Origin of the sequence: Gallibacterium salpingitidis, from assembly GCF_001678495.1 — a bacterium.
In the GTDB taxonomy this organism is placed as follows: domain Bacteria; phylum Pseudomonadota; class Gammaproteobacteria; order Enterobacterales; family Pasteurellaceae; genus Gallibacterium; species Gallibacterium salpingitidis.
Map to the genome: position 1 here is coordinate 1 of NZ_JTJL01000008.1, position 47,330 is coordinate 47,330.

General features: G+C 37.8%; 42 protein-coding genes and 1 riboswitch. Of the genes, 21 read left to right on the plus strand and 21 right to left on the minus strand.

The window, feature by feature from the left end:
- Nucleotides 1–225: hypothetical protein (locus tag QS62_RS12040; RefSeq protein WP_197496256.1), on the plus strand; the 225-nt coding region annotated here is incomplete at its 5' end.
- A gap of 102 nt (nt 226–327) precedes the next feature.
- Here the strand turns inward: QS62_RS12040 and QS62_RS02420 are convergent.
- The 11 genes from QS62_RS02420 to QS62_RS02470 form a co-directional block, all read right to left on the minus strand.
- Nucleotides 328–630 carry a helix-turn-helix domain-containing protein gene (locus QS62_RS02420; RefSeq protein ID WP_066105384.1) on the minus strand — a complete coding sequence of 101 codons (303 nt, stop codon included), beginning with the start codon at nt 628–630 and terminating at the stop codon, nt 328–330.
- Between the two features lie 4 nt (nt 631–634).
- The gene (locus QS62_RS02425) at nt 635–997 is read right to left on the minus strand and encodes a type II toxin-antitoxin system RelE/ParE family toxin (RefSeq protein ID WP_066105389.1); all 363 of its coding nucleotides are present in this window, start codon (nt 995–997) and stop codon (nt 635–637) included.
- A 305-nt stretch (nt 998–1,302) separates the two neighbouring features.
- Nucleotides 1,303–3,153, minus strand: a complete 1,851-nt coding sequence (locus tag QS62_RS02430) for a TRAP transporter large permease (protein ID WP_066105393.1) — start codon at nt 3,151–3,153, stop codon at nt 1,303–1,305.
- Nucleotides 3,154–3,224: 71 nt separating this feature from the next.
- Complete coding sequence (locus tag QS62_RS02435) at nt 3,225–4,208, minus strand: sialic acid TRAP transporter substrate-binding protein SiaP (protein WP_066105396.1); 984 nt, start codon at nt 4,206–4,208, stop codon at nt 3,225–3,227.
- Nucleotides 4,209–4,451: 243 nt separating this feature from the next.
- A complete protein-coding gene (gene lysC, locus QS62_RS02440; RefSeq protein WP_066105400.1) occupies nt 4,452–5,804 on the minus strand; it encodes a lysine-sensitive aspartokinase 3 in 1,353 nt (450 codons plus the stop codon).
- Between the two features lie 88 nt (nt 5,805–5,892).
- Nucleotides 5,893–6,062: riboswitch (Lysine riboswitch) on the minus strand.
- A 61-nt stretch (nt 6,063–6,123) separates the two neighbouring features.
- Nucleotides 6,124–6,765 (minus strand): dethiobiotin synthase, encoded by a 642-nt coding sequence (gene bioD / locus QS62_RS02445; protein ID WP_066105402.1) that lies wholly within the window; start codon nt 6,763–6,765, stop codon nt 6,124–6,126.
- Between the two features lie 135 nt (nt 6,766–6,900).
- On the minus strand, nt 6,901–7,602 hold the full coding sequence (locus QS62_RS02450; protein WP_066105405.1) for an OmpW family outer membrane protein: 702 nt from the start codon (nt 7,600–7,602) through the stop codon (nt 6,901–6,903).
- Nucleotides 7,603–7,784: 182 nt separating this feature from the next.
- Nucleotides 7,785–8,150, minus strand: coding sequence for a DUF488 domain-containing protein (locus tag QS62_RS02455; RefSeq protein ID WP_066105408.1), 366 nt, complete (start codon nt 8,148–8,150; stop codon nt 7,785–7,787).
- 3 nt (nt 8,151–8,153) lie between these two features.
- Entirely contained in the window at nt 8,154–9,302 is a 1,149-nt protein-coding gene (locus QS62_RS02460; protein ID WP_066105411.1) for a prolipoprotein diacylglyceryl transferase, read from the minus strand.
- Nucleotides 9,303–9,449: 147 nt separating this feature from the next.
- Entirely contained in the window at nt 9,450–10,079 is a 630-nt protein-coding gene (locus QS62_RS02465) for a response regulator (protein ID WP_066105414.1), read from the minus strand.
- Nucleotides 10,080–10,233: 154 nt separating this feature from the next.
- On the minus strand, nt 10,234–12,708 hold the full coding sequence (locus QS62_RS02470; RefSeq protein WP_066105418.1) for a class I adenylate cyclase: 2,475 nt from the start codon (nt 12,706–12,708) through the stop codon (nt 10,234–10,236).
- Nucleotides 12,709–12,934: 226 nt separating this feature from the next.
- Between QS62_RS02470 and hemC the strand changes: the two genes are divergently transcribed.
- The 4 genes from hemC to QS62_RS02490 are packed head-to-tail and all read left to right on the plus strand — an operon-like array spanning nt 12,935 to nt 17,466.
- Nucleotides 12,935–13,861, plus strand: a complete 927-nt coding sequence (gene hemC, locus QS62_RS02475; protein ID WP_066105421.1) for a hydroxymethylbilane synthase — start codon at nt 12,935–12,937, stop codon at nt 13,859–13,861.
- Between the two features lie 4 nt (nt 13,862–13,865).
- On the plus strand, nt 13,866–14,633 hold the full coding sequence (locus QS62_RS02480; RefSeq protein WP_066105424.1) for a uroporphyrinogen-III synthase: 768 nt from the start codon (nt 13,866–13,868) through the stop codon (nt 14,631–14,633).
- A 16-nt stretch (nt 14,634–14,649) separates the two neighbouring features.
- Nucleotides 14,650–16,182 carry a uroporphyrinogen-III C-methyltransferase gene (locus QS62_RS02485; RefSeq protein ID WP_066105427.1) on the plus strand — a complete coding sequence of 511 codons (1,533 nt, stop codon included), beginning with the start codon at nt 14,650–14,652 and terminating at the stop codon, nt 16,180–16,182.
- 15 nt (nt 16,183–16,197) lie between these two features.
- Nucleotides 16,198–17,466: a heme biosynthesis protein HemY gene (locus tag QS62_RS02490; protein WP_066105429.1), complete on the plus strand. Its 1,269-nt coding sequence runs from the start codon at nt 16,198–16,200 to the stop codon at nt 17,464–17,466.
- A 59-nt stretch (nt 17,467–17,525) separates the two neighbouring features.
- Here the strand turns inward: QS62_RS02490 and tsaB are convergent, their stop codons facing one another.
- Nucleotides 17,526–18,242, minus strand: a complete 717-nt coding sequence (gene tsaB, locus QS62_RS02495; protein WP_066105433.1) for a tRNA (adenosine(37)-N6)-threonylcarbamoyltransferase complex dimerization subunit type 1 TsaB — start codon at nt 18,240–18,242, stop codon at nt 17,526–17,528.
- The gene (locus QS62_RS02500; protein WP_066105437.1) at nt 18,239–20,170 is read right to left on the minus strand and encodes an ATP-dependent DNA helicase; all 1,932 of its coding nucleotides are present in this window, start codon (nt 20,168–20,170) and stop codon (nt 18,239–18,241) included. The genes tsaB and QS62_RS02500 overlap by 4 nt, the downstream gene beginning before the upstream one ends.
- 132 nt (nt 20,171–20,302) lie before the next feature.
- Here QS62_RS02500 and QS62_RS02505 point away from each other — a divergent pair, with 132 nt between their 5' ends.
- Nucleotides 20,303–21,130, plus strand: coding sequence for a D-hexose-6-phosphate mutarotase (locus QS62_RS02505; RefSeq protein WP_066105439.1), 828 nt, complete (start codon nt 20,303–20,305; stop codon nt 21,128–21,130).
- 89 nt (nt 21,131–21,219) lie between these two features.
- Here QS62_RS02505 and QS62_RS02510 read toward each other — a convergent pair whose 3' ends face one another.
- From QS62_RS02510 to ppc, 4 genes are all read right to left on the minus strand, one after another.
- Nucleotides 21,220–22,020: a dioxygenase family protein gene (locus QS62_RS02510; protein WP_082966114.1), complete on the minus strand. Its 801-nt coding sequence runs from the start codon at nt 22,018–22,020 to the stop codon at nt 21,220–21,222.
- A 113-nt stretch (nt 22,021–22,133) separates the two neighbouring features.
- Complete coding sequence (locus tag QS62_RS02515; RefSeq protein WP_066105442.1) at nt 22,134–22,454, minus strand: HI1450 family dsDNA-mimic protein; 321 nt, start codon at nt 22,452–22,454, stop codon at nt 22,134–22,136.
- 21 nt (nt 22,455–22,475) lie between these two features.
- Complete coding sequence (locus QS62_RS02520) at nt 22,476–23,024, minus strand: PadR family transcriptional regulator (RefSeq protein WP_066105447.1); 549 nt, start codon at nt 23,022–23,024, stop codon at nt 22,476–22,478.
- A 135-nt stretch (nt 23,025–23,159) separates the two neighbouring features.
- Nucleotides 23,160–25,796: a phosphoenolpyruvate carboxylase gene (ppc, locus tag QS62_RS02525; protein ID WP_066105450.1), complete on the minus strand. Its 2,637-nt coding sequence runs from the start codon at nt 25,794–25,796 to the stop codon at nt 23,160–23,162.
- Nucleotides 25,797–26,039: 243 nt separating this feature from the next.
- Between ppc and QS62_RS02530 the strand changes: the two genes are divergently transcribed.
- Nucleotides 26,040–26,480, plus strand: coding sequence for a YcgN family cysteine cluster protein (locus QS62_RS02530; protein WP_066105453.1), 441 nt, complete (start codon nt 26,040–26,042; stop codon nt 26,478–26,480).
- 48 nt (nt 26,481–26,528) lie between these two features.
- Here the strand turns inward: QS62_RS02530 and QS62_RS02535 are convergent, their stop codons facing one another.
- The 3 genes from QS62_RS02535 to purE all read right to left on the minus strand — a co-directional run bounded on the left by QS62_RS02535 (nt 26,529) and on the right by purE (nt 29,406).
- Nucleotides 26,529–27,719, minus strand: a complete 1,191-nt coding sequence (locus QS62_RS02535; protein ID WP_066105456.1) for an amino acid aminotransferase — start codon at nt 27,717–27,719, stop codon at nt 26,529–26,531.
- Between the two features lie 95 nt (nt 27,720–27,814).
- Nucleotides 27,815–28,903 (minus strand): 5-(carboxyamino)imidazole ribonucleotide synthase, encoded by a 1,089-nt coding sequence (gene purK, locus QS62_RS02540; protein ID WP_066105459.1) that lies wholly within the window; start codon nt 28,901–28,903, stop codon nt 27,815–27,817.
- A gap of 2 nt (nt 28,904–28,905) precedes the next feature.
- Nucleotides 28,906–29,406 carry a 5-(carboxyamino)imidazole ribonucleotide mutase gene (purE, locus tag QS62_RS02545; RefSeq protein WP_066105463.1) on the minus strand — a complete coding sequence of 167 codons (501 nt, stop codon included), beginning with the start codon at nt 29,404–29,406 and terminating at the stop codon, nt 28,906–28,908.
- A 204-nt stretch (nt 29,407–29,610) separates the two neighbouring features.
- Here purE and pepN point away from each other — a divergent pair, with 204 nt between their 5' ends.
- Both pepN and pyrD read left to right on the plus strand, forming a co-directional pair.
- Nucleotides 29,611–32,223 carry an aminopeptidase N gene (gene pepN / locus QS62_RS02550; RefSeq protein WP_066105466.1) on the plus strand — a complete coding sequence of 871 codons (2,613 nt, stop codon included), beginning with the start codon at nt 29,611–29,613 and terminating at the stop codon, nt 32,221–32,223.
- An 88-nt stretch (nt 32,224–32,311) separates the two neighbouring features.
- Complete coding sequence (gene pyrD / locus QS62_RS02555) at nt 32,312–33,328, plus strand: quinone-dependent dihydroorotate dehydrogenase (RefSeq protein ID WP_066105469.1); 1,017 nt, start codon at nt 32,312–32,314, stop codon at nt 33,326–33,328.
- Between the two features lie 40 nt (nt 33,329–33,368).
- On the opposite strand, the gene QS62_RS02560 is transcribed toward pyrD, so the two are convergent.
- Nucleotides 33,369–35,231, minus strand: a complete 1,863-nt coding sequence (locus QS62_RS02560; RefSeq protein WP_066105472.1) for an SLC13 family permease — start codon at nt 35,229–35,231, stop codon at nt 33,369–33,371.
- Nucleotides 35,232–35,469: 238 nt separating this feature from the next.
- Between QS62_RS02560 and QS62_RS02565 the strand changes: the two genes are divergently transcribed.
- The 12 genes from QS62_RS02565 to QS62_RS02620 form a co-directional block, all read left to right on the plus strand.
- A complete protein-coding gene (locus tag QS62_RS02565; protein WP_066105474.1) occupies nt 35,470–36,015 on the plus strand; it encodes a cell division protein ZapC domain-containing protein in 546 nt (181 codons plus the stop codon).
- Between the two features lie 17 nt (nt 36,016–36,032).
- Nucleotides 36,033–36,881, plus strand: coding sequence for a PHP domain-containing protein (locus QS62_RS02570; protein ID WP_066105477.1), 849 nt, complete (start codon nt 36,033–36,035; stop codon nt 36,879–36,881).
- Between the two features lie 74 nt (nt 36,882–36,955).
- Nucleotides 36,956–37,579 carry an L-threonylcarbamoyladenylate synthase gene (locus QS62_RS02575; RefSeq protein ID WP_066105479.1) on the plus strand — a complete coding sequence of 208 codons (624 nt, stop codon included), beginning with the start codon at nt 36,956–36,958 and terminating at the stop codon, nt 37,577–37,579.
- A 43-nt stretch (nt 37,580–37,622) separates the two neighbouring features.
- Nucleotides 37,623–38,519, plus strand: coding sequence for a 23S rRNA pseudouridine(2605) synthase RluB (rluB, locus tag QS62_RS02580; RefSeq protein ID WP_066105482.1), 897 nt, complete (start codon nt 37,623–37,625; stop codon nt 38,517–38,519).
- Between the two features lie 29 nt (nt 38,520–38,548).
- The gene (gene cysB / locus QS62_RS02585; RefSeq protein WP_066105484.1) at nt 38,549–39,520 is read left to right on the plus strand and encodes an HTH-type transcriptional regulator CysB; all 972 of its coding nucleotides are present in this window, start codon (nt 38,549–38,551) and stop codon (nt 39,518–39,520) included.
- Between the two features lie 218 nt (nt 39,521–39,738).
- Nucleotides 39,739–40,428: an N-acetylmannosamine-6-phosphate 2-epimerase gene (locus QS62_RS02590; RefSeq protein ID WP_066105488.1), complete on the plus strand. Its 690-nt coding sequence runs from the start codon at nt 39,739–39,741 to the stop codon at nt 40,426–40,428.
- Between the two features lie 15 nt (nt 40,429–40,443).
- Nucleotides 40,444–41,328: an N-acetylmannosamine kinase gene (locus QS62_RS02595; RefSeq protein ID WP_066105490.1), complete on the plus strand. Its 885-nt coding sequence runs from the start codon at nt 40,444–40,446 to the stop codon at nt 41,326–41,328.
- A 9-nt stretch (nt 41,329–41,337) separates the two neighbouring features.
- Nucleotides 41,338–41,805, plus strand: coding sequence for an N-acetylneuraminate anomerase (nanQ, locus tag QS62_RS02600; RefSeq protein WP_066105493.1), 468 nt, complete (start codon nt 41,338–41,340; stop codon nt 41,803–41,805).
- Nucleotides 41,806–41,823: 18 nt separating this feature from the next.
- The gene (locus QS62_RS02605) at nt 41,824–42,690 is read left to right on the plus strand and encodes a MurR/RpiR family transcriptional regulator (protein WP_066105496.1); all 867 of its coding nucleotides are present in this window, start codon (nt 41,824–41,826) and stop codon (nt 42,688–42,690) included.
- A gap of 23 nt (nt 42,691–42,713) precedes the next feature.
- The gene (gene nanA / locus QS62_RS02610; protein WP_066105499.1) at nt 42,714–43,595 is read left to right on the plus strand and encodes an N-acetylneuraminate lyase; all 882 of its coding nucleotides are present in this window, start codon (nt 42,714–42,716) and stop codon (nt 43,593–43,595) included.
- 132 nt (nt 43,596–43,727) lie between these two features.
- The gene (locus QS62_RS02615) at nt 43,728–45,521 is read left to right on the plus strand and encodes a ShlB/FhaC/HecB family hemolysin secretion/activation protein (protein ID WP_066105502.1); all 1,794 of its coding nucleotides are present in this window, start codon (nt 43,728–43,730) and stop codon (nt 45,519–45,521) included.
- Nucleotides 45,522–45,543: 22 nt separating this feature from the next.
- Nucleotides 45,544–47,330, plus strand: a 1,787-nt coding sequence (locus QS62_RS02620; protein WP_156550041.1) for a two-partner secretion domain-containing protein, incomplete at its 3' end; no start/stop codon positions are given.

Genomic DNA, 47,330 nt, shown 5'->3' on the forward strand with positions numbered 1-47,330 from the left:
TCTTTTTGTGATAGTTTACCACCTATTGAGGACTGCGGAATTAGTCTACCACTACAATACTTTAGTGTGAAAAATGGTAAGTTTGGTCGCGTGATTGGTGATATTGAGCTAGGGTCAACTTATCACTTTACGCCAAATGTCAGCTTACAATTCGGCGGACAAGCGACTGGACGTGAAGGTAGTCATTCTTTAGGTGTACAGGCGAATTTTAATATTCGTTTCTAAGAGTAGCTAACTGATAAGATAGATGAATGCCCTGCTAATGCGGGGCATTTTTTTATCCCAATATTGCCACAAGGCATATACAACTTCACCCAAACGGTTAGGTTATAAATTGAAAGTTACTGTTTTTCCGCTAGGTAGCTTAATGGATAAATTTAATGCACCGCCCATTGCTTCAACATAGCGTTTAATTGACGAGAGTTTAATATCATTGCCGCGTTTTTCTAATGCGACGACAGACGGCTGAGAAATATTTAATGCTTCAGCCATTTGTTTTTGCGAAAGTTCCAACTCTTCACGAATACGATAAAGCTGTAACTCCATACGCATCTCATCCGCCATTTCTTTTACTTTGGCTTGTTTTTCTGCTGGAAGATTGTTCATTAAATCTCTAAATTTTACACTCATTTGCTTACTCCTTTAACAAGGTAGAAAGGTAATCATCATAAGTCTGTTCTGCTAAAGTAATCATTTCTTTATAGAATATTTTCTCTTTTTTGCCTCTCTTATCACCACCACACAACACAATAGCTTGTCTGATGTGATCAAAAATAAAGAACAAACGAAATACGGATAATTTAGACTGCACCCGCAATTCTTTCAAATTAGCATATTTAGATCCTTGAATGGTATCTGCATAAGGCCTACCTAATTGTGGACCTTCTGTTGAGAGTAACTCTAGTGCAGCATAAATTTTTAACAAATCTTCTTCTGCTAATGTTTCGAACCAATTTAAAAGAGGCTTTTGTAAAATTACCTCCCATTCTTGCTTCATACTCTCATTACCTTTTCATTCTGTAATATTTATATAGATTTTAGTCTATATTTAATATGTGAGCAATTGTATATTTATCTATTTAGCTAAAAATTTCTTACTATTTATTGAATTGAGATCCTAAAGTTGGACAGACGGTTGGTAGTTGTTGTACCGAAGGGCTTCTGCTGTTAAAGCATGGATTTCAGTGCATTTGGCGATAATAAAGATGTTTGGCGTATTTTAGAGATACTTCATCGAATTTAACTGCAACAAAAAAGCCTATCTTAATTACTCAAGATAGGCTTTAGCTGAATTAATTATTATCAACCAGGTAATAATAAGTTAGGAATAAAGGTAATAATTTGCGGGAATATTGTAATTAATACCAAAGTGGCGAAAATTGGAATTAAGAACGGCAACACCCCTTTAGTTACGGTACTGACCGGCATATTACCTACACGAGCAACCACGAATAGTGCCATTCCCATTGGTGGAGTTAAGATACCAATCATCATATTTAAGGTTGTCATTACACCGAAGAAGATGAGGTCGATATTAAAGTGTACGGCGATTGGAATTAACATTGGCAATACAAGGAATTGTAAGGCAAGTGCATCAATAAACATACCTAAGAAGAGAAGTAGTAAATTGATCATCACTAATACCATAAATTGCGAATCAGCGAAGGTAATAAAGACTTCTGCAATCTTCATCGCTACTTGTTCACGCGCAATCATATCGCCGAAGAAGGTTACCGTCATCACCATTAATACGGTTACACCTGTAATAGCTACTGCTTCTACACAACCTTTGAATAGTGATTGTAGTGTTAATTCTTTATAAACAAATTTACCAACCACGATAGAGTAAAGTGCAGCGATAACCGCAGCTTCTGTTGGCGTAAATAAGCCTGAGAAAATGCCGACAATAATAAGTATAGGTGTTAATAATGCCCAAATCGCACCTTTAAATTCGCGGCAAAGCACTTCCATAGAGGCTTTTGGTGTGCGTGGATAGTTACGTTTTTTCGAGATGTAGTAGTTCATAATCATTAATGCGATAGTAACTAATACACCTGGTACAAAGCCTGCTACGAAAAGTTTAGCGATAGATTGGTTAGAAATAACACCGTAAATAATCATCGCGATACTTGGTGGTACTAATGGTCCAATGATACAAGAAGCCGCTGTAATACCACCGCACATATCATCATCATAACCAGCATCACGCATTGCTTTAATTTCTAATTGACCTAAACCACCAGCGTCCGCTAATGCAGAACCTGACATACCAGAGAAGATTAAACTTGCACCAATATTTACATGACCCATACCGCCACGATAGTGACCAAGTAGTGCTTTAGCAAATTCAAAGATCTTAGTGGTAATGCCCCCGGTATTCATCAAAATACCAGTAAGGATAAAGAATGGTACGCTGAGTAAAGAGAAACTATTTAAACTATCAACTAATTTAGAAGAGGCAGAGTTAACTACATTCCAGCGTGTCATCGCGAAATAGAGAATTGTCGCAATAAATAATGACCAACCGACTGGTGTACCGATAAACATAATGACTAACCAAATCAGTAAGACAATATAAACAGACTCGCTGCCAAAGCGGACATAATTGGTAATACGCAATACTTTAAAAATATCAGGATTAAATAGAATTAATGCGATAACAATAGCGGAAGCAACTAAGAAAAATAGCACAGGGAAGTAGGTTAAGTTATTTTTATAGTTTTCTACTTGTGCTTGTAAAAAGCGAACTAACATTAATAAAGAAAGAAACGGCAATGAAGCATATAGCCATTTTTCGGAAATGCCAAGTGAGACGAGTTCGAATGAAGCTCCTTTTAAAAGTCTAACACCGAAGTGAAAAAACAACATGATAGAAACAAAAATAAGAAATTGTGCAAAAGAGAACACAATTTTTCTTAATTTTTCTGACATCATATTGGTTAAGAAATCGATAAACACGTGTTGTTGTGAACGAATCCCCATAGCAATTCCGATCATACCAACATAAACGAACAACAAACGTGCGAGCTCCTCACTCCAAATTAGAGGGGAATCAAAGACTTGTCTAGCAACAATTTGTGCAATCAGAATGACAAATACTATTAAAAATAGTATGCCGCCGAGCCATTCTTCAAGTTTATTAAAATATTTCATAGTAACCCCATCACGACTACACTAAGGTCAAAAAAAAGCCTTAGCGCTTAAGGAACGCTAAGGCAGGAAGATTATTTGGTTAGAGCATTGATTTCAGCAATCGCTTCTTCACCCTCTTTACCAGTTTTCTTAATATATTCTTCATAGTATGGTTTCATTGCTTCTTTGAATGGAGCAAGATCTGGTTTAGTAACTGTCATACCTTTTTTCTCAAAATAAGAGATAAGGTTAGCTTCACCATCTACGAAGAGTTTAGTGTGGTATTCAGCCGCTTTTACTGCAGCATCTTTTACTACTTTTTGTAGATCTTCTGGTAACTCTTCAAGAGTTGCATTACTTACTAAATATAATTGGTCATTAAGAATATGGTTGGTTAATGCCAAATATTTTTGCACTTCTTCAAATTTTTGCGCTTGAATAGTTGATAATGGGTTTTCTTGACCATCTACAGAGTTAGTTTGTAGAGCAAGATAAACTTCAGAGAATGCCATAGGTGTAGGAGATGCTCCTGAATATTTCGCATAAGCAAGGTTAGTTGCTGCATTTGGTACACGTAATTTCAAACCTTTCATATCTTTAATGCTGTTGATAGCGCGGTTAGATGTAGTTTGACGAGTACCGTTATAAGCATCAGCTAAGATAGTGATACCTAGATCTTTGTTCACTTTTTCAATTAAAGATTTACCAAATTTAGTATCGAATAATGCTTTTTTCGCTACATCAAAATTTGGAATCATATATGGTAAAGCAAATACTTCAGCTGCTGGATAGAAGAGTTGGAAACGAGCTGATTCACCGAATGTGAAGTCTAATGCACCATCGCCTAATTGTTTGATCATTGAACGGTCGTCACCAAGTTGTCCGCTATCGATAACAGAGATTTCAATTTTGCCTTTAGAGTTTGCTTTAACTTCATCAGCGAAGAATTTTGCAGCTTTTACTTCGTTAGATGTTGGTCCCGCTACTAAACCCATTTTAAGGTTAAAATCTGCAGAAAATGCGGTTGCAGAGATGCCCATACAAAGTGTAGCAAGTAGTAATTTTTTAAATTTCATTGCGTTTCTCCTATAAGAGTTAGATTGTTGGGAAAAGTAGCAAGTCATACAAATGACTGTATAAAGCAAGCACTTTTTACTGATGATTAATATACATCATTTTTTTAAATAAAATGAAGTTTTATTTCATTATTGAGAGATCAATCACAAAATTTATGAAGTGAGGTTGTTTTTTAACCATTTTTGCAGAAAAAAGCCCTTGTGAAAACAAGGGCAAGATCAAAATGAGGACAATTAGATAGATTATTCAAAAAGTTCTTGATGTAGCTTACGCACAACTTCATCGGCATGTTCGCTTTGTACTAATAGGCAGATATTGTTGGTACTTGCACCATAGCTAATCATACGCACATTGTATTCTGCAATGGTACCAAATAGGCGTTTTGCTACGCCGGCAGCCACGTGAAGATCATTACCAATTAGTGCGACTAATGACAAACCAGTATCAACTTTTACTGAAGAAGTTTCGCTTAATTCAGCAAGTAATTCGTTAGAAAGAAGTTCTGCTCCAGATGAGGCGGAACCAGTTTTATCTAAGGTTAATGCCACGCTAACTTCAGAAGTGGTAATGGTATCTACCGAAATTTTGTATTTTGCCAAGATATTAAATACATTCGCTAAGAAACCTTGTGCGTGTAACATACTTAAGCTAGAAAGTGTTAATAAAGTTTGATCGCGGCGTAATGCAATGGCGCGGAATAGTGGACGCGGTTGTGGATCACGAGTTACCCAAGTACCGCCTTGCTCTGGTGCTTTACTTGAACCAACATAGACTGGAATATTACTGCGTACTGCTGGTAATAATGTTGCTGGATGTAATACTTTTGCACCAAAGGTTGCCATTTCTGCTGCTTCAGCAAAACTCATTGTGTCAATTTTTTGTGCTGCTGGTGCAATACGCGGGTCAGTAGTATAGATACCTGCTACGTCAGTCCAAATTAACACATCATCCGCTTTTAAGACTTCGGCAATTAATGCTGCAGAGTAGTCACTACCGCCACGACCCAATGTAGTGGTTTTACCGTTTGGTGCGCGACCAATAAAGCCTTGTGTAATGACAAGATCGCCACGTTCAATTAATGGTTTTAACACACGATCACAATTTTGTTGAGTTAATTCATCATTCGGCGCCGCTTTACCATAATTGTCATTGGTAGCAACTAATGTTCTGACATCAACCCAAGTTGAATTTGCTCCAAGTTCACGTAAAACCTCAACAAAGATTAATGTTGACATCATTTCACCATGGCTGATGATTTCATCAATTAATGCTGGTGAAGTTGCTAATGAAGCAGCATCAGATAAAGATTCAATATTATCGAGTAAACGGTCAATCTCTTCACGTAATACTGCTGCATTTTTTAATTCATTTAAAATATTGTATTGAATTTGTCTAACTTGATTAACAAGCGATTCTCTTTCTTCTTTTTCGCAACCATTTGCTAACGCTACTAAAAGATTAGTGACTCCGGCAGAAGCAGAAAGAATTACCACGCGAGTGTTTGGATCAGCCATCACGATTTTGGCACAAGATTGCATTGCAGCGTAATTAGCTACGCTAGTTCCCCCAAATTTTGCAACAGATAAATGAGACATAAGATTTCCTTAAATAATAATGTTGTGAATAAAAATTGCTTATTACAGAAGATCTAAGGAAAACTGGAAGAGATATGAAACGTCAATGATGTTCAGAAGCCCTCCATCGTTTACCGATGACAGCCTTAGGGATTCAGCCCTAATAGCCGATAAACAACTCTCTGGAAAATTGTTTATCTCGGCGAAACTCCCCTGATTATTTCTCACTGGCTCCAGACCTAAAAATAACGACCTGAGTTCCGCGCCTCTCCTGCAGTAGCGTTGTGCTACAAAACGTTTATATAAATATCCGTTAATGAACGGAATGTCAAATGAAATTTTAAAAATTCAATTTTTCTAATAAAACGAATTCAGTTTGTGACCAATATTGTTGTAAATATTGTTGCAAATAATGTTGTGTATCCTGTTCGATTAACGGATCTTTTTCTGGAAAACGGTTATAAATAACAGTATGAACTGGAATGTTACGGCTTTGGCACGCCATTAAACTGAGCAAAGTGTGATTGATGCTGCCGAGCTTACCAGAAGTGACCAAAATTAATGGATATTGATATTTGGCGATAAAATCGAGCGTAGTTTCATTATCACGATAAGGTACCGCCAAACCACCAGCACCTTCTAATAGAACATAATCATAGCGCTGCGCTAATTGTTGAGTTTTTTCCGTAATATAAGCGGGATCAATGTGGCGATTTTCCATTTTAGCGGCAAGATGTGGTGAACAAGGATAATGGAATAAATAGGGGCAAGTGATACCAGCTAAATCTTCTTCTGTTAAGGCGATTTGTTGAATTTTGCGATGGACGAGAATGTCATCAGAAATTTTTTCACAGCCAGTTTGGATCATTTTTTGGGTAATGACTGAAAAACCCTGTTCCATTAACTTTTTAGCATAAACACCAGTAGCGACTGTTTTACCGACTTCGGTATCAATGCCACTCACAAAAAGAATTTTTCCCATAACAACTCCTTATTAGGGTAGAAAAATGGTAAGCACTATACTACTGATCGCACTGAGGGAAAAGGAAATTTGGCAAAAATAAAGCCATAGCGAAATGCTATGGCTTAACAACAAAACAGAAAAGTCTAAATCAAATTAGAATTTATAACCTAAACCAACGAAGAATACAGTTGGGTCTAAGGTTACACGAGCTTCTTGAGAAGTAAGGAATTGACCAGAAGCTTGATCATATACATCAAATTTTGCTTTAGTTTTGATTTTTGCCCACCAAATAGAGGTGTTAAGGAATAAATTGTCAGTGAGTTTAATATCAATACCAGCATTGACTACAGGACCCCAAGAATCTTTTAATTTTAAATTCTTAGCATCAATTTTAGGTAATCCAAAAGCAGAAAAATCTGTATTAGAAATAGTTGAAGTAAATTTTTCATTAAAGAAAGTAGTATAGTTAATACCAGCACCTACATATGGACGAGCTGGTGAATCCGCATTTAAGAAATAATATTGTACATAAAGGCTTGGTGGTAATTGTTTAGTTTTAGCAATTGTTCCCAATCCAGCTTGTTTAATTTCATGACTAAATGGAGTAGCGGCTAATAATTCCACACCAAGGTTATCGGTGATCATATAGGTACCAGTTAAACCAAGTTGTAGATTGCTATTTACATCAAAATCATAAGGAAGTGCGTTATTTGCGTAACGATGAGTATCTGTATTTGGAACGACTAAAATTGGACCACCACGAACGAAGATATCGCCAGCTTGGTGAGCCATTGCCGCTGATGATGCAGCGAGTAGAGCAGTAGAAGTTGCAATTGCTAGTGCTAATTTTTTCATATAACCCTCCGTGAATGAATAATAGGTTTTGTTCTTGTTTGTCATATGACTTGCTCAAGATACCCCTTTTGGGTAAGAAAAAGTTTGACAAAAATCAATAAATAGAGAGTTAATGGGAACTTTTTGTGATATATCAAAATAACTTATACGGATAAACCGTAGAAATGAGAACTAGATCAAATTTATTCAAATTGTTTCAATAGCCATTGTTGCAAAATAAGGGCGTGATTACAGCAAGGATCTTTCGCAGCATAGAGTAAGGTGACATTCTGTTGCTGTAATTGCTGATAGCAAAGCTCTACAAATGATTGGACTTCAGGATTTTGAGTTAATTGCTGTTGATATTGTTGAGCAAATTCAGTGAATTTATCTGCTTCGTGATTAAACCATTTGCGTAGCAGTGGCGATGGCGCAATATTCTTTGCCCATAAATCGAGTTGTGCGGTTTCCTTTTTTATACCACGTGGCCAAAGTCGATCGACCAAAATGCGAAACCCATCGTTTGTTGCGATGGGTTGATAGATTCGCTTAATTTGTAATTGAAACATAAATTAGCAATAGTATTGTTTTTGATAAGGCATAATCGGATCCACTTCTTGTGGAGGTTCGATTGGCTGTTCAGGATCGACTTTTGGTTCCTCCGCAGCAGGTTTATCTGTTTCTGCTTTGCCTTTATCTTGATTATCTTTCTCTTCAGCCGTCGCTTCAGGTTGAGTGGCTTGTTGTTGAGCTGGTGTAGCTGCTTTTGTTTCATCTTGTTTTTGAGTAGCATCCGTATTTTTCGCATCTTGTGTTGCTGTTGCAGTATCTGCTTTGTTCTCTACTTTTTCAGTTGTAGGGACTGCTGCTGTTTTTGTCTGTTCAGTTTTGTTTTCAGCAGATTGTTTATCTGATGGTTTTTCTGTATTCACTGTTTTGTTCTCAGTTGATTGCGTTGTTGTCGTAGCTTGTGTTGTTTTTTCTACTGTGGTAGTTGCTTCGGCACTGTTTTCAACTTTATTCGTTGTTGCAGTGGCTTTTTCTTCTGATTTTGCTGCTGGTGCCGTTGTAGTTGTTGGCGCTACATCAGCAAAATTAGTTAATTTGTTGCCATTTTCTGCTGCAACTTGTTCTGCAGCAGCATGAAGTGCACCCGGTTTCATTGGATCTGGTTTAGCGTTGCTGTTTGCTTGTGCGATTGCACTCTCTTTTTCTTTCTCTTTCTCTTTATCTTTATCTTCACCCAATAGGCGCGGCTGTAATTGTTTAAAGCTGCTTTCTGAATCTAACCAAATAGAAACAAATTGGTGGTTGAAAGAACGGTCAAAGTGTTCCGATAAAACAGTATCATTTAACACAAAGTAGCCATCTTTATCTAATGCAATATAGTTTAAGACATCATCAGGTTTGAAATCTGGGAAATTATTAATTAAACGTTTTCTAAGCTGATCCACTTCTTCTGTTTTCAGTGCTTCTAAGTTCATCTCTTTGACCATTGAGATCGCGAAATTTTTCCCTTCGACTGGTTTAGCAAATTTAATGCGTAACATTAATGGTCGTTGTCCGCTGCTATAACTGCCATCTTCTGTAAAAAGAGAAACGGTATAAATGTGGAATGGACCCCAATTATATTCAGCTTTACCTACTTGTTTCCAATCAGCAGCAGCAAATGGTGTATAGAACAATAGCAATAAACTTAAACAAAAAGAGAAAAACTTCATCTATTTTTACCCAGTCACATATTAAGCAGATGATGATTATGGCAGGCTATTATAGCAATAAATTATTTTTTCTTAATGAGGAACATTGCAATATTTGTTTATTTTTATTGCAAAGCCACATCTGTATTACGCCTGCCAAAACGAAGATTAATCTAAACCGCGATTTTCTAAATAAAGCACTGTCGCTGCTACACGAGAATGTACATTTAATTTGCGTAGCAAGTTACGAATATGCACTTTTACGGTTTCTTCGGAGATAAATAATTGCGAAGCAATTTGTTTATTAGAAAGGCCAGTAGCGATCAGTTTTAAGACATCCATTTCACGATCAGTCAATAATTGTAATGGATCATTAGAGGAGTGTTGTTCTAGTAAACGTTGTTTCACTGCATCACTAAGTACAACTTGTCCTTCAGCAATTTTTTTCAATTGAACTAATAAAGTATCTGGTTCGGTATCTTTTAATAAGTAGCCGTCTGCACCAGCTTCAATTAGCGCAAAAATATCAGAACGTGAATCAGAAACGGTTAATACCGCAATTCTGGCATCGATTTCATCAAGGCGTAATGCTTTTAATACATCTAAACCAGACATACCTTTCATATTTAAATCTAGGATAATCATATCTGGTGAAAGTTTTTTCGCTAAGGCTAATCCTTCTGTACCATTGCTAGCTTCCGCCAAAACTTCAAAAGATTCATCGAGTTGTAACAGTTGAGTAATCCCTCTACGAATAAGAGGATGATCATCAATGACTAAAATAGTTGTTTTTTTCATTATATTTGTCCCTTTTGAGGAGTATTCAAAAAAATCTTGCACATACTATCATACGAACAGGAAAAAACGTGTTCTTTTCACTAACAAATTTTTCTATAAGTAAGAAAATCTTTGATATAGATTAAAAATAATCAATTTTTGTTTACCAAAATCATTAATTGTTAAAAGTGTTTACAGAATGATAAGGTGTGACAGTTGTTTTTCCATGTATATGGTTTATTTGATAAAACTGTGGGTAATTAAAATTATTCTTTGATACTTGGAATGGTGTACTGTTTTCTCCATTAGTTGCAGCACGATAAATTTGATTAATTTCCTCGATTTTTTGACTTTTTACCCCTTCGCAGTGGTAATAAGCTTCAAGTTGATTACTTTCATCTAAAATATAGATGTTAAATGTTTTATCCGGATTGTCTTCAAAGAAGAATTGTAAGAACCCTTCATTAGAATAGTATTCAATCGCCTGTGGGTATTTCAATTCATCATTATTAGTAGAAATAGGTGTCAAACCACTTTCACTAAGCAGTTCTTTAGTGATATTCAACTTATCGCGATGGAAGAAGTTATTCCAAACTTCGCTTGCAACATAGAGCGTATTTAATTGATTACTATTGATCAGATTACTAGTTTGGATATTAATACAACGATCAATTAATTCACTGGTAAAACGACGAATAATATTACGATAGCGACGGCTGTAACAGAACACTTTCACTGATTGTAATGGTACAGAACTACGATAAATTTTATTTGATAACACCTTTAAGGCGCGGAAAATCGCGCTTGGCCCTTCAAAATGCAAGGTGCGAATTTCATTCCATAAATTGCGATAAGTAAAATCAATGCTGCCAATTAGCTTAGTTTGTTTAGCCGTTAAATTGTTGAAAAGATGCTTTGGTTGCAGACGGAAATGGTGATCAATCAAGGATTCGTCTTTGGTCGGGTCTTGCACTAAATTGACAATGACTGCCAGATTACGAATTTCACAAGGTTGATAGAGATCACTATTGGTCGCCGGTGAAACTTCGGTTGGGAATGTGTCGCGCAGATCTTCAACAAATTGCTGTAATGTTTCTAAGGATACAGTGTTGCTGATAATGTGCAGATTAGTTTCTGCAGTTAATAGACCATTAAAATATGCCCAACAAACCAATTTATTCAGGTTTGGATTATATTCAACGTGGCGATATTTCGATAATGACGAAATTTTTGGTTCTTGATTGAGCAGATACCAGCCTTTTTGCATTACTGAATTACCAGTCGCTTCAACGAAAGTGAGCTCTTTTTCAGCAATATCGGTCACGATAGCAGGATTAAAAAGAGTAACTTTCCCTGGTAACTCTTCAAATGCAGCATACAATTTGCGAGTCAAAATACTGATATCTTCAGGAATAATACCGCCGCCAGAGATATTATATTTACGGGCAAAATCCATTAATTGGCGATAGCTGCACATCAATAGATTAACAATGCTGTTATAACTACGACGGATTTGTTTAATTTTCCAATGCTTTCTTTCATTTAATTCTTGGATTGTATTGGAATCCCATTTCCATTGATGGCGCGCAAGGCGCATTAAAAGCGTTAAGCGCCAATTACCAGTTAATTCAGCATTATCAATATCTTCACAAGCTTTAATATAGAAACAACGGCGTACATTATCCAAACGTTCAGGATCATTGGTAACGGTTAAATAATGCGTTACTTTGTCCAACATTGCCATATAAGGATCAAAATGATGATTGACTGTGCGATCTTGTAATAAATCCAATTTGAACTGATGTGAAATTAAACGAGTGTTGGGAAACTCCCACGAATAACACTCTAATAATAAAATTTTGATAACGGCTTTATAGGGCGAATCAATACCTTTGTAGAGATTCCACAAGGTTGCACCGAAATATTCATTAGCCGATAAACTACCTAAGCCACCGAAATCAACCCATTCATTAGGGTTCAATTTTCCTTCATTAACTAATTGTTTCACTGTGTCATCATATTTTGTTTCATCTTCTACGGCGAGATGTAACCAAAGCAATGGACGACCAGCCAAACGAATAGCGGAACGATAAAATTCATCTAGTAGCAACATATATTGGCTAGAGCCACAATTGTCACTGGATAAAGAATCAACGGCTTGTCCGCAACGGAAACGGTCTTGATCGACTAAAAACAGATTAAGTTCTACGCCTACGTTGTGCGCCCACTGACAAACCAAGGTGAATTTTTGTTGTAATTTATCGAGTTGTGGTTGGGTTAAAGTACGTGAAGCACAAACCCATAAATCTAAATCTGAACGAGAAGTTTGGGTAATCGATCCTAAACTACCCATTGCATAAATTCCGCATAAACTGGCAACGGGTTGCGGTTGATGTTCTAAAGAGAATAAAGTGGTATTAGATAGCGTCGAAGAGAGATAATTTTTTTGATAGAGATTGTAATGAAAATTAACAATGCCAAAAGGTGCCCCTTCGACATATCCTGGTAACTCAGGAATATTGTGGTGCAATAAGACGCAAACTAAGTTAAGAACATATTGAAATTCGTTTGGTGCACCTGCTAAAGCACGCTCTAAACGAATGTTGTCTAATTGTTCAACCTTTTTCTTGGCAACTTCTAGATTGTTCATTAGCTATGTATGATCTCTGTAATGATAAATACTTTAATCTCATCAACGGCGCAAAACTTTAACACTTCTAGATAACTTGGTAAATACTCGAGCTAGTTCAGATGCGAAGTTTTTGATTAAACTCAATGAAGATTCTGTTTCTAAGCACTGACAACGTCAGGCAACAATGATAGGATATAAATTCATTAAAACAATGAATAATAAGTTAATCATAAAAGAGTGAATTATGCAAAAAGATGTTATCCGTATTGCAACTCGGCAAAGTCCTTTAGCCTTATGGCAAGCCAATTTTATCAAACAACAATTAGAATCTTTATATCCACAACTTACTGTTGAATTAGTCACAATGGTGACAAAAGGTGACGTGTTATTAGATACACCATTAGCTAAAATTGGTGGTAAAGGGTTATTTGTTAAAGAGTTAGAATTAGCGTTATTGGAGCATAGAGCGGATATTGCGGTTCATTCAATGAAAGATGTACCAATGCAATTTCCAGAAGGATTACATTTAAGTGTCATTTGTGAACGAGAAGATCCGCGTGATGCCTTTGTTTCCAATCGATATGCTTCATTAGTAGAATTACCGCAGAATGCCGTAGTTGGAACGTCGAGTTTGCGCCGTCAATGTCAGTTAAAAGCATTACGTCCAGATCTGGAATTGAAAACATTACGTGGTAATGTCGGAACACGTTTAAGAAAATTAGATGATGGCGAATATGATGCAATTATTTTAGCTGCCGCAGGGTTAATCCGTTTAGGTGAACAGCAGCGTATTCGTAGTTTTATTGAAGCTGAAACCTCTTTACCAGCAGTTGGACAGGGCGCCGTAGGCGTAGAATGCCGCGTTGATGATGAGTGGGTTAATCAATTATTGAAACCTTTATTACACCAAGATACTTGGGATCGTGTTATCGCAGAACGAGCAATGAATAATCGTTTGCAAGGTGGCTGCCAGGTGCCTATTGCTGGTTATGCTATTTTGTCAGGTGAGCAACTTCATTTGCGTGCGTTAGTAGGTGCGGTTGATGGTAGTGAGGTTTTGCGTGCAGAAGGAGTAGCGCCAAGATCGCAAGCAGTGCAATTAGGTATCCAAGTTGCAGAATCCTTGTTAGCACAAGGTGCAGAAAAATTATTAGCACAGGCGTTAGTTTAAGTTTATGGGCATTCTAGTTACACGTCCGGAAGAATCGGGTCAAGTTTTAACAGAAATGTTAAATCGTGAAGGTATTGCCGCGATTCACGCGCCTTTTATTAAAATTGTTGCTGGTGAACAAATCAATCAATTGCCACAAAAATTGCAACAATTAAATGCTGGAGATTGCGTGATTTGTGTATCACAGTATGCGGTGTATTATGCGGAACAAACGTTGAAAAATACAGGTTTTTCATGGCGTACTGATTTATCGTATATCGCGGTAGGGCGTAAAACAGCGATGTTATTAACAGCAGCAACGCAGCAACCGGTGCATTATCCATTTGCGCAAGAAAATAGCGAAGGCGTATTAGCGTTACCATTGCTACAAGAGTGTCAACAGAAAAATATATTGATTTTACGCGGGCAGCAAGGAAGAGAATTATTACCAGAGCAATTGGCACAGCAAGGTGCTAATGTAGAAATGGTGGCTTGCTACCATCGCGAATTGCAACAATTGGATGAAAAAGAATTAATGTTATTTTCGCGTGCAGGCATTGATACGATTGTGGTGACTAGTGGCGAAATTTTACGGTATTTACTGGATTTTATTCCTAAAAGTGAACATAATTGGTTATTAAATTGTAAGTTGGTGGTGATTAGTGATCGGATTGCACAATTAGCAATAACAGCGGGTTGGCAAGAAGATAAAGTGATTCTCACTGAAAAGGCAGACAATGCTAGTTTATTGAAAGCGATATTATCGTTTTATCCCCATTCACGAGATAAATAATAAAGTAGGAGTAGCGATGAAAAAACAACATGATGAAACTGATATTCAAAAAGATACAGAGGTAAATGCAGAGGTTACTCCTAGCACAGGTGAAACAAATTCAACTGAAAATGTCACAACACCTCAAACAGATAATTCAACAACTAACCCATCAAAAAAAGAAGCAGACGTGAAAAAAGAACCACAAAAAGCTGAAAATAAAGCGGAAAGTAAAAAAGTGGAAACAGTCAAAACTACAACAGCAGCAGAAAATCATTCCCAACCACAAAAAAGTAAAGTTTCTGATAAAGAAGAAACGAAAAAATCTTCTGGTGGTAAAGGCATTGCCTTATTAGCATTATTAGTCGCATTGGGCGTTGGTGGTGCTGGTTATTATTTAGGGCAACAACAGCTCAATCAATTACAACAACAGATTGCGACTTTAGAATCTCAACAACAAGCAACTGCGCAAGCGACACCAACTGATACAGTAAGTAAAGCCGAATTTGATGCAGTGAAAAATGCGTTAGTCAATACAACAAATGAGTTGGCTGCGACTAAAACAGCGTTGGATTCATTGCAGCAAAATCGCGGAATTACGGAACAACAAATTATTGCGTTACAGTCGCAATTAAATAAAGCAGTGGCAGATAAAGCAGAAAGCCAACCAAATGAATGGTTAATGTCGGAAGCGGATTTCTTATTAAGCAATGCGCAGCGTAAATTGATCATTGATAATGATTTGAGTACGGCGATTTCGTTGTTGAAAGAAGCTGATAGTGTGCTGAATGATGTTTCTGATCCACGTGCGATTAGTGTACGTACTGCGATTGCTCAAGATTTAAAACGTCTTGCTGATGTTAATGATGTTGATCAGAATGCGATTATGCAAAAATTATCGCAATTAGCGAATGCGGTTGATGATTTGGAAGTGCTTGATCTTTCTAGTGATAATGCAACTGATGATAATGGCGAGTTATCTGATTCGATTAGTGATTGGCGTACAAATATGCAAAAATCAGCAACTTCGTTCTTGAATCACTTTATTCGTATTCAACCGCGGGATCCAGTTGAGAAAGCGTTGTTAGCGCCAAATCAAGATGTTTATTTGCGTGAAAATATCCGTTTGCGTTTACAAATTGCTCTATTGGCAGTACCACGTCAGCAAAATGAACTTTATAAGAGTTCATTAGAAGTGGTGACCTCTTGGGTAAGAAGTTATTTCAATACGGATAGTGTATTGGTACAACGTTTCTTACAACAATTAGATGATCTTTCTGAAGAGTCAATTTATGTTGATGCGCCAAATACCTTTGAAAGCTTAACTATTTTAGATGAGATTTTGCATAAACAACCACATAAGATTGAAAAAGTGGAAATGAAGGCAAATCCAACGATTTTAGAAGAGAATAAAGCAGAAGAAGCCAAAGCGAAGGAAAAAAATCCAGAAGCTGCACAACCGCAAGCGTCAGAACCAGCAAATACTTCTGAAACTAAAGATCAAGCCGAAGAGCAGCAACCAAGTGCGTCAGAAAACGCCGCTCCTGAACAACCAGCGAAAACAGAATAGTAGGAGAAAGAGCATATGTTTAGAGTATTATTCTTGATGTTAATCTTGCTGGTGGGCTTTATTGCAGGGCCGTATATTTCGGGCAAGCAAGGTTATGTTCGTATCTTAACTGACACGCTTAGCATTGAAATGAGTATTACAATGTTAGTGGTGTTCTTTGTAATTGCATTAGCTCTTGTTTATGGAATTGAGTGGGTAATTACCCGTTTCTTCCGTCTTAGTAGCGGTACCTATAATTGGTTTTCTGTGCGTAAAAGACGTAAAGCTCAACAACAAATTTTGCAAGGTTTTGTGAAAATGGATGAGGGTAATTACGCTAAAGCAGAAAAATTAATTGGTAAAAATGCTAAACATTCATCGGAACCAATTCTGAATTTTGTAAAAGCGGCAGAAGCGGCACAACAACGTGGTGATGAATTTAGCGCTAATAAATATCTGATTGAAGCAACAGAATTAGCTGGTCCAGATAATCTTATTGTGGAATTAGCGCGTACACGTATTTTATTACAGCAAAATAAATTGCCGACTGCGAGAACTGCGGTGGATAGCTTGCTTGTATTAGCACCGCAAAATGTTGAAGTATTACGTTTAGCTGTTACGATCTATCTTCGTTCGCATGCATATTCCGCATTAGATAAGTTATTACCGCAAATAGCGAAAAGTGGCTTATATACTGGAGATGGTTTTAAAGAGTTATATCACCAAGTCTTAGACGGTTTATTAGATGAAAAAATGAATGAAGAGGGTGTAGAGGGGTTACTAAATTGGTGGCCGGATCAACCTCGCTCTCGCCGTCAAGATAGTTATGTTATTGTTGGTATGATTCGTCGTTTAATTGATAGTGATGATCATCAATCAGCTTATCAGTTAGTGTTAGAGAATCTGAAACGTATTGATAGTAGTGATATGTCATCATTCTTAGCACAGGTAGCACGTTTACAAGTAAGCGACAGTGAAAAATTAGTGAAATTGTTAGAAAAAGTAAGCGATAAAACTGATGTCACAGGGCCTATTGCTTGTGGTTTTGCACGTGCCAAAGGGTATTTATTATTACGAGCTAATCAGTTTGATAAAGCACGCGAAGCCTTTGCTAAAGTGTTGGCATTTGAAGATAAATCAGTTCTTGAAGTGCAAGATTATACTGTTGCTGCCTATTTAGCAGAAAAAGCAAATGATGCTGTTGCTGCACAACAAATTCGCCAGCAATGCTTAAAAGATACGATGAAAATTGAGGATAAATCTTCTTTAGAAACCAGCGATCTTTTAAGTTTAGAGAAAAAATAATTTTGAACTTGATATAAGAGAATGGGCTGTAATTTACAGCCCGTTTTTTATCACAATTGTTATTCCCTACCCGGTAACTTCTTCCATGTTACCTCATTACGTAAATAAATTGGTTCGATCTTTGTTGCAGTGACAGACTGTTGTTTAGCATAAGCAAGTAGTGCTAATGACAACATATAACGTGCCGCTGGTAACGTAACTTGCGAAAGTTTGCCTGGAATTGAATTTAAGGCAGGATAAGCTGCCCAGCCTGTACCAGTTTTGTAATAATCATCGCTTATCCCTGTTAATTGCTGGCTTAATAATTCAGGCGCTATGACTTGTTCTGCTTGTAACAACTGCCAATCATCATATTGATTACTGTCGATTGTGACTTTTTGATGTTTAAGTTGAGCAAAGTAAACTTCATTCATTCTGGCATCAATCGCACTCAAAACGTGAGTAGCTTGTTCAGTTTCATAGGCAGCTTGCGCCATTGCGGTTAAGGTCGAAACTGGATAAATCGGTAAGTCTGCACCCAAAGCCAATCCTTGTGCGACGGAAACCCCAACACGCACTCCAGTAAAACTACCGGGGCCACGTCCTAGTACTAAACCGTCTAGTTGTGATAATTGCAAACCAGATTGCTGCAGTAACTGATCCACCATAGGTAAAATGCGTTGAGTGTGGGTGCGTTGCGCAATTTCTTCTAAATAAGTTAATTCATTACGATATAACAGGGCAACAGAACAAGCCTCAGTTGAGGTGTCTAATGCAAGTAAAGTTGGTTTCATCATTGTTTATTCCTAATTTTTTGCAAAAATTGTACCACTTTTCCAAGGTCACGAGTACGCTGTGCTGGCGGTAAACTTTTTAAAAAGAGCTGTCCATAAGGACGCATTACTAAACGAGCATCACAAATAATAATTGCGCCACGATCATTAACATCGCGAATTAAGCGCCCAACACCTTGCTTTAAGGTGATAATGGTTTCTGGCAGTTGAATATCATAGAAAGGATCACCGCCTTGTAAACGACAATCTTCCATTCTCGCTTTCAGCAAAGGTTCATCTGGTGCTGCAAAAGGCAATTTATCAATAATCACTAAGGAAAGCGCATCACCACGCACATCAACACCTTCCCAAAAACTTTGTGTGGCTACCAATACCGAATGCTTTTTACGTGTAAATTGTTGTAATAGCTGACTTTTACTGGTTTCTCCTTGCAGTAATACATTCAATTTACTATGTGTACGCAAATAATCAGCAAAACCTTTCATCATAAAATTGGAGGTACATAACAAGAAGCAATTTCCTTGATTCGCTTCAATAATTGGTAATAACATTTTTGCCAATTGTTCTAAAGTATGCTGACGATTGCTTTCTGGCAAATAACGAGGAATACACAAAAGCGCTTGTTCAGGATAATTAAATGGGCTATGTAAGATTTTTTTCTGGGCAGCCGTAATTCCTAAATCTGCAGCATAATGACTAAAATTATCACCTGAATCAAGCGTGGCAGAAGTGAAAATCCAAGCCGCCTCTTGCTTATTAATCTGCTGTTGGAATTTGTCGGCAATCGTTAAAGGCGTAATATGTAAGCTAAAGTGTTTATTAAAGGTTTCAAACCAATAACAATAACCTACTTGCTGAACCTGTTGCAGTCGGCCAGCTAGGTCTAATAGCGCTGTAATGCGTTCAATAATTTTATCGAGAGTTTCAGAACGTTTTTCACCGAAGCGGGCAGCTTCTAATAAAAATGACAGCTTTTCCTGTAATAACTGAAACGAAGCGACGACTTTTTCTTGTGAGAATAATTGGCGCAGATCACCACGTTGATTTTCTATTCCTAATAATAAGCGAAAATCTTGTACCACTTTTTGCACAATATCGGCTGCAGTGCCGAGCTGTTTCATATCTTTTAGTTCAGTACGATAAACAATTTCCGTATCGTGACAGAGTTCAAATAGTTGGCGAGAACTTAGCGTTTCCCCGAAATATTGGCAGGCAATGGTAGGTAATTGATGTGCTTCATCAAAAATAATAATTTGTGCATTAGGGATCAATTCACCAAAGCCCTCTTCCTTAATCGCCATATCGGCAAAAAAGAGATGATGATTGATAACAACGAGATCAGCATCAAGCGCTTTTTTACGTGCTTTTAAGACAAAACAATCTTTATAAAAAGGGCAGTCTGAACCTAGACAGTTTTCCGCTGTACTTACAATTTGTGGAATTAAAGCGCTATCCTCGGCAAGAGCAGTACATTCGTTTAAATCGCCACTTTTGGTTGCATTACGCCAAGATTGAAGTGCTCGAAAGTCATTTAGTAATGAACGATCACCGATAAAACCGCGCGTGTGTAATCGATCTAAACGTTCTAGACAGAGATAATTGGCGCGACCTTTTAGTAAGGCAATTTTGCCACTAAACCCCATTGCTTTAGTAATGGTGGGTAAATCACGCTGAAAAAGCTGATCTTGTAAATTTTTTGAACCAGTCGAAATGATAGCCTTTTGTTGGCTTAATAGAGCTGGAATTAAGTAAGCAAACGTTTTTCCTGTCCCTGTGCCAGCTTCAATAATTAATTGTGATTTTTGCTCAATCGTTTCTAAGACGGTATGCGCCATTTCAATTTGCTCGTTACGAGGTTGAAATTGCGTAATGGATTGGCTTAATAAGCCATCTTTAGAAAAAATTTGCTTGAGCTGTTGTTTTTTTGACATCTTTGCGGGCTATTTTTTGAACAAATTTTAATTTATCTCAAGAAAAATTAGATTTTTCAGATTATAACTTTTTTTCAAACAGTAATCGATCTATGCTAGCGCCAATATTTTTTATCATTGAGGTTAATAGAAATGACATTCTCATTATTTAATAAAATGGAGTTTATCGAACAAATTCATCCTAATATTTCGCTGCAACGTTACAACGAAATATCAATGATTGTAGTGGAACATAACACAGGCAAGGCGATTATTTCTTTACAAGGCGCACAATTATTAAGTTGGCAACCAAAATCATCAGCACAAGATCTATTATGGCTAAGCGAGGCAGAACCGTTTAAACAAGGTGTCGCAATTCGCGGCGGGATTCCTTTGTGTTACCCATGGTTTGGTGGTGCGCAACAACCAGCGCATGGTTTTGCACGTATTCGCCAATGGGTGTTAAGCGATTGGCAAGTCAGTGAACATGAAGTGAAATTAATCTTTGGCTTATATTCAGAAAACAATATTGCGATTGCGCGAGTAAGAATGTCATTTGCTGAAGATTGCCGCGTGAAATTTACCCAATTAGCGAAAGATGAAGCGCAAGTGGCGTTACATACTTATTTCAATATTGGTGATATTGAACAAACAACGATTTTTGGTTTGCCAAAACAATGTATGGATAGAGTGGCAGATGCTGTGGTTGAAGTACCTTCACCATTAACAATTAGTAAACATACTGATTATATTTATTCTGGTGAAAATCGTATTAATCATATTGAAGATAAAGCGCATAAACGTTTTATTGAAGTAGAGCATCATAATGCGAGTAATGTCGTGGTGTGGAATCCATGGACAGCGCCAACTAGTGCGATTAGCGAGAATGGTTATCGCACTATGCTTTGTGTTGAAACTGCACGTGTTGATGAGAAATTGAAACAAGGTGATTCTTTAGAAGTGCGGATTATTCAACAATAAATTGGGTTTCGCCCTTTAGGGCGAAACCTAAATCTTAATTAAGAAATAAGAGTTTAATAATATCTTTTATAAACGAATTAGATATTTTATTAATTACCAATTTTCACACACGTCATATCCAAAGAACCACCAACAAATTCACGATTAAAAATAGTTAATGGCTCATCTTGTTCACGTAATGCCAAAATATAGAGCAATGGTAAAAAGTGTTCGCCACTATTAATCGCTTTCATCACATCTTCACCTAACGCTTGATAATTGGCTAATGCTGCTAAATCGTGTTTTTCAATTAAATCTAACAACAAGTTTTGTGCATTTTTCGCCCAATCAAATCCATAATTCGGTGTATCCATATTGCACCAATCCAGTAAACGCAAATTGTGAATGAGATTACCGCTACCCAAAATCAACACACCTTTTCGGCGAAGTACTGCTAATTGTCTAGCCAACGCAATATGTGATTGCGGAGTTAAACGGTAACACAAACTCAATTGGATAACTGGAATATTGGCATCAGGGTAGAGATGCTTCATTACTGCCCAACAACCATGATCTAAGCCACGCTGTTGATCTTGTTGAAAAGGCACTAAATCTGCCAATAAATCTTGTACCGCATCAACTACTTCCTGATCTGATTTAGCCGAGTATTGCACTTGATATAACTCTTCTGGAAAACCATAAAAATCATAGATCAATTCAGGATTAGGATTACTGGTTTCCATCACATCATCAGTTTGCCAATGAGCAGAAATACAGAGAACCGCTTTTGGTTTCGGCATTTTAGCTACCGCTTCGTGCCATTTTGGTGTGAATTTATTCTCGGTAATGGCGAGCATTGGTGAACCATGACCAATAAATAACATTGGCATACGAGTAGGCATTGAAGACATTTTTTGCTCCTTAATTGAGTGGTAATTTTCAATGCCTAAATTGTATTCGGTTATAAATAGGAAAACGATATGCTTTTTATAAAAGCATTATTTCTTATTGAGAAAAGAATAGCTTATTCTTTCCAAATAATATGGTATTGACGATCATCCTCTTGGTGAGAAATTAACACTTTAGCAAAGACGTCATCCATTTCGTCATTATCATTAATTAAACCAACCCAAACTTCAGCAAATTCATCAGGGTCAATTAAAGTACCAATTTCATTTTCCCAATCATCGCTGGTTTCAACCATTTCAACGGCGCCGCGTTCTTCAAATTGTAGGTTAAATAATAGAATATCGGCAGGATCCAGATTTTCTGGCGCCATCTCCAGAAAAATATCATAAGCAATATCAATCGCTGTATCTGGATCAAGTTTCATCTCGGTGGTCATTGGTTATCTCCTTTTAACTATTTATTCTTGTATCATTTGTTGTAGCATTGGTAGCAAATCTTCTTCTAACCATTGCAGACTGACTTGCTCGTGCCGAATACTACGTTTTAATAATAAAATCATCAATTCGTCATAATAGGTTTTGTGTTCAAGACGAGTTAATTCTAGCATTAATTGTTGCATCTTATGGATTGATTGTCGGTGATCTTGCTCACGTTTCTTAACTGCGGTAAACGCCATATTCGGGTGACATTTTAGCGCCGCCAAAATACGCGAAATAAACTCATCACGCAAAATACCATGGCTAAGCGTGCTTTCAAGCAACCACTTCTTTAACTGTTGTTCACCTTCATTTGTCAATTGATACTCTTTGCGATCTGGTTTTCCTTGCTGAAATTGTAGTGAAAAAGAGATCAATCCTTGTTTTTCCAACTGATTTAGCTCGCGATAGACTTGCTGATGCGTCGCTTGCCAGATTAAGCCATAAGTTTGCGAGAATTTCTTACTAATGTCATAACCAGTTGCTGCTTGGTGTGCAAGAATGGAAAGAATTGTATGTGATAATGCCATAATCTCGTTTTATCAAAAAATTAGGGCGCTATTCTACTGGATTTAGCGAGAATTATGTACTTTAAATTGAGAATGAAATAAGAAAAGCCTTATCAATTATCTATGATAAGGCTTGTGTAGGATAAGAAATAATAATTAACCAGTGTTACGCATACCAGCAGCAATACCGGTAATGGTGATCATTAAGGCTTGTTCTAATGCCGGATCAGTTTCACCGCTACGCAAACGGTGTAAGAGTTCCACCTGTAACAAGTTTAATGGATCGGTGTAGATATTACGCAATTTAATTGACTCCGCTACCCAAGGTAAATCTGCCATCAATTGATCTTCATGTGATAATGAGAGCAAGGTTTGAATATCGGCTTTCAATTGTTCACGTAAAGATTGCCCTAATGACCATAGTTGCTGTGGCACTAAACGCTGATCGTAGTATTCTGCTAACCAGAGGTCAGTTTTACTAAAGACCATTTCAATCATACCGATTCTGGTTGAGAAGAACGGCCATGATTTACACATCTCTTCAATAGTACTGCGTTTTCCTTCTTCAAATAAGGTACGCAATGAAGCGCCAACACCAAGCCATGCCGGTAACATTAAACGGTTTTGCATCCAGGCAAAGATCCAAGGAATCGCACGTAAACTTTCCACTCCACCTTTTGGATTACGTTTCGCCGGACGAGAACCTAATGGTAAGCGAGATAACTCTTGTTCTGGTGTTGCAGCGCGGAAGTAAGGCACAAAATTTTCATTACCACGCACGACTTGACGGTAAATATCACAAGATACTTGCGATAATTCATCCATAATTTCACGCCACGCTTGTTGTGGGTTCGGTGGTGGTAATAGGTTCGCTTCCAAAATAGCGCTAGCATAGAGATCTAAGCTTTGAACTGCTACATCAGGTAAACCAAGTTTAAAGCGGATCATTTCGCCTTGCTCAGTAACACGTAAGCCATTTTTGAGTGATTTTGGTGGTTGTGAAAGCAGAGCAGCATGCGCCGGTGCACCACCACGCCCGATAGTACCACCACGACCATGGAAAAGAGTTAATTCAATATGACGTTCTTCGCACAATCGAACTAATGCTTCTTGTGCACGATATTGCGCCCAAGATGCTGCCATCATTCCGGCATCTTTGGCTGAATCGGAGTAACCGATCATAATCATTTGTTTATTGTTGATAATGCCACGATACCAACCAATGTCGAATAATTGCTGCATTACACTGTGTGAACGATCAAGATCATCTAAGGTTTCAAACAGTGGCACAACAGGAAGAGCATATTTAATACCTGCTTCTTTTAATAATAAATGTACAGCTAGCACATCTGATGCGGTACGCGCCATAGAGATAATGTAACAAGAGATGATACCTTTTGGTTGTTGTGCCACTACTTTGCAAGTATTCAAAATTTCTTTGGTTTCTTCGGATGGCTGCCAGTCTTTTGGTACTAATGGACGACGAGAACTCAATTCACGAATTAAGAAAGCTTGTTTATCCTCTTCGCTCCATTGAGCATAATCACCTAAACCAATATAACGGGTAATTTCTGCAATTGCTTGTTGATGACGAGTACTTTCTTGGCGGATATCTAAACGTGATAAGGTTACACCAAAACAACGGATACGACGCAAACAGTCGAGTAATAAACCATTAGCAATAATGCGCATACCACACGCAGATAGAGATTGGTAACAATCGAATAATGGCTGCCAGAGTTGATCGTCATCAGTGATGATGTCGCTTTCTGCAATAATTGGTGTCCGATCAGCTAATTTGTCATCAAAATAGTTGAGGGTATTGCTAAGACGGGTTCTCAATTCTTTGACAACAACACGATAAGGTTCGGCATGATCACCATATTTCGCTTTAAATTCTGCTGAACAGTCAATCATTGAAAGTTCATCTGATAACTGTTGAATATCTGTCAAAAAGAGTTCAGCAGCTTTCCAACGTGCAAGGTATAAAACCTGTTGAGTAATTTTTGCTGTTACGAACGGATTACCATCACGATCTCCGCCCATCCATGAGGAAAAACGTACAGGAGCAAGATCGACAGGTAATTGGAATTGGAAATGTTCTTCCAAATCTTCATTTAATTGACGTAGAAATTGTGGAACGGCTGACCATAAGCTATTTTCAATGACAGCAAAGCCCCATTTTGCTTCTTCAAATGGAGTGGGGCGTTGTGTGCGAATTTCATTGGTATGCCATGCTTGAGCAATTAATTGTAATAAACGGCGTTGAATTTGATGACGCTCTTTTTTAGTTAAATCGGCATTTTCTAAACGTTCTAAACAGTTATTAATTTCTACATATTTGTGTACAAGAGAACGGCGAGTTACTTCAGTTGGATGCGCTGTTAGCACTAGCTCCACCAATAATTGTTGTACTGCAGCGATAATTTGTTCCTTGGTAACGGTAGATTGTGCTTTTAGACGGGTCAAAAGTGCTGCGATAGAACGTTCTGACATCACTTCATCGGTATGATGACGAGAAATGGTTTGATACTGTTCTGCGATATTAGTTAGATTAAGAAATTGACTAAAAGCGCGTGCAACTGGAATAATATTTTCAGTAGAAATATTTTGTAATGTGTTTAGCAATTGTTGGCGTGCTTGCTCATCGCCCGCACGAGAACTTTTAGATAAAATACGAATTTTTTCAATCAGTTGTAAAATATCATTACCTTGAGCATCACTAATGGTTTCACCGAGTAGATGACCTAGCATATTGATGTTGTTACGCATTGCAGAGTATTGTTCAATCATAGACATTCCTTAAAATCACTTTCTGTGTGAGTAGATATAGCAAAAAATCAGGAGCTGCGTCAAATAGCAAATAATTTATTTAGTAAAAAAATTCATCAATTAGATAAAATTCTATTTTTTTACAAAAATTTTAGAGAATTTTTTATAAAAAAGGTTATTTTTTGTTAATAAGTTTAACTAAATGATGAATTGAGCTTATTGTGATATTGAAGTTTGTGAAGTAGAGAGAAGTAGTGAAGAAAAATGGCATTGCAAGAGAATTTTTGGCAACAAAAAACATTATTAGAGATGAATGAAGAAGAGTGGGAAGCACTGTGTGATGGTTGTGGTAAATGTTGTTATCGCAAATTTATTGAGGGTAGAGGAAAACGGGAGCGTTTATATTTTACAAGAATCGCTTGTGATTTATTAGATTTAAATACTGGACGCTGTGGTAATTACGCGGAACGTTTCAAGTTAATGCCTGATTGCACTAAACTCACTAAGAAAAATCTACCTGATTTTACGTGGTTGCCAAAAACTTGTGCTTATCGTCTATTGTATGAGGGAGAATCGTTACCTGAATGGCATCCTCTCTTAGTTGGCGATCAATCAATGATGAAAAAGCATAATATTTTTATGCGTGATGGAATTCACGAAGAAGATGTGATTGATTGGTTTGAATTTGTCGTTGAAGAGTTTTAGGACAATAAAAAGGGCGCAATCTGCGCCCTAAAATCATCATAATGCGAATTAAAGCACTTTAACAATACTTTCGCAGAGATAATCAATGTTCTGCTCAGTAATACCAGCAACATTGATACGACCTGAACGGACTGCATAAATCGCAAATTCTTCTTTTAATCGATCAACTTGTTCAGCGCTTAAACCACTAAATGAGAACATACCATTTTGTTGAATAATAAAATCAAAGTTTTGTTTTGCACCGTGTTTAGCCAATAATTCAACAAATTTTTGGCGCATTGCTTTGATTCTGCCACGCATTTCATCTAATTCAGCAATCCATTGTGCTTTTAATTGATCGTCAGCCAATACGGTAGCAACAGCGCTTGCACCATGTGCTGCCGGATTAGAATAAAGGGTACGAATAATAGTTTTCACTTGGCTAAACGCTCTGGTTGCTACTTCTTCATCTTCAGCAACTAAAGTGAAAGCGCCAACACGTTCATTGTATAAACCAAAGTTCTTAGAGTATGAGCTAGAAACTAATAACTCTTTGTGGTTGGCAGCAAAAGTACGTAAACCAACAGCATCTTCTTCTAAACCATTAGCGAAACCTTGATAAGCGAAGTCAAAGAGCGGTAACCAACCTTTCTCTGCTGACATTTTAGCTAATGTTGCCCATTGTTCTGGAGTTGGGTCGATTCCTGTTGGGTTGTGGCAGCAGCCATGAAGTAACACAACATCGCCAGCTTGCGCGTTCGCTAAATCTTCCAACATACCATCCCAATCTAAAGCATGAGTAGTTTTATCATAGTAACGATAATCGCAGATGTTCATACCGACAGCTTTAAAAATTGCATTGTGATTTGGCCAAGTTGGTGCACTAATCCAGACATTTTTCGCTGCAGTTTGACGTTTAATAAATTCTGCCGCAATACGTAAAGCGCCTGTACCACCTAAGCTTTGCGCAGTTTTTGCACGTTTGTTTTTAACGATATCGTGATCAGCGCCGAAAAGTAAAATTTGTGTTTGACGGTTAAATTCAGCTAAACCATCAATTCCAAGATAGTTTTTGGTATTTTCATTAGCAAGTAAACGTTTTTCCGCTTCTTTTACTGCTTTAACGATTGGTGTTTGCCCATTTGCATCTTTATAAACACCAATTCCTAAATTAACTTTGTTACTACGAGTTTCAGCTTTAAAAGCTTCCCCTAAACCAAGAATAGGATCTGCTGGTGCTGCTTCAATATGTTTAAACATCGGATATTCCTCTAAATTTGCTGTGTTTGAATAGGTTGTTATTTATAGCGCCAAAATAAAGGCTTTGACAAGCACTTTCTTGGCGCAGAATCACTTTATTTTGCTAATAGCTGTTGTTGTGCCCAAGCCAAACCAGATTGATAATCTTCTGGTAATAAAGGTTGTGCTTGCTGCAAAATATTGACTAATTGTTGCACATCAGGGTGTGCAATATTGATATGTCCTAGTTTTCTACCTGCACGTACTTCTTTGCCATACCAATGCAATTGTGCATACGGTAATGCTAACCAATCTGGATGATGCTCTGTACCGATAAGATTAATCATCACCGTTGGCGTACGAGCAACTAAAGCTGGCGTTGGTAAGTTTAATAATGCACGTAAATGCAATTCAAATTGGCTGATATTAGCGCCCAATTGTGTCCAGTGTCCGCTGTTATGAACACGTGGCGCTAATTCATTAATCAACAGATGTCCATCAACGACAAAACATTCCATTGCCATTACACCGACATAATCTAAATGCTGCATAATTTTACCGAGCATTTGTTCCGCTTCTTGTTGTAATGAATGAGGGGTAAGTGATGAAATGACACTGTAACGTAAAATACCTTGCTGTTGTAAATTTTGCGTAATTGGATAGAAATAAGTACGCCCGTCTGCGAAGCGTGCACCGACTAGAGATACCTCGCCATCAAACGGAATAAAGGCTTCAGCAATGGTTTCATCAAATAAATCTGCTGTAATCACATCAGTATTGCTTTGATCAACGATCCATTGACCTCGACCATCATAACCGCCAGTACGACGTTTCACGACCACTTTTGCTGCGACATCTTGCCACACTTGTTGCCATGATGTTTGTTTAGTGAGGTGTAACCAAGGTGAAGTTGCTAAGTTTAGCTCATCCAGTAATTGCTTTTGCGTTAAACGATCTGCTAAACGTGCAAAAATCTTTTGATTAATAAAATTTGGGTGAGAAGCGAGTAAATTAGTTAATGCAGTTTCTGGCCAACGTTCAATTTCAGCAGTAACAATAGCATTATCATCTAAAGTAAAAGGTTGTTGATGAAAATCGAGTGGAACAACATTGATATCTAATGGTGCGCCTGCGTAACGTAACATTCGGCCTAATTGACCACTTCCTAAAACGTAAATTGTTGGATAAAGAGAGCTTTTTTGCATAATTATGAATTAATTAAACGTGGATCAGGATTATTTAAAACATCTTCTGTTTGCTGAGTACGGAAATCACGCAAACGATTACTTAATTGGTTATCAAAAACAGCGAGGATTTGTGCTGCTAATAAACCTGCATTTGCTGCGCCTGCAGGGCCAATTGCTAATGTACCAACAGGAATACCTTTCGGCATTTGTACAATCGAATAAAGGCTATCAACACCGCTCAAGATAGAGCTTTTTACTGGCACACCTAATACTGGCACTAATGTTTTAGCTGCCAACATACCTGGTAAATGTGCTGCACCGCCTGCACCAGCAATAATAACTTTATAGCCATTTTGTTGTGCATTTTCAGCAAATTGGAATAGTTTATCTGGGGTACGATGTGCGGAAACGATTTCAACGTGATAAGGAACTTGTAATTGATCAAGAATATTAGCTGCTTCTTGCATGGTGCTCCAATCGCTTTTGGAACCCATTACAATCGCAATTTGAGGTTGAGCCATAGTAATTTCCTTTATGATAAGTTGGGGGCATAAGGATAGCATTTCTTCATTATTAGTGAAATATGATGACTATAAATTGTTGCTGGATAAATTTTGTTGGGTTATGAATGGCAACCGTTGAAAATCCTTGAAAGTAGATTGCAACTTAAGGCAGAAAACTTTATCCTAGCACACGTTTTTTGTGTTTTATGGATGGACAAGTTTATGTTACCAAAAGCTAAATATAGAAAAGATTATAAGAAACCCGATTTTACGATTAGTGATATTTTTCTTGAATTTCGCCTAGATCCAGAGCAGACAAAAGTTACAGCAAAAACGTTGGTACATAAACTTAATCCTGAAGCAACCAGTTTACGTTTAGATGGACATAGTTTCCAATTTGCTTCAATTAAATTGAATGATGCAGACTTCAGCAATTATCAACAAGATAATGAAAGTTTAACGCTAGATCTTAGCGAAATGAGTGCTGAAAAATTTGAGTTGGAAATTGTAACTCTATTATCGCCGGCACATAACACTTCTTTGCAAGGGCTTTATCAATCAGGCGATGCGCTTTGTACCCAATGTGAAGCGGAAGGTTTTCGCCAAATTACATATATGTTGGATCGTCCTGATGTGTTGGCACGCTATACCACTCGTATTATTGCCGATAAAACTAAATATCCATTCTTACTTTCTAATGGCAATCGTATTCGTCAAGGTGAATTAGACAATGGTTATCATTGGATTGAATGGCAAGATCCTTTCCCAAAACCAAGCTATTTATTTGCCCTCGTTGCCGGTGATTTTGATGTATTGCGCGATACTTTTATGACCAAAAGTGGTAGAGAAGTCGCATTAGAATTATATGTCGATAAAGGCAATTTAGATCGTGCTGATTGGGCAATGGCGAGTTTGAAAAAATCAATGAAGTGGGATGAAGAACGCTTCGATCTCGAATACGATCTTGATATTTATATGATTGTTGCAGTTGATTTCTTCAATATGGGTGCGATGGAAAACAAAGGATTGAATATTTTCAATTCAAAATTTGTTTTAGCAAATCCACAAACTGCCACAGATAATGATTATCTTGATGTCGAACGAGTTATTGCGCATGAATATTTTCATAACTGGACAGGAAATCGGGTTACTTGCCGAGATTGGTTCCAATTAAGTTTAAAAGAGGGCTTGACTGTATTCCGCGATCAAGAGTTTTCTTCTGATACTGGTTCACGTAATGTTAATCGTATCAATAATGTGAAATTTTTGCGTGCCGTACAATTTGCGGAAGATGCTAGCCCAATGGCACATCCAATCCGTCCAGAAAAAGTGATTGAGATGAATAACTTCTATACCGTTACTGTCTATGAAAAAGGTGCGGAAGTGATTCGAATGATCCATACCTTATTAGGTGAAGAAAAATTCCAAGCAGGTATGAAGCTTTATATTGCGGAAAATGATGGTACCGCAGCGACTTGTGAAGACTTTGTGTCAGCAATGGAACGCGCTTCTGGTGTGGATTTAACTCAATTCCGCCGTTGGTACAGTCAGTCAGGTACACCGGAATTGACGGTTAGTGATGAATATGATGCTAATACTTTAACTTATCGTTTGCATGTTGCTCAAATGACGCCATCCACTATGGATCAAATGGACAAAGTGAATTTACATATTCCATTGCGCATTGCGTTATATGATGCTGCTGGTGAGCGTCAACCGTTAAAAGTGAGAGGTGAAGAGTTAGCGAGTGATGTATTAAATGTGACTCAATATGAGCAAACTTTTGAATTTTCTCCAGTGTATAAACAACCAGTACCTGCACTATTATGTGAATTTTCGGCACCGGTAAAATTAGATTTCCCATATACCAATGCGCAGTTAATTACATTAATGAAGTTTGCAGAAAATGGTTTTGTACGTTGGGATGCGGCGCAAATGTTATTTGCTAATGAATTGCGTCAAAACTTGCAACGTTATCAACAAAACCAAGAATTGCAATTATCGGCAGAATTGATCCAAGCGTTGCAGTATTTAGTTGAAAATTATCAACAAGATATTGAAGTAACAACCCTAATCTTGACCTTGCCAAAAGAGACTGAGTTCGCGGAATTATTTAAAACGATTGATCCTGTTGGTATTCGTGTGGTGCGTAGTTTTATGCAGAAAACCATTGCCAATACCTTAAAAGATGCGTTTTTGCGTTTATACAACCATACGCAAACGGAAACCTATCAAATTGATCAACAAAGTATTGCACTACGTAGTTTTAATAATGTTTGCTTGAGTTATTTAGCCTTTACCGATTTTGGCAATACCTTAGTTGCGAAACATTATACTCATGCTAACAATATGACCGATACATTGGCAGCTTTAGCATTAGCGGTGCAAGCACAACTACCTTGTCGTGATGAATTATTGGCTGATTTTGAACATAAATGGCAGCACGATGGCTTAGTAATGGATAAATGGTTTGCTATTCAAGCAACTCGTCCAGATGAAAATGTGTTAGAAATTGTGACACATTTAATGGATCATCCAAGTTTTAACTTTAATAATCCGAACCGTTTACGTGCATTAGTCGGTAGCTTCTGTTCACAAAACTTGAATGCATTCCATATGATTGATGGTTCTGGCTATCGTTTCTTAGTAGATATTTTGATCCGTTTAAATAGCTCAAATCCACAAATTGCAGCACGCTTAGTCGAACCATTAATTCGTTTTGCACGTTATGATAATCAGCGTCAAACGCTGATGAAACGTGGTTTAGAACGTTTAAGAGATGTAGAAAATCTTTCTAAAGATTTGTTTGAAAAGATTGAGAAAGCATTACAGTAAAGTGAGAAAGAGATACCGATTGGTATCTCTTTTTTATCAGGGTTTATAATTAACATTACAGTAAAATTATCCAGAGAGGTAAACGAGTATGTATCCTTTAATTCGCAAAGCGTTGTTTTCCCTTGAAGCAGAAACGGCGCATGAATTAACGATAAAATTATTAGGTGCTGTTGGTCGAAGTCCAGCAAAATGCTTAGTAGAAAAGATGTTGGCTGTTGCTGGTACACCAAAGCAATGTATGGGCATTACTTTTAAAAATCCGATTGGCCTAGCGGCTGGTGCTGATAAAAATGCAGAAGCAGTTGATGGCTTTGGCGCTTTAGGTTTTGGTTTTATTGAGGTTGGTACAGTGACACCATTGCCGCAACCGGGTAATCCTAAGCCGCGTCAATTTCGTCTAATTTCAGCTGAAGGCATTATTAACCGTAATGGTTTTAATAATGATGGCGTGGACAAAGTTATCGAAAATATTAAAAAATCACGTTATGACGGTACCTTAGGTATTAATATTGGTAAGAATACCTTTACTCCAGTAGAGAAAGGGAAAGAGGATTACTTAGTCTGTTTGGAAAAGGTTTACCCTTATGCGGATTACATTACCGTCAATATTTCCTCACCTAATTCACCTGGCTTACGACAATTACAGTATGGTGAATTATTGGAAGATTTATTAGCTGGAATTAAAGCAAAACAACGAGTTTTAGCTGAACAGCAGCAGAAATATGTTCCGATTGCATTAAAAATTGCTCCTGATTTAACAGAAGCTGAATTAGTAGCTATTGCTGATAGTTTGCGCCGCCATCAATTTGATGGAGTGATTGCGACTAATACCACTTTATCTCGTGACAATGTCACTGGATTAACCAATGCAGAGCAGCAAGGTGGTTTAAGTGGTAAACCATTACAGGATTTAAGCACAAAAATTATTGCACGTTTATATCAAGAGTTAAAAGGTGAGATTCCGATTATTGGCAGTGGTGGCATTGATAGTGTAGCTAATGCTGAACAAAAAATGGCAGCAGGGGCAGAGCTATTACAACTCTATTCTGGGCTGATTTATCATGGACCAAAATTGGTACAGGAATTAGTGCGTCATATTCGTTAATACTTGAAGAAAGCAGCATATCTGCTGCTTCTTTACTGCATTAACTAAACAAAATCGGCACCACAAAAATCGTTGCCAACATAACTAAAATCGTAAATGGCACCCCGACTTTTAAGAAATCGGTAAATTTATAACCACCCGGACCAAGCACCATCGTATTGACTGGTGATGCTACTGGCGTCATAAATGCTGCAGAGGCGGAAATAGCTATGGTGATAACAAATGGCACTGGCGAAGTATCCAATTTCATTGCCATAGCGACAGCAATTGGCGCCATCAAAATAGCAGTTGCAGTATTAGAAATAAAAGAACTAATAATTGCACACAGAATAAATAAACTGGCCAAAATGGCGTGAATACCCCAACCACCTACTAATTGCAACAACGCATCAACGGCAAGATTGATCCCGCCTGTTTTAGTTAAGGCTGTGGCAAATGGCATCATTCCTACAATTAAAATCAGACTTGGCCAATGGATAGCGTTGTAAGCGCTTTTGGCATCAATACAGCGGAATTTGGCAAGCAAAATACAGGTGATCAACGCGGCTACCACATTGGATACTACGCCTGAAACCATCAATCCTACCATAATGGCAACAGCAAACAGAGAGTGTGGGGCTTGACTTAGCGCTGGAGCAACATGTTCGATCTCGGCTGGAGAATTAAGTAAAAAGAAATCTTGATTTTTACTTTGTAATGCTTGAATTTGTTTCCATTCACCAATCACTACATACTGATCGCCGACAGTAAATTCAATTTCGGCAAGATCGGTTTGTAGCAGTTGATGTCCGCGTTTAACACCAGCAATAATTAAGCCATATTTATCTTGGAAACGTACTTCACGCACTGTTTTTCCTAATAACGCACTTTCGGGGATTGGCGAAATTTCCGCCATACCCACGCTTTTTGCCTTGTCACTAACATATTGCCCACGAACTTCAATAGGTTTTAAATGATGCTGTTGGCAAAAATCCAGCCAATCCAATTCAGTATTAGTAACATCAAACAGCAAAATATCTTTTGCTCTTAATTCAGTTAAGGCTGATGGCGTTACTACAATTCGTCTAACACGACGCCAACGTTCAATTGCAATTACTAAAATATTGTAGCGTGAGTGTAGATGTAGTTCATCCAATGTTTTGCCAATAAAGGGCGAATCTGGCAGTACAATCACTTGACGTGATCGGGTAGATAATTGATAGCTCTCAATCAAGTCATTCATTGAAGTGCGATTATAATTCTGTTTTAAATCTTCTGGATCGCCGCTATCTAATAAATGGCGAGCCACTAATAAATAGAGGATACCAAGAATTAGGATCATCACTCCGATTGGGGTAAAAGAGAAAAAGTTTAATGCTGGCCAGCCTGCTTTAATTAATTCTGCGTTAGCAATAAGATTAGGCGGTGTAGCAATTAATGTCATCATACCGCTGATTAGCCCAGCAATACTAAGTGGCATCATTAAGCGTTTTGGTGAAATGTGCATACTGCGGCAAATTGCTAAAACCACAGGAATAAAGATTGCCACAATACCAGTCGAACTCATAAAGGCGCCTAAACCACAAACAGCGAGCATTAATAAAATTAAGACTTTGATTTCATTATTATTGGCGATACGCAACAACCAATCGCTGACTTGATAAGCAATTCCTGTACGCAATAATGCGTCACCAACAACAAATAACAAAGCGATTAATACAACATTGGGATCACTGAAACCAGCGAGAATTTCAGGAACGGTTAGAATACCGCTTAAGCTGAATGCAACTAGCACTAATAAAGCGACAACATCCATTCTGATTTTATTAGAAATAAAGAGCCAAATTGCTGAGATTAATAATAAAAGAACCACAATTAATTGAGGATTAATTTGCGGTGGCAGCCATTCCGCGAAAGACACCATAATGCTCCAAAATAAGTAAAGAAATATAAATTTAATCCTAACACAAAATAGGTAAAACAGCGGATTTTCAACGGCGAAATCGTAGAAATTTTTACTGGTAAATTGAAATAATGAAAAAAATAAGATTTTTTAATTAAAAATTACAAAAAAAGTCACTTTTTCATCACATTATCTTATTTTTTAGCATATAATCAGACAGTTAGAAATTCTTAATTATATTTTGAGGTAATGGTTCAATATGTCGTTCAATAATATGTGTAAATGGCAATATGATGCAGTACGAGATCGTCTTACTGCGTTGCTGCCTAACTATACAATTGTTGAAACAACATTATCAAAACAAGTCCTAAATGGTGACGGTTTAACGACTAGTAATTTTGCCTTAGCTGATCTTGATAAAGTAGCGCAGTTTCTGGATATCTTAGAACCATTACAATTCCCAGAAGAGATTAATCAACGTTTAGCTTATAGTGCGATTGCTTGTGAACATTTTTTATTGCCAAAACAGCCGCAAAATTGGTTTTTCACCTTGTTAGAGGGTAAACAAACAGTCGCTGAACCAAGTTTGGCACGTTGTTTTGTTAATGCGACCCAATCATGGGCAACGTTGTTAGTAGCTTATCTTGAAGGCAATATTGCTAATGTCATTGTGTTGGAACAACAGTTGGCATTGCCGCAAACAACACTCTATTTTGGTGATCCTTTCCGTATCAATCTTAATCGCTTAGAACCATTAATGATTGAAGTTGAAGCACCAGCAATGATGTTTAAACAATACGCTTAAATTAGATCATAATCATAATGCAATTTAAATTATCGCAACTTTCTCCTAAAAAACTGGATTTACATACTCATAGCAGCGCTTCTGATGGTGTATTAACGCCAACAGAGTTAATTTTACGTGCGAAAGAACAGCAAATAGATGTATTGGCATTAACAGATCATGACACTGTTGATGGTATCGCCGAAGCAAGAAGTGCAGCGCAACAGCAACAAATTACCTTAATTAGTGGTGTCGAAATCTCAACGTTATGGAATGGTAAAACAATTCATATTGTCGGTTTAGATTTTGATGAAACTCATCCAGCAATGACGGCATTACTTGCAGAACAGGCTAGATTACGTCATGCACGTGCAGTAGAAATTGGCGAAAAATTCAAAAAATTTGGCTTGGAGAATGCTTTTGCAGAAGCACAAGCATTAACGACAGGAGAGGTTACACGAGCACACTATGCACGCTATTTGGTAAATATTGGTTTAGTGAGTAATGAAGGGCAAGCTTTTAAACGTTATTTATCGCAAGGCAAACCTTGTCATGTAAAAGCCAATTGGTGTGATATTCCGACTGCAATTGATGTAATTCATCAAGCTGGTGGTGTAGCAGCGGTGGCGCATCCAATGCGTTATCAAATGACTAACAATAAGATCCATACTTTAATTAAAGATTTTCAGCAATGGCAAGGTGACGCCGTTGAGATTGCTGGTGGTATCGATCACAATCAACAAAAAATGTTGATTAAATGGTTGGAAGAATTAAATTTATTAGCGTCCGTCGGCTCTGATTTCCATTATCCTTGTGGTTGGATTGAATTAGGAAAAAATTTGACAATTCCAACAACAGTAAAAGCGGTCTGGCAACAATCTATTTAAATCTTTCACTTATTCTGTACTGAAATGCGTTATATAATAAGCGTGTTTTGTTGTAATCACAGAAGGAGAGTGTTATGAGTCAGTTCTTCTATATTCATCCCGATAACCCGCAACAACGTTTGATTAATCAAGCAGTTGAGATTTTGCGTGATGGTGGTGTTATTGTTTATCCAACAGATTCAGGATATGCCTTGGGATGTATGATTGGTGATAAACACGCAATGGATCGCATTATCCGCATTCGCCACTTGCCGGAAGGGCATAATTTTACATTGGTATGCAGTGATTTATCAGAATTATCGAATTATTCATTGGTAACAAATAACGTATATCGTTTAATCAAGAATAATACACCGGGTCGTTATACCTTTATTTTAACGGCAACCAAAGAGTTACCAAGACGTTTGATGACGTCAAAACGAAAAACAATTGGTATTCGAGTACCAGATAATAATATTGCGCTGGCATTATTAAATACCTTGGGTGAACCGATTTTATCTTGTTCATTAATGTTGCCGGGAGAAGAGTATTTCACTTTGTCTGATCCAGAAGAGATTCGCAATTTATTAGAAAACCAAGTTGATTTGATTATTCATGGCGGTTATTTAGGTCAAGATCCTACTACGGTTGTGGATTTGACAGTAGAACCGCCAGTGATTTTGCGTGAGGGCAGTGGTAGTACCACACCTTTTATTTAATTATGTTTGAATAAAGACGTCTGAGAAGACGACAAGAGGATTTATGCAATTAGCAAAAACAAATAAACCAGAAAAACCAGCAAAAATAGTCGGTGAAAAATTACAAAAAGTATTAGCACGAACTGGATTAGGTTCTCGCCGCGAAATTGAAACCATTATTGCGGCAGGACGTGTCAGCGTAAATGGGGTGATTGCGACCTTAGGCGAGCGTGTCGAAGTTAAGACCGATACTAAAATTCGTGTTGATGGTCAGTTGGTTTCTCTTAATTCAGTACGCAAAGAAGTTTGTCGTGTCTTAATGTATTACAAACCTGAAGGGGAATTATGTACACGCCATGATCCCGAAGGGCGAGCAACTGTATTTGAGCGTTTACCAAAAATTAGTAATGGGCGCTGGATTGCGGTAGGGCGTTTAGATATTAATACCTCCGGACTATTACTTTTTACTACCGATGGTGAATTAGCGAACCGTTTAATGCACCCAAGTAAAGAGGTAGAACGTGAGTATTCGGTGCGGGTATTTGGTGAAGTAACGGAAAAAATGCTAATGCAGCTCAAAAAAGGCGTACAATTGGAAGACGGTCCAGCGAATTTCAAAAGCATTTCACCACAAGGTGGTCAAGGTATGAACCAATGGTTTGCGGTGACTTTGACTGAAGGACGTAATCGAGAAGTGCGTCGCCTATGGGAATCACAAGGTATTCAAGTCAGTCGTTTGATTCGTACTCGTTATGGCAATATTGAATTAATGCGTGGCTTACCGAGAGGTGGTTGGGAAGAGTTGCCTTTAGATAAGGTAAACTATTTACGTCAATTAGTTGGCTTACCATTAGAAACTGAAACGAAACTTGATGTGAAAAATCCACGCAAATTTAAGTCTAATCAGATCCGCAAAGCGGTAAAACAACACTCGTTGAGAAAACGTTATCAACAACGCTAAATAATAGATATAACTAAGAGAGGGAAGCAATGAAGTTACAACAACTGCGTTATATTGTTGAGATTGCAAATCACAATTTAAATATTACTGATGCGGCAAAGTCGCTTTATACTTCCCAACCCGGTATTAGTAAACAAGTTAAATTGCTAGAAGATGAATTAGGCTTACCGATTTTTGAACGTAATGGTAAACATATTCAATGTTTAACGCCGACAGGGGAAAAAATTATTGCGATTGCTCGTGAATTGCTGGTTAAAGAACAGAGTATCAAAGCGATTGCGGACGAGCATAAAAAACCTGATGTAGGTACGTTACGTATTGCAACGACGAATACACAAGCACGTTATAAATTGCCTGATGTCGTGAAACAATTTGTGAAACGTTATCCGGATGTTAGCTTGCATATTCATCAAGGTTCACCGCAACAAATCTATGAGTTGTTATTATCAGGTGAAATTGATTTAGCGATTATTACTGAAGCGCAATATCTTTTTGAAGATGCGATTTTGTTGCCATGCTATATGTGGAACCGTTCGGTGATCGTGAAAAAAGATCATCCATTAGCGCAAATTGAAGAATTAACTATTGAAGAGTTAGGCAAATATCCGCTAGTGACTTATATCTTTGGCTTTACTGGACGTTCTGATTTAGATTATGCCTTTAGTCGAGAAGGCATTTTGCCTAATACTGTCTTTACGGCGACAGATGCGGATGTCATCAAAACGTATGTCAGACTAGGGCTTGGTGTAGGGATAATGGCTTCAATGGCTTATACCGAAAGTGATACAGATTTAGTGGCGATTGATGCAAGCCATCTATTTAAAGCGAGTATGACGCAAATTGCCTTTAAAAAAGGTTCATTTTTACGCCGTTATACATATGACTTTATTCATTTATTTGCACCACATTTATCACGCTCACAAGTAGAGAAAGCAGAGCAGATTCGTGATAATAATGAAATTCGTAAGATGTTTGATGATGTCGATTTAGATTATCTCTAACGTACAAATTCCTCTTTATTCTTACTAAAACGTATAAAAATCAGACAGGGAGCGAGTCTCCCTTCATTTGACAACAAATTTATGTTGTTTTCCTCCATAAAATTTATGATCTAGATCTCAAAAAAAAATTATTTTTCTTGTTCTCAGTAAGACATAAGAGTAAATTACACAGCATAATGAAGCCTAACTTCTTTTTTGTGAAATTTACTGGAGTTTATATGTCAAATTTAGACCAACAACATATCCTTGAAGTGATTAAACATGGTCTGATTGCTTCTTGCCAACCAGTGGATGACGGTCCAATGGATCATCCGGAAATTGTGGCAGCTATGGCGCAAGCCTCTGTAATTGGCGGAGCAGCAGGGTTACGTATTGAAGGCGTTGATAATTTAAAAGCAACACGCAAAATGGTGAAAGTTCCGATTATTGGGATTGTAAAACGTGATTTACCAGATAGTCCAGTACGCATTACCCCGTTTTTAACAGATGTAGAAGCATTAGCAGAAGCTGGTGCAGATATTATTGCTTTTGATGGTACTTTCCGTACTCGCCCAACGAGCATTGAAGATACCGTCAAACGTATTAAAGAATTAGGATTATTGTCAATGGCAGATTGCTCAACTTTTGAAGAAGGGATGTTCTGCCAAAAATTAGGTGTTGATCTGATTGGTAGTACGATGTCTGGCTATACAGGCGGTCCAATTCCAGCAGAACCTGATTATCAATTAGTGATTGATTTAGCGAAAGCAGGCTGTCGTGTTATGGCTGAAGGGCGCTATAACACACCAGAATTAGCAAGAAAAGCGATTGAAATTGGCGCACATTCGGTAACTGTAGGTTCAGCATTAACTCGCTTAGAACATATTGTAAGTTGGTTTGCTGATGCAGTGAAATCGGCAAATAAATAAGAGAAAGGACAGCCTATGCAAGTTCTCGCATTAGATATTGGTGGTACAAAAATTGCAGCTGCATTAGTGAAGAATGGCGTAGTAACACAGCGCCAGCAAATTGTGACACCGCAACAAAATGCAGTAGATGGTATGCACGAAGCGTTGGCACAAATTGTTGCTCAATATCAAGGGCAATTTGATTGTGTAGCAGTAGCTTCTACCGGAATTATTAATAATGGTGTATTAACGGCGTTGAATCCTAAAAATTTAGGTGGCTTAGCTGAATTTCCGCTAAAAGAGAGTATTGCTCGCCATACTGATAAACCAATTGGATTACTCAATGATGTACAAGCGGCTGCTTGTGCAGAATATAAAGAACAAGATGTAGAAAAAATTCAAAATTTTGTCTTTATCACCGTATCTACAGGCGTTGGTGGTGGTATTATTTTGGAGCGTCGTTTATTAACTGAACCTAATGGTGTTGCAGGGCATATTGGGCATACATTAGCAGATCCAAACGGGCCTGTGTGCGGTTGTGGACGGCGTGGTTGTGTAGAAGCGATTGCTTCAGGTCGAGCGATTGAAGCGGCTGCGAGCGTTTGGGAGAACCCTTGTTCACCAAAAGAAGTATTTGCACGCTTTCGTCAACAAGATCCACAAGCAACTGCGGTTGTACACCGTTCAGCGAGTACGATTGCTAATTTAATTGCCGATCTTGTGATTGGATTAGATATCGAAAAAGTAGTGATCGGCGGTAGTGTTGGCTTGGCAGAAGGTTATTTGCCGCTCGTACAGCACTATTTACAACAACAACCTAAATTTTATCAATGCCAAGTTGAACGTGCTTTCCATGGACAAGATGCAGGATTAATCGGTGCAGCATGGTGGGTTGAACAAAATCAAGCGAAACTAAAATAAGGATGACATATGTTTATTGGTGATTTAACAAAACAGGATTACAAATTAGGTTTACCAAAAGTGATTGGTGAAGCTCTCGATTATTTGAAAACAATCGATCTTGCTGCTTTAGAAGTAGGACGTCATGACATTACTGATCAAATCTATATGAATGTTATGGAATTAGATACTTGCGCAGCAGAGAGCAAAAAAGCGGAAATTCATCGTCAATATTTAGATATTCAAGTTTTAATCAGCGGTAAAGAAGCTATTCAATGTAGTCCAGTTTATCCAGATCTTTCACTTTATACAGAATATGATGAGAAAGACGATTATCAATTAACACCAGATATTGAAGCAAAAAGTGAAATTGTGTTACGTCCAAATATGTTTGCGATTTTCTTACCTTATGAGCCGCATAAACCATGCTGTAATGTAGAACAACAAGTACAGCATTTGAAAAAACTGGTTGTAAAAGTACCAGTCACCCTACTTTAATCTCATCAGGAGGCCGGAATGTCAGAGAGCGGAAAAATCCTTGATACTATTGGCGCTTTGCAAAATAGTTTAACGAAAACGGAAAAGCGTATTGCATCCGCAATATTGGCATCACCAAATTTATTGAGTCAGTCTTCTTTATCAGAAGTATCTGCGCAATTAAACGTAGGGGAAGCAACTTTTATCCGTTTCTGTCGTACGCTTGGTTTTAAAGGTTATACCGATTTTAAATTAGAACTGGCGATTGAATTGGCGACGCAAGAAAAACAAAATCAAACTTTGTTGGATACTGATGTTTCTTCCGATGATAGTGCATTTGAGATTGCGAAAAAATTACAGACTGCATTGGTGAATGTAGTAGGTGAAACCATCAATCTATTGGATTTTGAGCAATTAGAACGAGTAGTGGATGAGCTGCAAAGCGCGAAGCGAATTTTCTTGTTTGGTGTTGGTTCATCTGGGATCACTGCAGAAGATATGAAACATAAATTGATGCGCATTGGTTTGCAAGTTGATGCTACAACCAATAATCATTTTATGTATATGCAGGCATCATTAATGAAAAAAGGCGATGTCGTTATTGGCATTAGTCATTCTGGTTATTCTGAAGAAATTATTCGTACTTTGCGAATTGCACAAAAGAATGAAGCGAAAACAATAGCATTAACGCATAACTTACGTTCACCGATTACTGAAGTGGCAGACTATGTATTGATTAATGGTAATCGCCAAGGACAGATGCAAGGCGACTCAATTGGTACAAAAATTGCACAATTGTTTGTGCTAGATTTAATTTACGCTTTATTGGTACGTAAAGAAGAACAGCGTGCTATTCAAGCAAAACAAAAAACACTAAATGTCATTTTAGAACAACGAATCAAATAACTCTCTTGTCATAAGGAAACACTATGAAAAACTTAAAAGGTATTATCAGTGCACTATTAGTTTCATATAACGCAGATGGTTCTATTAACGAAAAAGGTTTGCGTGAAATCATTCGCTACAACATTGATAAAATGAAAGTGGATGGTTTATATGTTGGCGGTAGTACTGGCGAAAACTTTATGCTTTCTACTGAAGAGAAAAAACAAATCTTCCGTATTGCGAAAGATGAAGCAAAAGACCAAGTTGCATTAATCGCGCAAGTTGGTAGCGTTAATCTTCACGAATCTATTGAATTAGGTAAATATGCAACTGAATTAGGTTATGACTGTTTATCAGCAGTAACACCGTTCTACTATAAATTTAGTTTTGCAGAAATCAAAAATTACTATGACACCATTATTGCGGAAACTGGCAATAATATGATTGTTTACTCTATCCCATTCTTAACAGGTGTAAACATTGGTGTAGAACAATTTGGTGAACTCTATAAAAATCCAAAAATTATCGGTGTGAAATTTACTGCGGGTGATTTCTATCTATTAGAACGTGTGAAGAGAGCTTATCCAAATCACCTAATTTGGGCTGGTTTCGATGAAATGATGCTTTCTGCTGCGGTATTAGGCGTTGATGGCGCAATTGGTAGTACATTTAATGTTAATGGTGTACGTGCAAGACAAATTTTTGAATATGCACAACAAGGTAAAATTGCTGAAGCACGCGCAATTCAACACGTAACTAATGATTTAATCGAAGGTATCTTATCAAATGGTTTATACCTCACCATTAAAGAATTATTGAAACTTGATGGTGTTGATGCAGGTTACTGTCGTGAACCGATGACAAAAGAATTAACACCAGAAAAAGTTGCTTTTGCAAAAGAGTTAAAAGCGAAATATCTTGCATAAGATAATTGATTGATATTTCAATAAATTTAAAAATCTGCACTCAAAAAATTGAAGTGCAGATTTTTTGTATCTAGACAGTATAAAGGGAAGATTTATAATATTTGTAATTATTGATAACCAATGTGATGATTGATGTTACGTAAAATCGCTTTATTATCCAGTCTTAGTCTTGTCTCTTATGGTGTTATTGCAGCAGAAAGCAGTAATATTAGTAACACCCAACAAAATTATATTGAGCAACAAAAGTTAGATGCTCAACAACAACAACGTCAACAAGCACAAGAACAAGCACGTCAAAGTACATTTGCTGAACATCGTGAAGTCCGTGTCACCGCAAAGGGCAATGATATTCAAGCATTTCCCTCGGAATCGCCGTGCTTTCTTATTTCGCGAATCTATTTAACTGAATTCTCACCAGAAAAATCCTCTATTGACACACTCACTTCTGCTGATCTACGCACCAACTTCGATTGGGCATTACGTGCTGTGTATGCACCTAAAGATTTTACTTTACCGCATTGTTTGGGAGGACAAGGGGTAGGTGAAATCATTAAACGTGTACAAAATGCGATTATTGAAAAAGGGTATGTGACGACACGTGTATTGGCTCAGCCACAAGATTTGCGTCAAGGGCGTTTAGTGCTTACGGTGGTTCCCGGTAAAGTGAGACATATTCTTTTACGTGATCATAGTGATGTTTTAAAAGCCCATAAAGGCACGGTTTGGTTTGCCTTACCTCTAGGGCAAGGTGATTTGCTTAATATCCGAGATATTGAGCAAGGTTTAGAAAACTTAAAACGTCCACCGCATGTAGATGCCAATATTCAGATTGTGCCGGCAGAAGATGCTCAAGCATTACCTGGTGAGAGTGATTTACAGATCGATTTTAAACAAGCCTTTCCTTATCGATTATCGCTGTCTTTAGATGATAGCGGAAGCAAAGCAACAGGACGACTCCAAGCTGGAGCGACAGTGTCGATTGAGAATTTACTTTCGCTCAATGACATTTTCTATGGATCTTATACGCACAGTATTTCTCGTGGCAGTGACGATCCTGGCCGTCGTGGTAGCCGTAGCAGCAGTTTATATTATGCGATTCCTTGGAAGGATTGGTTATTCAGTTTCTCTTCTACACAAAATCGTTACCATCAAACAGTTTTTGGTGCTTTCACCAATTATGAATATGCCGGACGAAGTGAAACCACAACACTCAATCTTTCACGAGTGCTATATCGCAATAACGTTCGAAAAACGACATTCAATGTTGGTATTTGGCACAGAGAAAGTGCGAACTTTATTGATGATGCGGAAATTGAGATTCAACATCGCCGAATGGCGGGTTGGACGGCTGGCTTATCTCATCGAGAGTATTTCGGCAGTGCAACATTAGACATGAATTTTAATTATAAACAAGGTACTGGCGCATACCATTCTTTACCTGCGCCAGAAGAAAAATTTGGCGAAGGAACCTCTCGTCCGACAATTATGACAGCTTCACTCAGTTTTAAACAGCCTTTTATGATTGGTCAGCAACCTTGGCAATTTAATACCAGCTGGCAAGCACAATGGAATAAAACCCCATTAATTTTACAAGATATGTTTAGTATTGGCGGACGTTATACGGTTAGAGGGTTTGATGGTGAACTCACCCTGACAGGCGAACGTGGTTGGGTATGGCGTAATGAATTAGGCTGGAATATTGCCAATAAAGGACATGAACTTTATCTGGCATTAGACGGCGGCCATGTGAGTGGCAACTACACCAAAGAATTGCTCGGACAAAATATAATGGGTGGAGCGATTGGCTTACGTGGTAATTTGTGGGGTCTTGCTTATGACTATTTTGTCGGCATCCCATTGTATAAACCTAAAGGATTTCAGACATCACATGTCACAACCGGATTTAATTTAAGTTATCAATTCTAAGTGAAGCGTTGGGGAGTAAATTATGAATAAACATCTTTATCGCATTATCTTTAGTAAAACATTACAACGTTTAGTAGTGGTGTCAGAAATCGCAACACGCGAAGGTAAAGCCAAACATGAAAGTCAAATTTGTCATTCCGCTTCGCTTACACTTAGTAAATGTCCTCGCTGGACATTAAGACCACTTACTATTGGATTATATAGTCTTTTAGGCTTTTTCTATTTAGCGTCCGCTCAAGCAGATGAATTACAAATTCGAGCAGATAGTAGTGCGCCTAAAAACCAACAACCGATCGTTTTGCAAACAGCAAATGGTTTACCGCAAGTTAATATTCAAACCCCAAATGATAAAGGCTTATCACATAATAAATATCAACAGTTTGATGTCGCCGAAAAAGGGGCAATTCTCAACAATAGCCGTAAGAATGTGCAGACCGAGCAAGGTGGCTGGGTACAAGCCAATCCGTATTTGGTTGGTGGTGAGGCAAAAGTCATTTTAAACGAAGTCAATGCCACTAAACCAAGCCAATTAAAAGGCTATATTGAAGTAGCGGGCGGTAAAGCCGATGTGATTATTGCCAATCCAAGTGGGATTCATTGCGAAGGCTGCGGGGTGATTAATGCAGGACGCAGTACCTTTACCACAGGTGAAGTACAAATTGAGAATGGACAAGTCACCGGGTATCGCGTAGAAAAAGGCGCTGTCACTGTTTCTGGCCGAGGAATGGATACAAGCCGTCAGGATTATACCGACATCATCGCTAAAGAAGTGAAAGTCAATGCCGGGATTTGGGCAAAAGAATTAAAAGTAACGACTGGAAAAAATCAGGTTTCAGCTAAAAATGACAGTATCCAAGTGATACATGCTGGTGACGCGACCGAGCCTGTTGGCTATGCGGTTGATGTAGCTGAATTAGGTGGTATGTATGCGAATAAAATCCACCTGATAGGAACAGAAAATGGCTTAGGAGTACGTAACGCGGGTCATATTGGTGCTGCTGTAAGTGAAGTAAAAGTCACAACGGAAGGGCAACTAGTGAATACAGGTTATATTGGTGCCCAACAAGATATTACTCTGCAAAGTCAACATCAGATAGAAAATCAGGCGTCTGGCGTGATGTATAGCCAACAAGGAAATCTGCAAGCTACCAGTAAACAAAAAGGGATTCAACAACAAGGCAGTTTGATTGCCAAAGGAAAAGCACAAGGTAAAGGCAATATCACCCTAAAAGCCAAAGAAACCATCAGCCAATCCGGTGAGAGTTTGGCAGAAGGTAATATCGCTTATCAGGCGAAGAATATTGATGCTTCAACGACCTCTGTATTAGCAGCAGGTGTACGTTTTACGCCAACCGCAACAACAGAAGAGAAAACGATTAATCCACATAATGATCAAGGACAAACTCTCCACCTTGTTACCGAACAACATACCGCTGCACATGGACAAAATCTTGCCTCTGATCATATCCATATTGAAGCGGCAGAGATTGATTTATCCCAAAGCCAAACCAGTGCAAATCGTCTGACATTACTCGCTAAACAAGGCGATATTACGTTAGCCAATAGTGAAATCTTTATTGATAAAACGGCAACATTGAGTACCCCAACGACGCTTGCAACACCTAATGCAAAATTATTGGCTAATCATTTTCTTATCCAAGCCAATTATCTCAACAATCAACAAGGTTATTGGCAACAAACCGGTACCAATCGTTTAGATTTCCTATTGGCTCAAGGATTAAATAATCAGCAAGGTGTGTTACGTACACTCGGTGATTTAAATTACCAAGGTGCTCAGTTTAATAATCA

What these genes read in the sequence shown, in the direction of transcription:
- QS62_RS02420 (WP_066105384.1), bottom strand. Translation starts at nt 630, where the DNA reads ATGAGTGTAAAATTTAGAGATTTAATGAACAATCTTCCAGCAGAAAAA.
- QS62_RS02425 (WP_066105389.1), bottom strand. Translation starts at nt 997, where the DNA reads ATGAAGCAAGAATGGGAGGTAATTTTACAAAAGCCTCTTTTAAATTGG.
- QS62_RS02430 (WP_066105393.1), bottom strand. Translation starts at nt 3,153, where the DNA reads ATGAAATATTTTAATAAACTTGAAGAATGGCTCGGCGGCATACTATTT.
- QS62_RS02435 (WP_066105396.1), bottom strand. Translation starts at nt 4,208, where the DNA reads ATGAAATTTAAAAAATTACTACTTGCTACACTTTGTATGGGCATCTCT.
- lysC (WP_066105400.1), bottom strand. Translation starts at nt 5,804, where the DNA reads ATGTCTCATTTATCTGTTGCAAAATTTGGGGGAACTAGCGTAGCTAAT.
- bioD (WP_066105402.1), bottom strand. Translation starts at nt 6,765, where the DNA reads ATGGGAAAAATTCTTTTTGTGAGTGGCATTGATACCGAAGTCGGTAAA.
- QS62_RS02450 (WP_066105405.1), bottom strand. Translation starts at nt 7,602, where the DNA reads ATGAAAAAATTAGCACTAGCAATTGCAACTTCTACTGCTCTACTCGCT.
- QS62_RS02455 (WP_066105408.1), bottom strand. Translation starts at nt 8,150, where the DNA reads ATGTTTCAATTACAAATTAAGCGAATCTATCAACCCATCGCAACAAAC.
- QS62_RS02460 (WP_066105411.1), bottom strand. Translation starts at nt 9,302, where the DNA reads ATGAAGTTTTTCTCTTTTTGTTTAAGTTTATTGCTATTGTTCTATACA.
- QS62_RS02465 (WP_066105414.1), bottom strand. Translation starts at nt 10,079, where the DNA reads ATGAAAAAAACAACTATTTTAGTCATTGATGATCATCCTCTTATTCGT.
- QS62_RS02470 (WP_066105418.1), bottom strand. Translation starts at nt 12,708, where the DNA reads ATGAACAATCTAGAAGTTGCCAAGAAAAAGGTTGAACAATTAGACAAC.
- hemC (WP_066105421.1), top strand. Translation starts at nt 12,935, where the DNA reads ATGCAAAAAGATGTTATCCGTATTGCAACTCGGCAAAGTCCTTTAGCC.
- QS62_RS02480 (WP_066105424.1), top strand. Translation starts at nt 13,866, where the DNA reads ATGGGCATTCTAGTTACACGTCCGGAAGAATCGGGTCAAGTTTTAACA.
- QS62_RS02485 (WP_066105427.1), top strand. Translation starts at nt 14,650, where the DNA reads ATGAAAAAACAACATGATGAAACTGATATTCAAAAAGATACAGAGGTA.
- QS62_RS02490 (WP_066105429.1), top strand. Translation starts at nt 16,198, where the DNA reads ATGTTTAGAGTATTATTCTTGATGTTAATCTTGCTGGTGGGCTTTATT.
- tsaB (WP_066105433.1), bottom strand. Translation starts at nt 18,242, where the DNA reads ATGATGAAACCAACTTTACTTGCATTAGACACCTCAACTGAGGCTTGT.
- QS62_RS02500 (WP_066105437.1), bottom strand. Translation starts at nt 20,170, where the DNA reads ATGTCAAAAAAACAACAGCTCAAGCAAATTTTTTCTAAAGATGGCTTA.
- QS62_RS02505 (WP_066105439.1), top strand. Translation starts at nt 20,303, where the DNA reads ATGACATTCTCATTATTTAATAAAATGGAGTTTATCGAACAAATTCAT.
- QS62_RS02510 (WP_082966114.1), bottom strand. Translation starts at nt 22,020, where the DNA reads ATGTCTTCAATGCCTACTCGTATGCCAATGTTATTTATTGGTCATGGT.
- QS62_RS02515 (WP_066105442.1), bottom strand. Translation starts at nt 22,454, where the DNA reads ATGACCACCGAGATGAAACTTGATCCAGATACAGCGATTGATATTGCT.
- QS62_RS02520 (WP_066105447.1), bottom strand. Translation starts at nt 23,024, where the DNA reads ATGGCATTATCACATACAATTCTTTCCATTCTTGCACACCAAGCAGCA.
- ppc (WP_066105450.1), bottom strand. Translation starts at nt 25,796, where the DNA reads ATGATTGAACAATACTCTGCAATGCGTAACAACATCAATATGCTAGGT.
- QS62_RS02530 (WP_066105453.1), top strand. Translation starts at nt 26,040, where the DNA reads ATGGCATTGCAAGAGAATTTTTGGCAACAAAAAACATTATTAGAGATG.
- QS62_RS02535 (WP_066105456.1), bottom strand. Translation starts at nt 27,719, where the DNA reads ATGTTTAAACATATTGAAGCAGCACCAGCAGATCCTATTCTTGGTTTA.
- purK (WP_066105459.1), bottom strand. Translation starts at nt 28,903, where the DNA reads ATGCAAAAAAGCTCTCTTTATCCAACAATTTACGTTTTAGGAAGTGGT.
- purE (WP_066105463.1), bottom strand. Translation starts at nt 29,406, where the DNA reads ATGGCTCAACCTCAAATTGCGATTGTAATGGGTTCCAAAAGCGATTGG.
- pepN (WP_066105466.1), top strand. Translation starts at nt 29,611, where the DNA reads ATGTTACCAAAAGCTAAATATAGAAAAGATTATAAGAAACCCGATTTT.
- pyrD (WP_066105469.1), top strand. Translation starts at nt 32,312, where the DNA reads ATGTATCCTTTAATTCGCAAAGCGTTGTTTTCCCTTGAAGCAGAAACG.
- QS62_RS02560 (WP_066105472.1), bottom strand. Translation starts at nt 35,231, where the DNA reads ATGGTGTCTTTCGCGGAATGGCTGCCACCGCAAATTAATCCTCAATTA.
- QS62_RS02565 (WP_066105474.1), top strand. Translation starts at nt 35,470, where the DNA reads ATGTCGTTCAATAATATGTGTAAATGGCAATATGATGCAGTACGAGAT.
- QS62_RS02570 (WP_066105477.1), top strand. Translation starts at nt 36,033, where the DNA reads ATGCAATTTAAATTATCGCAACTTTCTCCTAAAAAACTGGATTTACAT.
- QS62_RS02575 (WP_066105479.1), top strand. Translation starts at nt 36,956, where the DNA reads ATGAGTCAGTTCTTCTATATTCATCCCGATAACCCGCAACAACGTTTG.
- rluB (WP_066105482.1), top strand. Translation starts at nt 37,623, where the DNA reads ATGCAATTAGCAAAAACAAATAAACCAGAAAAACCAGCAAAAATAGTC.
- cysB (WP_066105484.1), top strand. Translation starts at nt 38,549, where the DNA reads ATGAAGTTACAACAACTGCGTTATATTGTTGAGATTGCAAATCACAAT.
- QS62_RS02590 (WP_066105488.1), top strand. Translation starts at nt 39,739, where the DNA reads ATGTCAAATTTAGACCAACAACATATCCTTGAAGTGATTAAACATGGT.
- QS62_RS02595 (WP_066105490.1), top strand. Translation starts at nt 40,444, where the DNA reads ATGCAAGTTCTCGCATTAGATATTGGTGGTACAAAAATTGCAGCTGCA.
- nanQ (WP_066105493.1), top strand. Translation starts at nt 41,338, where the DNA reads ATGTTTATTGGTGATTTAACAAAACAGGATTACAAATTAGGTTTACCA.
- QS62_RS02605 (WP_066105496.1), top strand. Translation starts at nt 41,824, where the DNA reads ATGTCAGAGAGCGGAAAAATCCTTGATACTATTGGCGCTTTGCAAAAT.
- nanA (WP_066105499.1), top strand. Translation starts at nt 42,714, where the DNA reads ATGAAAAACTTAAAAGGTATTATCAGTGCACTATTAGTTTCATATAAC.
- QS62_RS02615 (WP_066105502.1), top strand. Translation starts at nt 43,728, where the DNA reads ATGTTACGTAAAATCGCTTTATTATCCAGTCTTAGTCTTGTCTCTTAT.